Genomic DNA, 41135 nt, shown 5'->3' with positions numbered 1-41135 from the left:
GGTTATCCCTCCTTTTTCTTTTTATCTGTCTATTATTGAAATGCACTTTGCAGGTATGTTTTTTGTCTAAACTCCATATATAAAGATATTTTTTCACAAACAGTTGTGAAGTATCCTTGCATCATTTTTATATCAAAATGGACAAGAGTTCCGCGGAAAAACAATGTTATACAAGTTGTACAACCTACTAATTTATAAATATACGAAACAATGATTGTGGAAAAACATAATATAGGAAATAAAGTGGAGTTTCGACAATATCCACTGCTTGTGGACAAGTTTCTTCAGTGTGCTTGAACAACTTGTCCACATGTTATCCACAGTTTGTGGATAACGTATTTAGGGGGCAAAGTTATTCAGAGTGAAAACACAAATATAATATCAAATAAAATGCAGATACGCAATGCCTTTTAATGGTTTATCCACAACCACAACAATATGTGATTAAAACTTGTCCACAAGTAGTGTTTCTTGTGTAAAAACTGTCAATATCTTGTGAAATGGTGAAAAAAATGTCGAAAAAAGTATCCACAGGATAAATTTAAGAGGAAATTGGAGTTATTAAGATTTTTTGGGATGAAAAAAATCTGTGTGAAAAAAATAGTGATACAAGTACAATATTTTACGGGTAGTTGACAAGATAAAAGTCCGTCTTTATAATTAGTTAGACTGTCTTTAACAGCTATTCCTCAGGGAGGTGTCATATAATGAAAAGAACATATCAACCAAAAAAACGTAAACATAGTAAAGTTCACGGTTTCCGCAGTCGTATGAGCAGCGCTACTGGACGTAAAGTTCTAGCACGCCGTCGTCAAAAAGGAAGAAAAGTATTATCAGCTTAGGCCACTGAAACATCAGTGGTCTTTTTTCTAATATAGCTGTTGCCTAATGCTTATTGTTAAAATCTTAAAGCTGATTTTAACGCGGCAATAGCCTTTTGTGCTTAAGAATTAAATTTGTAGGCACTTTTCTTAATGAGTTATTCTTTCTCCGGAAAACTTAGCGCAATCATTAATTTTGTTCCAAAAACAAAAATGTAACAGAAAAGTGCCTATAATAAAGTGTCTTTCTCAATGGAAAAGTTTTGGTATAGATGGAAGGTGTTTTCTATGAAGAAAGAATTACGTGTGAAGAAGAATAAGGAATTTCAAGAGGCATTTCAAAAGGGGCAATCCTTTGCGAATCGACAATTTGTTGTATATAGTCTAAAAAAGGAAGATCAGGACTATTTTCGGATTGGACTTTCTGTAAGCAAGAAGATAGGAAATGCCGTAACAAGAAATCAAGTTAAACGATACATAAGACAAGCCGTTTTCGAATTATCCGATTTGCTGATGCCAGGGAATGATTACGTAATCATTGCTAGGAAGCCTGCAGCAGAAATGGATTTTTTTGAGGTAAAAAAGAGTTTAACTCATGTCTTTAAAGTGGGAAAGGTCTTAAAAAAACGATAGTTTGTCAAAATATAGAGGTATCGTCATAAATTTAGGAGACAAATTATTCTAAAAGATGGTAAAATACCTATGAAATATTCCAAATGGATATAGTAGTTTAATCTATATATATATATATACATTGTTCAAGGAGGAAAATTCAGGTTGAAAAAACGAATATTACTTTTGCTTGGTTTTGTTTCTGTCATTCTATTCCTTTCAGGATGTACTGAAATCAATAAACCAATCGATGCCGAAAGTACAGGTTTTTGGAATGAGTACATCGTATACCCGCTATCCTGGGTCATTGTGAAATTTGCAGATATACTAGGCGGAAGCTTTGGTTTTTCATTGATAGTCGTAACAATTTTAATTCGATTAGCGATTTTACCGCTAATGATCAAGCAGACAAGAAGCTCGAAAGCAATGCAAGCATTACAGCCAGAAATGAAGGCGCTTCGAGAGAAATACAGTTCAAAGGATCAAAAGACTCAGCAAAAGCTGCAGCAAGAAACAATGGCACTTTTCCAAAAGCATGGAGTAAACCCAATGGCAGGCTGTTTCCCATTAATCGTTCAGATGCCGATTTTAATTGGTTTTTATCATGCTATCTCTAGAACAAGGGAAATTGCAGATCATAGTTTCCTTTGGTTTGATCTAGGGGATAAGGATCCATATTTTATTCTTCCGATTGTTGCAGGGATCACAACATTTATTCAGCAAAAGTTGATGATGGCTGGACAGGAGCATAATCCTCAAATGGCGATGATGCTTTGGATGATGCCGATTATGATCGTCATTTTTGCTTTCAATTTCCCAGCAGCACTTTCTTTGTACTGGGTAGTTGGTAACATTTTCATGATTGTACAAACTTATTTCATTAAAGGACCGGACTTGAGGAAGACTGCAGAGGCCGGTAAAGCGGGAGGAGCAAAAAAGTGAAACAAGTAACTGCTACCGGACAAACTGTCGAAGAAGCAGTGGAATCAGCTTTAGCTCAACTAAACACAACAAAAGACCGCACGGATGTAGCCATTATTGATGAAGGAAAAAGGGGTATTTTTGGAATATTTGGTTCTCGCCCTGCTGTCGTTAAGGTTACGGTTATTATCGATCCAATTGATGAGGCAAAGAAGTTTCTGCTTCAGGTTAGTGAACAAATGGGTGCGCCTGTCAGTATTGAAGTTAAACGGGATGGTAAACAAGTGCATTTCGTTTTGACAGGCGAAAAGATCGCTCTTTTGATTGGAAAAAGGGGACAAACATTAAATTCATTACAATATTTAACGCAGTTAATCATCAATCGCTTTTCGAATCATTATTTAACCGTTATTTTAGATGCAGAGGATTACCGAAACCGGAGAAATGATACGCTAATCCAATTAGCACATCGTCTAGCCCTGAAGGCAATTAAAACAGGCAAGGATGTTGCATTGGAACCAATGCCTTCATATGAGCGTAAAGTTATTCATACAGCTTTATCCGATAATAAACGAGTAAAGACGTATTCAGATGGTTCAGATCCACATCGCCATATTGTTATTTCACCTGTCAGATAAATAAGAAAAGGCATCCTTTTTTGAAGGATGTCTTTTTTTTAGTCTAAATGACCTGTGAATAACAATTATTTGAAATTCTATGTTTTATTGTTATTCACATGTGGATAAGTTAAAATAATACGTGGACATTTATTTGGTTGTGGATAATTTTTTATAAGGTTTTTTGGTTTTTACACAAAACCAGATGTGGTATTCTAATATTTTGAGAAAAATAATTTGTATTTATATATATAAAGAGTGGTGAATGTAATGGAATTTGATACGATAGCTGCCATATCGACACCAATGGGTGAGGGAGCAATTGCAATAGTACGATTGAGTGGCGATGATTCCATTAAAATTGCGGATCAAGTTTTTCGAAGCATTAGTGGAAAAAGGTTGATAGAGGTACCAACTCATACGATCCATTATGGACATTTAATCGATCCAAAGAAGGATCAGGTTATTGAAGAGGTAATGGTATCGGTCATGAAGGGACCTAAGACTTTTACAAAAGAGGATGTAGTTGAAATAAATTGTCACGGCGGGATTGTATCTGTTAATCGTGTTTTGCAGCATGTATTAGCTCATGGAGCTAGACTTGCAGAACCAGGTGAATTTACCAAGAGGGCGTTTTTAAACGGACGGATTGATTTATCACAAGCAGAAGCCGTAATGGACTTAATTAGGGCAAAAACAGATCGGGCAATGAATGTGGCTCTAGGACAAATGGAAGGACGATTATCGAAGTTAATTAGGGGATTGCGTCAGGAAATCTTAGAGATCCTCGCACACGTTGAAGTAAATATCGATTATCCTGAATATGACGATGTTGAAGAAATGACTCATAAAATGTTATTGGAAAAGTCCATTTATGTTAGGGATGAATTAAGAAAGCTGCTGCAAACCTCACAGCAGGGGAAAATTTTACGAGAGGGACTATCGACCGTTATTGTCGGCCGCCCGAATGTTGGAAAGTCTTCTTTATTAAATAGTCTTGTTCAAGAAAATAAAGCAATTGTTACCGATATTCCTGGGACAACCCGTGATGTAATTGAAGAATATGTAAATGTCCGCGGAGTGCCGCTAAGACTATTAGACACAGCGGGTATTAGAGAAACGGAAGATATTGTTGAACGCATAGGAGTAGAAAAGTCACGGCAGGTATTAAAAGAAGCTGATTTAATCTTGTTAGTGCTAAACTACGCAGATGAATTTACAAAAGAGGATGAAAACCTTTTTGAAGCGGTTAAAGGGATGGATGTCATCGTCATTGTGAATAAGACTGACCTTGAACAGCAAATTGATATGGACCGTGTTAAGGAGTTGGCAGCGGAGCATAAAATCGTCACCACTTCCTTATTAGAGGACCGTGGTGTGGATGAACTTGAAGAAGCCATATCCTCTCTGTTCTTCGCCGGCTCCATTGACGCTGGTGATATGACCTATCTCTCAAACAGCCGCCATATTGCGTTGATTGGGCAAAGTTTGCATACGATAGAAGAAGCCATCGCTGGAGTAGAAATGGGCACTCCAATTGATATTGTCCAAATAGACGTTACAAGAACCTGGGAGATACTTGGGGAAATTATCGGTGATAGTGTTCATGAAAGCCTCATCGACCAGTTATTCTCACAGTTCTGTTTAGGAAAATAGGAAAATAATAAAAGCAGCAGCACCTTCGGAACAAGCACAGCTTGTTCCTGCGAAGATTATTCTAAGGAGCATTCCTTAGCGTTCAGCCCCGAGGTTACCTCGGGGGGCTAGGTGCTGCAGCTAGAAAATAAGAAAGTTGGTGAAGTAAAATGTCATACGAAGCAGGTAATTTTGACGTTGTGGTCATTGGTGCTGGCCATGCTGGCTGTGAGGCTGGCCTTGCGGCGGCACGAATGGGCGCAAAAACATTAATGCTTACCATTAATCTCGACATGGTTGCTTTCATGCCATGTAATCCATCAATTGGCGGACCCGCAAAAGGGATTGTTGTTCGGGAAATTGATGCACTTGGCGGGGAAATGGGAAAAAATATAGATAAAACACATATCCAAATGAGAATGTTGAATACGGGTAAGGGTCCTGCAGTCCGTGCACTGCGGGCTCAAGCCGATAAAGTTGACTATCAGTCCGAAATGAAAAATACAATTGAAAATACTCCAAATCTCACACTCCTTCAAGGAATGGTTGAAAGATTAATCGTCGAAAATGGCGTCTGTGTTGGGGTTATTACAAAAACAGGTGCCATTTACCGTGCAAAAACAGTCGTCATTACGACCGGTACGTATCTTCGCGGTGAAATTATCCTCGGAGAATTGAAGTACTCCAGCGGTCCGAATAATCAACAGCCATCCATAAAATTATCTGAGCATTTAGAAGAACTTGGGTTTGAGCTTGTTCGTTTTAAGACTGGAACTCCGCCGCGTGTGAATAGCCAAACAATTGATTACAGCAAAACGGAAATTCAGCCTGGTGATGAGGAACCGAGGGCGTTTTCTTATGAAACCACTAAATATATCACCGATCAGCTCCCATGCTGGTTAACCTATACAAATGAACAAACACATACGTTAATTGACCAAAACCTTCATCGGTCACCCATGTATTCTGGAATGATAAAAGGAACAGGTCCACGCTATTGTCCATCCATTGAGGATAAAGTAGTCCGCTTTAATGATAAGCCTCGTCACCAGATCTTTCTAGAGCCTGAAGGAAGAAAAACACAAGAGGTTTATGTTCAAGGCTTATCGACCAGTCTTCCAGAAGATGTTCAACATCAACTCATTAGAAGCGTTCCTGGATTGGAAAATGCACAAATGATGAGGGCCGGATACGCGATTGAGTACGATGCGATTAATCCAACACAGCTTTGGCCGACTTTGGAAACAAAAGTGATAAAAAACCTTTATACGGCTGGTCAAATTAATGGAACATCCGGATATGAAGAGGCAGCTGGCCAAGGGATTATGGCTGGCATTAATGCTGCACTGAGTATACAAGGAAAAGATCCATTAATTCTTAGCCGTTCAGATGCCTATATCGGTGTATTAATAGATGATTTAATTACAAAGGGTACCGCTGAACCTTACCGCTTGTTGACTTCACGTGCAGAATACCGTCTTTTGTTACGACATGACAATGCAGATCTAAGATTAACGGAACTAGGGCATTCGATTGGCCTTATTCAAGAGGAGCGTTATCAAAGATTTCTTGTAAAGAAAGCAGCAGTTGAATCAGAAAAAGAAAGACTTTTATCCGTTAGACTAAAGCCCTCAGCCGAAGTCCAAGAACTCATTAGAAGCATGGGCGGCAGTGAGCTTAAAGACGGAATTCTAGCTGCAGATTTATTGAAACGTCCTGAGATGACATATGAACATATTGAGAAACTAACTCCTAGTCATGTGGAATTAGATCAAGATATTAAAGAGCAAGTTGAAATCCAAATTAAATATGAAGGTTATATTGAAAAATCACTCCAGCAGGTTGAACGCCTAAAGAAAATGGAGAATAAGAAAATTCCTGACAATATTGATTATGATTCGATATCTGGGCTTGCAAATGAAGCGAAGCAAAATTTAAAACAAATCAAACCATTATCTCTTGCTCAGGCTTCAAGGATATCTGGTGTAAATCCAGCGGATATTTCAATCCTCCTTATTTATTTAGAACAAGGAAAAATAGCAAGGACGAGTAATCTATAATTTTGAAAAAAAGAGGAAGTTTTGCTGATGAACGTCGAACAATTCAAAGCTATGCTTCTTGAAAAGGGCATTACCCTTAGCGATGAGCAGCTGCACCAATTCGAAAATTACTTTCATACCTTGGTTGAGTGGAATGAAAAAATGAACCTAACGGCCATTACAGATCAAAGTGATGTTTATTTAAAACATTTCTATGATTCCATATCTGCTGCCTTCTATTTTGATTTTACGCAGCCTCTTCACCTTTGCGATGTAGGTGCGGGCGCAGGGTTTCCAAGTATTCCATTAAAAATTGCCTTTCCTCATCTAGAGGTAACCATTGTTGATTCATTAAATAAGCGGATATCCTTTTTAAACCATTTAGCAAATGTTTTAAAATTGGATAAGGTCCACTTCATTCACGATCGTGCTGAGACCTTTGGGGTGAATCCATCCCATAGGGAATCATACGATCTTGTGACTGCCCGGGCAGTTGCGAGAATGTCTGTACTTAGTGAGCTCTGCCTGCCGCTTGTAAAAGTTGGCGGACATTTTATCGCTATGAAAGCGGCACATGCAAATGATGAATTGGCAGTAGGGCAGAAGGCAATTACAACCCTTGGTGGAAAGTTAGAGCAGATGTTTACTTTTACTTTGCCGATGGAAGACAGTGAAAGAAATATTCTTGTGATTAAAAAAGAAAAACAAACGCCAAAAAAGTATCCAAGAAAACCAGGAACACCTGGCAAAATGCCAATTGAATAGGATGATTTATTTGTTTAAATAAAGCCTGCTTACGTAAAGATTGTTGTTAAAATCTTAAAGCCGATTTTAACGTGGAAATAGCTATTTTGCACTTTAGAATATAGTTTGCAGGCTCTTTTCTTATTGAATTTTGCTAATTTCTGCAGAGATTTAGCATTATCATTAAGTTTTGTTCCTACAGGCAACAAAGTTTAAGAAAAGAGCTTAAATAAAACAGCGGAATTGGCAGGAAGTAAAAGGATAGACAGCGAATAAGTAATAGGGAGTTTCGTAAAGGTGGTGTTGGGGATGAAGAATTCGTTTTCACGCTTTTTTGGCCTCGGCGAAAAGGGAGATCAAAAGGTTGAGTTAGAAAAAGAGCAAGACCAAGAGCTTGATGGCGTAAAAAATGAAGAAATAAAAAAGATTCCGATTGAAAGAATTGTTCCAAACCGTTTTCAGCCTCGAACCGTATTCGATGACGAAAAAATAGAAGAATTATCACGAACAATTCATACACACGGAATCATACAGCCAATTGTAGTCCGCCAGTTTGATGGAAATTATGAGATTATTGCCGGGGAGCGCCGCTTTCGTGCAATGAAGAAGCTAGGCTGGGATGAAGCGCCCGCAATTATTAAGAATTATTCAGACACAGAAACCGCTTCGGTTGCTTTAATTGAAAATTTACAGCGGGAAGAATTATCTCCAATTGAAGAGGCGATTGCTTATGGAAAGCTGCTCGAGCTCCATAATTTAACGCAAGAGGCTCTTGCTCAGCGGCTTGGAAAAGGGCAGTCAACCGTAGCAAATAAGCTAAGGCTTCTTAAACTGCCGCAGCAAATCCAAGAATCCTTGTTGAATAAGGAAATAACGGAGCGGCATGCACGAGCCCTGATCCCGCTTAAGGATCCAGAGAAGCAAGTTTTACTCATGCAGGATATTATTGCAAGAAATCTTAATGTGAAGCAGACGGAAGATCGAGTGGCACGGCTGCTGGAAGAAAAAAACCAAAAGCCAAAGCCAAAACGGAAGGCCTTCAGCAAGGATATGAGAATTGCAGTAAACACCATTCGTCAATCATTAACGATGGTGACAGATAACGGAATTTCTCTCGACGCCGAAGAGGAAGAATTCGAAGAGTACTATCAATTTACAATCAAAATACCAAAGAAAAAATAAAATATTCTACAAAATGGAACCAGACTTTTCAGTAGTTTGGTTTTTATTTTGTGTAAAATAGTGGAAGTAATCACAGCCTAATCATTATTAATATTTTATGAAAAAAAATAACAATAAATCAGTTTCATGATAAAATAACAGAGCATGGATTTTTATATTACTAGTTTTACTTACTAGACTTTAAGTTTTATTATTTGAAACAAGGGTAGGTGACATCGTGGGCAAAACCATTGCAATCGCGAATCAAAAAGGCGGGGTTGGAAAGACAACTACCTCTGTCAATCTAGGCGCCTGCTTAGCATACATTGGGAAAAAGGTTTTATTAGTAGACATTGACCCTCAAGGAAATGCAACAAGCGGAATCGGTATTGATAAAGCAGATGTAGAGCAGTGCATCTATGATGTTTTAGTAGATGATGTGGAAGCAAAGGATGTTATAAAATCAACATCAGTGGAAAATTTATATGCTATACCTGCTACCATCCAGTTGGCGGGGGCAGAGATCGAGCTTGTTCCTACAATTTCAAGAGAAGTCCGGTTAAAGCGTGCCCTTGAAGAAGTCAAAGACCAATTTGATTATATCATTATCGATTGCCCTCCTTCATTAGGGTTACTAACACTCAACTCCTTAACAGCTTCTGATTCTGTATTAATTCCAGTTCAATGTGAGTATTATGCTCTAGAAGGTTTAAGTCAGTTATTAAACACTGTACGTCTAGTACAAAAACACCTAAATCAAGACCTAAAAATAGAAGGTGTTTTGCTGACAATGCTTGATGCACGGACCAACTTAGGCATTCAAGTCATTGAAGAGGTTAAGAAGTACTTTCAAGACAAAGTATATAAAACCATTATTCCAAGAAATGTACGTCTAAGTGAAGCACCGAGCCATGGCGAACCAATTATTACGTATGATTCAAAATCTCGAGGAGCAGAAGTTTATTTAGATCTAGCAAAGGAAGTGGTCTCAAATGGCTAAGGGCCTAGGGAAAAAAGGCATAAATGCATTTTTTACGAATATCGAGGCCGGTAAGGAAGAGACTGTCCAAGAAATTAGTGTAAAAGAGCTGCGTCCGAATCCTTACCAGCCAAGGAAAACCTTCCAGCAGGAAGCAATTGATGAGTTGAAAGCATCAATTCTAGAACATGGAATTCTCCAGCCGCTTGTAGTAAGAAAAAGCATAAAGGGCTATGAAATTGTTGTTGGAGAAAGACGCTTCCGAGCAGCAAAAGAGGCAAAACTAGAAAGTGTGCCAGCAGTTGTTAGAGAGTTAACAGAGCAGCAAATGATGGAGTTAGCGGTATTAGAAAACCTCCAGCGAGAGGACTTGAATCCAATTGAAGAGGGTCAGGCTTACCAGACATTAATGGAAAAGCTAAAATTTACCCAAGAAGAGGTAGCGAAGCGTTTAGGAAAAAGCCGCCCGCATATCGCGAATCATATTCGATTGCTCTCCCTTCCTGTTAAGATTCAAGAGTTAATTTCCGATGGGAAAATCTCGATGGGTCATGGACGCGCGCTATTAGGCCTTCGTCAAAAGGCCAAGGTCCCAGCTTTAGTGGATAAAATTATTCAAGAGTCCTTGAATGTACGCCAGTTAGAGAAACTCATTCAACAATTAAATGATAATGTTCCACGTGAAACAAAAAAGCCTGAAAAGAAAAAGGATGTATTTATCCAGGAGCGTGAACACTCCCTTAGGGAACGCTTCGGGACAACTGTAAATATTAAACAATCAAAAAATAAAGGGAAAATTGAAATTGAATTTTTTTCCAAAGAAGATCTAGAACGAATTCTAGAAATGCTTGGTCAAGAAGAATCACTTTAAGCCATCAAATCGGATGGTTTATTTTTTTTTGCCGGAGCTTTGATAAAACGGACTTTTCCAAAAATAAATATCTTTTCATTGACCATAAAACATGATAGGTTAATACTATTATAAATTTCGAGATTCGAAGAATAGGTGAACAAACGATGTTTTTATTAGGGACGCTGGTCAATGGAGCATTAATCATTATTGGTACTTTAATAGGAAGGCTTTTGAACCGAATACCTGAAAGCATGAAAACAACGGTCATGTATGCAATCGGATTGTCGGTGATTGTCCTGGGATTACAAATGGGCTTGAAAAGTGAGAATTTCCTGATTGTCATTATTAGCTTGGTGATAGGAGCCGTCCTAGGTGAACTCATGCAATTAGATGAAAAGCTAAATCAGTTAGGTTTTTGGCTGGAAAAGAAAATTGGTTCTTTGGGAATAGGCTCTACTGGAAAAGGCAGCATCTCAGAAGGATTTGTTACAGCCACTTTAATCTTTGTGATTGGGGCTATGGCAATTATTGGAGCCCTCGACAGTGGTATCCGCGGTGACCATGATGTTTTGTATACGAAGGGGCTTATAGATGGATTTACATCGATTATATTAACCTCTACCCTTGGAGTCGGCGTTATTTTTTCTGCCATTCCTGTCATGCTCTATCAAGGGCTGATTGCATTATTCGCCACCCAAATTGATCGTTTTATTCCGCAGCTCTTGATGGATCAATTTATCGTTGAACTAACTGCGACCGGCGGAGTCATGATTTTTGCAATCGGATTGAATCTAACTGGATTAGTAAAAATAAAGGTTGCGAACCTCCTCCCTGCTATTCTCGTAACGGCGATTATAGTAGCCATTCTCTATCAATATCATCAGTATTTTTAATTTACTTACAAGAAACTCCAAAAAGAGCAATTGGGCTATTCCCGATTGCTCTTTTAATTCGTCTTTTTCTGCTCTTGCATTAACTCCTGCAGACGTCCCTTTGAATGGAGAATACTCGCTTGATAAATACCATTAGCAATTGTTTTTGCCATTTTCATGACGAGGTTTAGACGGGTGTTTTGGAGGACAAAAAACTCCATAAAGCCGCTGACATTAACAATTCCGGTAATATGGATATCTCCGACAGCAGGAAGATCCTTGTTTACCCCAGCACCTGGTTTCACAGGGCCATCAGCTACCTGAATTACCCCAACATTTTTCATTCTTCCTAAGCAGGCATCAATGCCAATGATATAGGGATCTTGATGTTTGAGTGTAATTTCCGACAATCGTTCAGTAAGATTTACGGCATGAATAGGCTCATCTAATGTACCGTACACATGAAAAAAAGGAATATCCTTTTCTTCTAAAAATGATCCCACAAGTGGCCCTAATGAATCTCCTGTTGAGCGGTCAGTTCCAATACAAACAAAAACGATTGGCCGTTGGGACGTCCTGGGTAAAAACTTGACTAATTCCATGGCGAGATTTTCAACTGCTTGAAAATCCTCATGATTAATTTTTTGTGTATTGGTCCTCCTATCAAGAAAACTAGGCTTCAGGTTCATAAGTCCACTCCTTAACTTGTGACCACTTATTGTTTTAAAAATTGCTTTCTAACAGTATACGGAAAATTTTGAAAATCTATACGTAGTCAATGAAAGATATTCCTATTGAAAAAATGAATAAATCACAATACTATAAACTACAAAGGAAAATTGATAAAATGAGTGTGATTCAATAGGAAACGAGGGATTGGTTTTTAAATGAATTCAGTTATTAACAGATTTATTGATAAATTTCAAAACGAAGATACCTGGCTTCACATCGGGGAAGGTGTACTTAAAATCATTGCCATTTTGATTGTTGCCAAAATTTTAATTAAGTTAGGCAGCGTAGCAATTGATAATGTATTTAAGATTCGTACACGCTCTCCTCTAAAGACTTCAGAACGACGAGAAGAAACTTTGTCTAAACTTCTCGATAATGTACTTACATATGTTGTCTATTTTATTGCCTTTATGATGATTCTTTCTGTTCTAACGATTGACGTAAAAGCCTTGATTGCCGGGGCAGGAGTTGTAGGACTCGCCGTTGGTTTCGGAGCACAAAGTTTGGTCAAAGATGTAATAAGCGGCTTCTTTATTATTTTTGAAGATCAGTTTTCAGTTGGCGATCAAGTTCGCATTGACCAGTTTGAGGGAACGGTTCAGGCAATTGGTCTCAGGACAACAAAACTAAAAAGCTGGACGGGAGAAGTACACATTCTTCCCAATGGAAGTATCATTCAAGTAACCAACTTCTCTTTAAATAACAGTCTGGCTATAATTGACATTGCAATTGCCTATGAAGAGGATATTGATAAGACGCAGAATATTATCCGAAACTTACTTGAACAAATGCCCGATAAATACGAACAATTAACAAAAGTACCCGAACTGTTAGGTATTCAAACCTTGGGATCAACAGAAGTAGTATTACGAATTGTAGCTGAAACCTTGCCAATGAAACATGCAGGTGTTTCTCGTGATATTAAAAGGGATATAAAACAATCTCTAGATGAACATGGAATTAAAATCCCATATCCACGTATGGTCATGTACTCAAAGGATTCTGGAAACGTTAATGAACCTAGTGTTTAAAAGGAGAGGAATTTAATGGAGGAAAAGGAATTTGGGTTAAATGATGTCGTAGAAATGAAAAAGCAGCACCCATGCGGGACGAATCGTTGGAAGATAATTCGGATGGGGATGGACATCCGCATTAAATGTGAAGGCTGTGAACATAGCGTAATGATCCCAAGACGTGAATTTTCACGGAAAATGAAGAAAATATTGGTTAAGCATGAGCAGTAGTTCATGCTTCTTTTTTTTGAGTAAATAGATTATCCTTTTTAAATATGGATGTTTTCGTAAAGATTGTTGTTAAAATTATATAGATTGATTTAGGGGGTGGGGAAAATGACTGAAATACGTAAATCGGCTTGTCCGCTAAATTGTTGGGACAGCTGCGGTTTCCATGTAACGGTAGAGAACGATAAAATAACTAAAGTAGAAGGAGACCCTTCCCACCCAATTACAAAAGGGAAAATTTGTGGAAGAGGTAGAATGCTAGAAACGAGGACCAATTCAACAGAGCGTCTTCTTCATCCCTTAAAAAAGGTGAATGGCGAATTCAAGCAAATATCATGGGATCAGGCTCTTGATGAAATAGCTCTCAAGTTGAAGGAAATTAAAGAACAGTATGGATCGACTGCCGTTCTTCATAGTCATGACTATGCGAACAATGGAATATTAAAAAATTTAGATCAACGGTTTTTTAATTCGTATGGCGGTGTTACGGAAGTTTATGGATCACTCTGTTGGGGTGCGGGAATTGAGGCACAGAAATGGGATTTTGGTAATGCCTGGAGTCATGAACCTGAGGACGTTTTAAACAGTAAAAACATCCTCATTTGGGGCAGAAATGTCGCAAGAACTAACATGCACTTCTACGAAAAGCTCTTAGAAGCAAAGAAAAAAGGAGCAAGAATTCTTGTTATTGATCCTCTATTTAATGCCACTGCTAAAATAGCAGATAAATATATATCAGTAAAACCTGGAATGGATGGTCTTTTAGCTGCGGGTATTATTAAGGAAATTCTCCGATTAGGGCTAGAAGATCGGGAGTTTATCGATCATCATACCCTTGGCTTTCGCGATGTAGAGAAGATGGTTGAAAGTATTTCACTAGAGAAAATTAGCAAAATGACAGAGGTTCCTGTAGAAAGTATTCAGTTTTTAGCACAGATTTTTGGTGATCGTCCAACCTCTACCTTCATGGGACTTGGGATGCAGCGCTATAAAAATGGCGGAAATACCATCCGCTTGATTGATGCCCTTGTCGCGATAAGTGGAAATATTGGAATTCCTGGCGGAGGTGCCAATTATGCAAACCTCCAAGTAGGGCAGAGCTTTGATATCGGTAATTTAACATTGAATCATCGTAAGAGCAGCCACAGACAGTTTTCGATCATGAAACAAGCAGAGGAAGTATTGGCTACAGTAGACCCAGAAATCAAAATGATTTTTGTTACTTGTGGCAATCCACTGACACAGGTTCCGGATTCATCTATTATAGAAAAAGCATTTTCTTCCGTTTCCACGCTCGTCGTGGTGGAACAATATATGACAGACACAGCTCGTTTAGCGGGTTATATTCTGCCAACGACAACTTCTTTTGAGGAAGAAGATTTCTATTACTCTTCTATGTACCATCATTACGTCAATTATGGGCCAAAACTTGTTTCTGCCCCTGGAGAAGCGAAATCTGATTTATGGATTTGGACACAGCTTGCAAACAGGCTGGGATTTGGAGAGGATTTTGCTTTTTCAAGAGAACAATGGATGGAAATGGCTCTGGAATCATTAGCAAAAAAGGGAATCACTTTTGAGCAGCTTAAAGAAAAACACACACTGGAGCTTCCGGTGGAACCCATCCCGTGGAGCAATTATAATTTCAAAACTCCTTCCGGAAAATATGAGTTCACATCGATTGGGAAGGGGGATGACGGCCAGTTAAAATTGGCCCTTCCTGAAGAATCAAAGTGGAGTAACCCAGAACTAGCTGAGAAATATCCGTATCATTTATTAACCATTCATCCTTTAAGATCGAATCATTCGCAAAACTATCATCTATTTTCTAAGGATCCTGAGCTAAAGGTGGAAGTTGCAGAAAATATTGCGGCAGATAAACAACTTACGAATGGAGATTTAGTGAGAGTATGGAATCAGCGTGGTGAGGTAAAAGGGTTTATTTCTATTTTACCCAAGGCACATCCCAATACGATTAATATCGATGAGGGTATTTGGAAAAGGTTTGGCGGTCCTGTCAATAGCCTAACCTCAAGCGGGGAATCAGATAATGGATTAGGCAGCACTTTGTATGATTGCCTTGTTAATCTTGAAAGAACAACTTAGCTGGTGCCTTAGGTACAAGTTTTTGTTGTAATCCAGTTCCGACGCCAAGCCCCTCTAGGTCAAATACCTCTCCTCAATGAAGTCAAAGTGCGGTATTCATCGGGGAGAGGTTATTTGCTTGTCGGGGCTAATCAAGGCGTCTCCACTTTTTGTTGTTCTTGTCTTTTTAGCTTCTAATGCCTATAATTGTGAGAGGCTTTTTAAAATTTGTACGTAAATTTATTATAAAATAGATGGATTTTTTATGAGGAGTGAATTTTATGGCTTTAACAGCAGGTATTGTGGGACTTCCAAACGTGGGTAAGTCTACATTATTTAATGCAATTACACAAGCTGGGGCAGAATCAGCGAACTACCCTTTCTGTACCATTGATCCAAACGTAGGAATTGTAGAAGTACCGGATGACCGCTTAAATAAATTAACGGAACTCGTTCAGCCGAAGAAGACAGTTCCCACTGCCTTTGAATTTACCGATATTGCAGGAATTGTAAAAGGTGCAAGTAAAGGTGAAGGACTTGGAAACAAATTTCTGTCCCACATTCGTCAAGTGGACGCTATTTGCCAAGTGGTTCGCTGCTTTGCAGATGAAAATATCACGCACGTAGCAGGGAAAGTAGATCCTATTTCCGACATTGAAGTTATTAACTTAGAGTTAATCCTTGCTGACATGGAATCTGTTGAAAAACGGATTAGCCGTGTTGAAAAATTGGCCAAGCAAAAGGATAAAGATGCGGCTGCTGAGTTTGAAGTTCTTTCAATGCTTCGTGAAGCATTTGAAGCTGAAAAACCAGCACGGACCGTAGAATTTACCGAAGAGCAAATGAAAATCGCAAAAATGCTTCATCTTTTAACGATTAAGCCTGTTTTATATGTAGCAAATGTTGGTGAAGATGATGTAGCAGATCCTTCAGGAAACGAATATGTACAAAAAGTACGTGAATTTGCTGCGGCAGATAATGCTGAAGTTATTGTAGTTTGTGCAAAGATTGAAGAGGAAATTGCTGAACTGGATGGCGAAGAAAAGCAAATGTTCCTAGAGGAGCTTGGAATCGAAGAATCTGGACTTGATCAATTAATTCGGGCTGCCTACAACCTGCTTGGATTAGCTACTTATTTTACAGCTGGTGTACAGGAAGTTCGTGCATGGACGTTCCGACATGGCATGAAGGCTCCACAATGTGCGGGAATCATTCACTCCGATTTTGAAAGAGGATTTATCCGTGCTGAAACCGTTTCTTATGAGGACTTATTAGCAGCTGGAAGCTATAATGGCGCTAAGGAAGCTGGAAAAGTCCGTTTAGAAGGTAAAGAGTATTTAGTAAAAGATGGAGATGTCATTCACTTCCGATTTAATGTGTAAAACAGTAAGCCTTGCATCTGCAAGGCTTTTTACCATTCTACAAGGAATATCTAGAATTGGTGAACAACGTTGCATTCCAGCGAATCCTATGCTATAATCTTACATTGTGAGTAATGAATAATTGCTCCTTGCCCAAATGGGCCGTTTAGACCAAAAGGAGGTGACTGTGATGAATAAGTACGAAATCATGTACATCATCCGCCCAAACATTGAAGACGAAGCGAAAAAGGCTCTTGTAGAGCGTTTCAACGGAATTCTTCTTGAAAATGGTGCGGAAACTGCTGAAACAAAAGATTGGGGTAAGCGTCGTCTAGCTTACGAAATCAACGATTTCCGTGATGGATATTACGAAATCGTGAAAACTACATCTTCAGCTGACGCGGTACAAGAATTTTCTCGTCTTGCGAAAATCAGCGAAGATATCATTCGCCATTTAGTAATTAAAGAAGAAGCTTAATATAAATATACTTTGGTTTAAATGTTCCGCATGGAACATTTTACCAGAAGAAAAGGAGTTGATTCTGATGATGAATCGTGTCGTGCTTGTAGGCCGTTTAACAAAAGATCCTGATTTGCGTTATACACCAAATGGGGTTCCTGTAGCTACCTTTACTTTAGCAGTTAACCGTCCGTTTTCTAGTCAGTCAGGTGAGCGTGAAGCAGACTTTATTAACTGTGTTGTTTGGCGAAAACCTGCTGAAAATGTGGCAAACTTCTTGAAAAAAGGCAGTCTTGCAGGTGTCGATGGCCGCATTCAAACCCGCAACTATGAAGGACAAGATGGTAAACGTGTATACGTTACTGAAGTTCAGGCAGAAAGTGTTCAATTTCTTGAGCCTAAAAATTCATCAGGCGGCGGTGGCGGAAGAAACGACAATGATTACTTCGGTGCACCACCAAGGGAACCGCAGGGAAATCCTTATGGCGGCGGCAATCAGAATCAACAACGCCAATATCAAGCCAATAACAATAATAACAATAACAAAGGTTTTCCTAAAGATGATGATCCGTTCGCAGGTAACGGTCAAATAGACATCTCCGATGATGATCTACCATTTTAACGTCAACCTTTTCTGAACGTAATCATAACTAAAAGGAGGGAATTTTCATGGCAGGTGGAGGACGTAAAGGCGGACGCGCGAAGCGCCGTAAAGTGTGCTATTTTACAGCAAATGGTATCACTCGCATCGATTATAAAGAAGTAGATTTACTTAAAAAGTTCATTTCTGAGCGTGGAAAAATTTTACCACGTCGTGTAACTGGTACTAGCGCTAAATATCAACGTAAACTAACAGTTGCAATCAAACGTGCACGTCAAATGGCATTATTACCATTCGTTTCAGGTGAATAATAAAGCGTAAGCGCCTTGACAGGGGCGACAGGCATAAGACGAGCCGGCAAGAAGGTTGCTTTTTACCTTCTTGCCGGCTTGGCCTATGACCCGAGCCCCTAGGCGCTAAGGCTAGAGTAAATTGTTCTAAGGCAGCCAGGGTCATCCCTTGCTGCCTTTTTTCTTTTTAAAGTTGAATAGCAATGCTTTTCTAGCTAAAATTAAGGAATAGGCTTTTTGAAATATTGCTGTTTTTGAAACGACTGTTGTTAAAATCCTAAAGCCGATTTTAACGTGGAAATAGCTATTTTGCGCCATTGAAATTAGTGTGCTAGCTCTTTTCTTATTGTATTTTTCCTGTTTACGGTGAAGACACAGCAGAATCATTACATTTCATTATAAAAAGCAACAAAGTTTAAGAAAAGAGCCTAAATAATTGAGGTGAAGCAGTGAAAAATGTTCGTAAACTAACAGAAGGTGCTATCCTTTTAGCAGCCTTTGCAGTCTTATTATTACTTACCATTTATGTTCCGGTTCTTGGAATGATTGTGAATTTATTTTTAGCTGTACCCTTTATATTATTTGCCGCTAAAAATAATGGCAAAAGTATTTTTGTTTTTATTATTGCATCCCTTTTCCTTTCGTTTATTGTAGGGACGATTATGTCGCTGCCATTAACGTTAGCATACGGAACAACAGGTGTTGTGATTGGGTACTTAATTCAAAAACAAAAGAATATGGGGATATTATTTATTAGCGGGTCCCTTGTCTTTTTAATAAACTTAATAATTATTTATGTGACAAGCATTGTTTTATTTAATGTGAATATGATTACTGAAATGATTGATATATTGCGTGAATCATTCGATACATCCGCAGGTTTGCTGGGGAGTTTTGGTAATCCAGAGGACAATAAAAAAGTTATAGAACAATTTAATAATGGATTAAACCTTATTAAAACCTTAATTCCAACTTTATTTGTTGTCACTTCATTTTTCATCGTTTTCATTATGCAGCTTGTATCGTTTCCGATTATTAAGAGATTTGGCGTTAAGGTAGAAAAGTGGAAAAGCTTTAAAGAGATTTCCTTGCCAAAAAGTTTATTATATTATTTTCTTCTTACCTTGTTACTGAGCATGTTTATGAACCCTGAAGAAGGCACCTTCTGGTATATGGCTATAATTAATTTGACTTATATCCTCCAGTTTTTAATGGTGTTGCAAGGATATACATTTATATTTTATTACTTCGATCAAAAGGGTATTTCGAAGGCTATCACTATTACAATAGCGATTGTCGCTTTTCTAGTTCCAATTTTCCTTTATATTGTAGGGATATTAGGTATAATTGATTTAAGCTTTGATTTACGAAAAGGCTTTACTAAAAAAGAGAGATGACTACTGTTTAGGAGCTGAAAAAATTGCCTGCATTTATTGAAAAACGCTCGATTCGCTATCCTTTTTACGGGCTGATAGGCATTACAGTGGTGCTGCTCATTGTCCTGACCTACTATAATTGGATATTAAGCTTGGTGGGATTATTTCTGATCATTCCGCCGTTATACTATATGATCGTCATCGAATCCCGCCAAAGAAAAGAGATGGAAGATTACATCTCAACCCTTTCTTACCGAGTAAAAAGGGTAGGCGAAGAAGCGCTGATGGAAATGCCGATAGGGATTATGCTTATTAATGACGAATATTTTATTGAGTGGACCAATCCTTTTCTTTCCTCCTATTTCGATGAAGATACGCTGGTTGGTAAGTCTCTTTACGAGGTGGCAGACACATTAATACCGTTAATCAAGCAAGAAGTTGAAACAGAAATCATTACCCTTCATGAACGTAAATTTCGAGTGATTCTCAAAAGCGAGGAAAAGCTTCTATACTTTTTTGATGTCACTGAACAAAAAGAAATTGAAAAAATGTATCATGATGAACGGACCGTTATTGCCATTATCTTCTTAGATAATTACGATGAACTAACACAAGGTATGGATGACCAAATGCGCGGAAGCATTAATAATATGGTTACATCTACCCTCAATAAGTGGGCGCATGACAATGGTATTTTTCTAAAAAGAATTTCATCCGAACGATTTATCGCAGTGTTTAATGAAGCGATTCTGCAACTCCTTGAAAGAGGTAAATTTCCTGTCCTTGATGATGTTAGGGAAATGACTTCTAAGCAAAATATATCCTTTACCTTAAGTATTGGAGTAGGTGCTGGAACTCCTTCGCTGCCTGAATTAGGCGTGTTAGCACAATCCAGTCTCGATCTAGCATTAGGAAGAGGCGGAGACCAGGTAGCGATAAAACATCCAAATGGAAAAGTAAAATTCTTTGGCGGGAAAACAAATCCTGTTGAAAAACGGACAAGAGTACGTGCCCGCGTTATTTCTCATGCGTTAAAGGATTTAATTACGGCAAGTGATAAAGTCATTATTATGGGGCATAAAAATCCTGACATGGATTCGATTGGGTCTTCCATAGGTATATACAAAGTAGCACAGATGAATCAAAAAGACGCCTACATAGTTTTGAACATACAAGAAATGGATAGCGCTGTTCAAAGACTTATGGGGGAAATCCGTCAGCAAGAGCAATTATTTTCTCGATTTATTGGACCAGAAGAGGCATTGGAAATCGCCACTGAAAAAACACTACTGGTGGTCGTGGATACCCACAAGCCGGCACTCGTGATTGAAGAGCGTCTCCTTAATAAAATTGATAATGTCGTTGTAATTGACCATCATCGCCGCGGAGAAGAATTCATTGAAAATCCGGTACTTGTTTATATGGAACCCTATGCGTCATCGACTGCGGAACTTGTAACCGAATTTCTTGAATACCAGCCAAAACGCGGTAAAATAGAAATGATAGAAGCAACTGCTCTTTTAGCTGGAATTGTGGTGGATACCAAGAGTTTTACATTAAGAACAGGTGCCAGGACCTTCGATGCAGCCTCTTATTTAAGAGGTCAGGGTGCAGATACCATCCTTGTACAGAAGTTTTTAAAAGAAAGCGTTGATACGTATATAAAAAGAGCAAAATTAATTGAATCGGTTCTTTTTTACCGCGATGGTATTGCTATTGCAAAAGGCAGTGAAAATGAGCATTACGACCAAGTCCTTCTTGCCCAGGCAGCAGATACGCTCTTGACGATGGACGGTGTAGCAGCCTCATTTGTAATTGCAAAACGCAGCGAAGGGCTTATTGGAATAAGTGCCAGATCGCTTGGAAATGTAAATGTTCAGGTGATTATGGAGAAGCTTCAGGGCGGCGGGCATTTAACCAATGCAGCCACACAATTAGCTGGTATCTCGGTGTTAGAAGCAGATAGACAATTAAAGCTAGCAGTTGAAGATTATTTTGAAGGTGGGAGTAAAGAATGAAAGTAATTTTTCTGAAGGATGTTAAAGGAAAAGGAAAAAAAGGTGAAGTGAAAAATGTAGCCGATGGCTATGCACATAACTTTTTGATTAAACAAGGTCTTGCGATTGAGGCAAATAGTGCCAATATCAGCACGTTAGAAGGACAAAAGAAAAAGGAAGACAAACGCGCTGCTGAAGAGCTTGAGGAAGCGAAAAAACTTGGTGAGCAGTTAGATAAAATAACGGTTGAATTATCAGCAAAAGCCGGTGAAGGCGGCCGTCTATTTGGTTCAATTACAACGAAGCAAATTGCGGAAGAGCTTCAAAAGAAACACGGAATTAAAATTGATAAACGCAAAATGGAACTTGCAGATGCGATTCGTACCCTTGGTCACACAAAGGTTCCGGTGAAGCTTCATCATGAAGTTACAGCGACATTAACAGTTCAAGTAAAAGAGGTAAAGTAATTTCCAGTTCAAATTTTAGATAAACATGTTAGAATAATAAAAGTGATGTGATCGGTTCTGGCTGGTCACTTTTCTTTATTCTGGCTTTTTTTCTTAAACTTAATTTGGACTTAAACTATGAAAATATATAAATGATCCTCTTAATAAATGGAGGTTTTGATAGATGAGCGATTTATATGCAGATCGTCTGCCGCCGCAAAATATTGAAGCTGAACAGGCTGTATTAGGTGCAATTTTCCTAGAGCCGTCTTCATTAACTGTGGCATCAGAAATATTAATACCAGAGGATTTCTACCGTGCTTCCCACCAAAAGATCTTTAATGCCATGCTGAAGCTGAACGACGAAGGCAAGGTAGTTGACCTTGTAACCGTAACGGAAGATCTAGCAGCACAGAAACTCATTGAAGATACTGGTGGAGTAAGTTATTTAAATGAATTGGCTAGTTCTGTCCCAACAGCTGCCAATATTGAATATTATGCGAGAATTGTAGAAGAAAAGTCTTTGCTGAGACGATTAATTCGAACAGCAACGGAGATTGCCTCAGACGGCTATTCCCGTGAGGATGAAGTCGAAGCACTTTTAAGCGAAGCAGAGAAAAATATTCTCGCCGTCGCGCAGCGTAAAAATGCAGGTTCTTTTCATAATATTAAAGATGTTTTAGTTCGTACGTATGACAATATTGAAGAAATGCACAACCGTGTTGGAGATATAACCGGTATTTCTACAGGATTTGCTGAATTGGACCGAATGACAGCAGGGTTCCAGCGCAATGATTTAATTATCGTAGGGGCCCGTCCTTCCGTGGGTAAAACAGCCTTTGCCTTGAATATTGCAGCCAATGTTGCGACAAAAACAAGTGAGAATGTCGCTATTTTCAGTCTCGAGATGGGTGCTGAACAGCTTGTTATGCGTATGCTTTGTTCGGAAGGAAATATCGATGCGCAAAGGTTACGTACGGGTTCCCTTACGGATGATGACTGGGGCAAGCTGACAATGGCCATGGGAAGTCTATCGAATTCGGGGATTTTTATCGACGATACACCTGGGGTTAAAGTCAATGATATCCGCTCAAAATGCCGCCGTCTGCAGCAAGAGCATGGTTTAGGCATGATCCTAATCGATTACTTGCAGTTGATCTTAGGAAGCGGTCGTGCTGGAGAGAACCGTCAGCAGGAAGTATCAGAGATTTCCCGTTCCCTAAAACAATTAGCACGTGAACTTAAGGTTCCAGTTATCGCCCTTTCTCAGCTTTCCCGTGGTGTGGAACAGCGTCAGGACAAGCGTCCGATGATGTCTGATATCCGTGAATCCGGATCAATCGAGCAGGATGCCGACATCGTTGCCTTCTTATATCGTGATGACTACTATGATAAAGAGTCAGAGAACAAAAACATCATCGAAATCATCATCGCTAAGCAGCGTAACGGCCCAACTGGGACTGTATCACTCGCGTTTGTGAAAGAATACAATAAGTTCGTAAATCTTGAGACCCGGTATGATCCGAGTGCATAGACTTTTTGAGCCAGCCAGCTATTTGGCTGGTTTTTTTTTTATCTGGGGTTAGGGGTAGGCGGTTTTTCTAAAAAAGGTAGTTTAGAGGGGGTGGTTCCTCCTGTGGGGAGGGGAAATTCAGAGGATCGAAGGAAATAAAGACCTTTGATTCCCCTCATGAGGTAAAACAGGGCTTAGAGGGAACCAAAAGAAGTCTTTGATTCCCTCTAGTATTAAAAAAACTGTTTAGAGGGAATCAAAAAGGAACTTTGGTTCCCTCAAGATGGAATACAACGGTTTGGAGGGAACCAAAAAGGGTTTTTGGATCCCCAATAGCTGTAATAACCAGTACGATGGGAAACAAAAAAGCTCTAGGCATTATTTATAAACATAATGAGCTGAAGTCCTATGTCCAACCAGTTTAAAATCCCTACCCAGTACCCTCCGGATTACCTTCTTTGACCTAATCCCTCCGCACCACTCATAGATCTCATTGGTGGTAATCTTCCTCTCTGGAAACAGCAGGATAAATTCTCTTACACTCCTCAATATCGCCGTCTCTGCCTCATCTACGTATCCACAATTCTTACAGAGCAGTGCGCCCTCATAAATTGCCCTGCATTCGGGGCAGGTAATTCCTTTCTTTAATTGATCATAGGTATAGGAGAATATCCGTTCATAGGGGGAGTCCTCAATGTTACGATCAACAAGCTGCTGTGCTAACTCGTAGTACCTTTTATGGAGCTTGACTTGTCTGGTATTTAACTTTTTTAAAAAGCGGTTAAGCTGTGTTGGAAAAATGATAGCAGGATTATTGGAGGTGGTATATAAATGAAACTCGGGGTGGTTGAAGATTAAATAGGATTCAATTGAATAGTGAAAGCCCCACTCATGCAGCATTCTTTGAAATAAGGTCTCACACCTCTCCAACTGGTGTAATGGGTTCTTTTCAGGTTTTCCTGTTGGAGTAGACCACTTATCTTCTTTAAACGTGTGATCACCTTCCCAGTATTTAATATCCAATATGTATAACTTTTCATACGCAATAAGCAGGGTGTCAATTTGAAAGCGGGAACCATGATAGTCAAATAATAAATCATTTAGAATCAACCACTCGTCTGCTAACCCTTTAAGCCAATCGTCACTTTTAAGCTCTCCCTCATAGCCTTTTTCAATGGTGAAGAAGGTTAGTGCTTGACCTTCGTTAAACACCATTCGGGGATGTAAATACTGTAAAAGAATCAATTTCATATTTTCTGGCCGTGCTCTAAAAATCATATAACGCCTCCCTATCATTATTTTAATAAAGCTATATTATCTATTTTATGGAAAAACAAAACGAATGACAACCTAGATTGCTAAAGTAATATTTTTACGAACGTATTTTAATATCTTAATATAAATCGTTCGGGTTTTATTGACTTTTAGCTCCATTAATTGTTAAACTTGTGTATGGAAAAAGAAAAGCGTATTTAATTTGGAGGTGCCTATATGACGTCAGTAGTGGTAGTTGGTACACAATGGGGAGACGAAGGAAAGGGCAAAATCACTGATTTCCTTTCTGAAAATGCAGAGGCAATTGCTCGCTATCAAGGTGGAAATAACGCAGGACATACCATTAAGTTTAATGGAGAAACATACAAATTACACTTAATTCCATCTGGAATTTTTTATAAGGAAAAAATCTGTGTGATTGGCAACGGGATGGTCGTTGATCCAAAGGCTCTTGTAGCAGAACTTGCCTACTTACACGAAAAGGGAATTACAACGGAAAACCTTCGCATCAGTAATCGTGCACATGTCATCCTTCCTTATCATTTGAAGCTTGACGTTGTAGAAGAAGAAAGTAAAGGTGCGAATAAAATTGGAACCACTAAAAAAGGAATTGGCCCTGCTTACATGGATAAGGCAGCACGCGTTGGAATTAGAATTTCCGACCTATTAGAGCGTGATGTTTTTGAAGAAAAGCTGGAACGCAACCTTGCAGAAAAAAATCGTTTATTTGAACGTATTTATGAGACAACTGGTTTTACAAAAGAAGAAATCTTGGATGAGTATTATGAATATGGCCAGCAAATCAAGCAATATGTTTGCGATACATCTGTCGTTTTAAATGACGCATTGGATGAAGGAAAACGTGTTTTATTTGAAGGTGCACAGGGCGTTATGCTGGATATTGACCAAGGTACGTATCCATTTGTCACTTCTTCAAACCCTGTTGCCGGCGGTGTAACAATTGGTTCTGGCGTAGGCCCATCCAAAATTACTCATGTTGTGGGAGTTTGTAAAGCTTACACCTCTCGTGTAGGTGATGGACCGTTCCCAACAGAATTATTTGATGAAATTGGAAAACAAATTCGAGAGGTTGGCCGTGAATACGGCACGACAACTGGCCGTCCGCGCCGTATTGGCTGGTTTGACAGTGTAGTTGTTCGCCATGCCCGTCGTGTCAGTGGTTTAACAGATCTTTCTCTAAACTCAATCGATGTATTATCCGGAATTGAAACATTGAAGATTTGTACGGCGTACAGCTATAAGGGTGAATTGATTACCGAATATCCTGCCAGCTTAAAGATTCTATCTGAGTGTGAGCCTGTATACGAAGAACTTCCAGGCTGGACTGAGGATATTACAGGAGTTAAATCGTTAGATGAACTGCCAGTGAATGCTCGTCATTATGTGGAACGTGTTACGCAGCTAACAGGAATTCCATTAACTACTTTCTCAGTTGGACCAGACCGTAATCAAACAAATGTGGTTCGCAGTCCTTGGAGACAAATTTAGACTAATATAAGCCCTCAATTTTGGGGGCTTTAAAATTTATTAAAACTTTTTTCAAAAAAGTATTGCACGATAGCTACATGCCATGCTATTATAAAAAGCGTCGTCACGAACGAGTAACAATCTTAAGTACGAGCCATTAGCTCAGTTGGTAGAGCATCTGACTTTTAATCAGAGGGTCGAAGGTTCGAGTCCTTCATGGCTCACCAAAGTTTTTTCGCGATAGCGAAAATAACTTTCCATTTGCGACAGCAAAATAAACTTCCATAGTAAATAACATTTTAAAATATGGCCCCTTGGTCAAGTGGTTAAGACACCTCCCTTTCACGGAGGTAACACGGGTTCGAATCCCGTAGGGGTCATTGGCATTTGATTGTTGGTAAGCGATTGGCAAGTCCGGTCTGCTTGCTAACGATCATACTATAATATTGGTCTGGTAGTTCAGTTGGTTAGAATGCCTGCCTGTCACGCAGGAGGTCGCGGGTTCGAGTCCCGTCCAGACCGCCATAACTTGATTTTAGGAAACAATCCTAAGAGTTGGCTCAGTAGCTCAGTCGGTAGAGCAAAGGACTGAAAATCCTTGTGTCGGCGGTTCGATTCCGTCCTGAGCCATTATAAAAGGGAAGCTTACTATGTGTAAGCTTCTTTTTTATTTGTTACAAACGTAACATTTTTGTAAAAAAACATCCAAGTATTTACATATTTTTTTACGAGGCTTGTCTTGTTTTGTAAAAGATAGTCATTTTCTATTAACAGCTATAACCATTGATATAATAACTTTTACCTATGAATATAGGGAAAATATCATAGGGGAATTTATAATTTTCCCCTGTTTCCAACTCCTACCAATGTAGTAAAATGTCAGCTTTTATACAATTTTGTTACATTATCAAGACTAATCGTTATTTAAATTGAAATTGTGATAAAGTTATAGAGTAGAAAATGAGGCAAATTTCTTTTTGATGGTTAAAAAGCACTAGATTAAGAGAGTTGTTTCCGTAATTTAGGAGGATTCCAATGTTATTTTTTAATAAAGGAAGAAAATCAAGTAAATTAGAGAAAAAACAATCTTTAAAGACAGCTGTTATGACAGCGTTTGCGGCTTCCGCATTACTATTTAGCACTATTTCAGGAAGTGCTGCTGCTTCAATTAAATTGACAACTGTTTACCATGTATACCATAACCAACAATATGTAGGTACTGTTTCCGATAAAGAGGTTGTTGAAAAAATTGTCGAAGAAAAAGCAGAAATGCTAAAAGAATCCTTGAAGGATAAGGACATAGAATTTGGCTCAAATATTGAGTACATAAAAGAGCAGGTTTTTCGTTCCACAGCAAATAACGCTGAGACGGTAAAAAATCTCGAGAACACAATCCAGCTTCAGGCAGAGGCTTCCGCGATTGCGATTGACGGTCAGCCAATTGTTTTCTTAGAAAACCAAGAAACTGCTGAAGAGGTCATGAACAGACTTAAACTTGCCTATGTAACGCAGGCTCAACTAGATGAGGTAGAAGCAAGAAAAGCAGCACCAGCAACAGAACTTCCACCACTTGCTGAAAATGAAACTCGTATATTAGACGTAAGGGTATCTAAAAATGTTTCATTTAATCCAGAAAAAGTTACTCCGGATAAAATTCTGTCAGTTGATGAAGCTGTAATCTTTTTACAAAAGGGCACATTAGAAGAGAAGAAATATGTTGCTCAAGAAGGCGATGTACTTGGAACGATTGCCAATAACCATGGGCTGCCACTAGCAGACTTTCTTGCACTAAATCCTGACCTGACAGATAGTTCTATTGTAAAGATCGGTCAAGAGGTCAATGTTACGGCATTAAAACCGTATCTTGAAATTATTGTCGATAAAGAGGTAAATCAAAAAGAGGCTATTCCATATGGTAATGAAATCGTTAATGATGATTCTATGCCAAAAGGTGAAACTAAAGTCCAGCAAGAAGGTAAAAACGGAGAACGCTCTGTAAATTACCGTATTTCCACACAAAACGGAGCAACTGTTAGCAATGAAGTTACAAGCGAGGTTGTCCTTTCACAGCCCGTTAATCATATTGTTGTAAAAGGAACAAAAGTAATTCCATCACGTGGTACTGGTAACCTTGCATGGCCGACATCTGGAGGCTATATATCAAGCCAGCAGGGCATGAGATGGGGTAAAAGTCATAAAGGTATTGATATTGCAAGACCAAGCAACAGAACAATTAAAGCAGCAGATAATGGTAAAGTTGTATCAGCTGGATATGATGGCGGTTATGGAAACAAAATTGTAATTGACCATCAAAATGGATTACGTACCGTATATGCTCACCTTGAATCCATCAGCGTAAGTGCTGGGCAAACTGTTTCACAAGGTTCAGGTATTGGGGTAATGGGTACAACAGGAAACTCAACTGGCGTGCATTTGCATTTTGAAGTATATAAAGATGGTGCGTTGCAAAATCCTCTTAGTTATTTAAAATAAGGGTAGATTAAATAATAAGGGTCTCTAGTCCGTACTAGAGACTCTTTCTGTGTTAAATACTGCTAATACGTGAATTACTGAAGAAACCATGGTAAAGTAAACTAGAGTAGAAATGACATTTTGTATTTATTTTTTAAAACAAAGGAGCAATGGGTATGGAAAAGAAAATTCTCGTAGTAGATGATGAAAAACCGATTGCGGATATTTTGCAGTTCAATCTAAAAAAAGAGGGCTACGATGTTTACAGTGCTTATGATGGAAATGAAGCCCTTGTGATGGTGGAAGAAGTACAACCAGATTTAATTCTTTTAGATATTATGCTTCCATTAAAAGATGGTATGGAGGTTTGCCGCGAAGTCCGCAAGAAATATGATATGCCGATTATCATGCTGACCGCCAAAGATTCTGAAATAGATAAAGTACTAGGACTTGAGCTTGGTGCAGATGATTATGTAACAAAGCCGTTTAGTACAAGGGAATTAATTGCCCGAGTGAAAGCAAACTTACGTCGTCATCAGGTGGTAGTTTCTCAATCAGATGAGGAAGTTGAAACCAATGAGATTGAAGTTGGCTCACTGACCATTCATCCAAATGCATATGTAGTTTCAAAACGCGGAGAGACAATTGAATTAACACACCGTGAATTTGAGCTGCTCTATTATTTGGCGAAACATATTGGACAGGTCATGACAAGGGAACATCTTCTTCAAACCGTTTGGGGCTATGATTATTACGGAGATGTTCGTACAGTAGACGTAACAGTTCGCCGATTACGTGAAAAAATTGAAGATAATCCAAGCCACCCTACATGGATCGTTACGCGTAGAGGAGTGGGCTACTATTTACGTAATCCAGATCAGGAGTAATGCCTTTTATGAAAAAGGTTAGTTTTTTTCGATCGATACATGTGAAATTTGTCATCATTTATGTCCTGCTTATTTTAGTTGCTATGCAGGTTATTGGCGTTTATTTTGTCAGGCAGCTCGAAGAAACATTAAGGACCAATTTCCAAACTTCTATAAAAGAACGAGTTAATTTATTGGCCTATAATGTTGTCGAGGAGATGGAGAGGAAAAGAACACCTGAGGATCCTATCCTTGAAGGCGAAATCAGAAAAATTCTTCGAGATTTTGAGTCTGCAGATATTTTTGAAGTCAGTGTGATTGAAGGAAAGTCACGCAAAATCCTAGGAACTTCAGGCGCCAATCAGGGAGTCGTCGGTCAAAGGACAACTGAACTGCGGATTACACAGTCCATTAATTTAGCAGAGGACCAAAGCAGTATCAAGATTGATAAAAAAAGCGGCCATCGAATATGGGTGCTGTCTACGCCAATAAAATCAGGCAGTCAAGTAATTGGTGCGATTTATCTGGAAGCAAAAATAGAAAATGTATTTACCCAAATGAAAACAATCAATAGTATTTTTGCGACTGGGACCGGTATTGCTTTAGCCATTACTGCTTTTTTAGGAATCCTCCTTGCCCAAACCATTACTAGACCGATTACAGATATGAAAAAGCAAGCAATGGCAATGGCGAAGGGAAATTTTTCGCGAAAGGTTCGAGTGTATGGTCAGGACGAAATAGGGACCTTAGCGATGACCTTTAATAATTTAACGAAAAAACTTCAAGAGGCTCAGGCTATGACGGAGGGAGAGAGAAGAAAGCTTTCTTCTGTCTTATCCTATATGACCGATGGTGTTATTGCGACAGACCGAAAAGGCAGAGTAATCTTAATCAATGAACCAGCAGCAGAGATGCTGAATGTTTCACGTGAAACGGTCCTCTCTCAGCCGATTGTTTCTTTGTTAGGTTTAACGGACACGAATACCTTTGAAGATTTATTAGAAGAAAAGGATTCGTTGATTCTAGATTATAGTACAAAAAAGGAACGGTATATTTTACGAGCAAACTTTTCTGTTATTCAAAAGGAGACTGGGTTTGTGAATGGATTGATTGCAGTCCTTCATGATATAACCGACCAGGAAAAAATTGAAGCAGAACGAAGAGAATTTGTTGCCAATGTATCACATGAATTAAGAACACCGCTTACTACGATGAGAAGCTACTTAGAGGCACTGGCTGATGGTGCATGGAAGGATGAAGAAATTGCCCCTAATTTCTTAGAGGTTACACGTACAGAAACAGAAAGAATGATACGTCTGGTAAATGACCTCCTTCAACTTTCAAAATTAGATAGCACCGATTATCGCCTGTCAAAAGAATGGGTGAACTTTGTTGATTTCTACGACCGAATTATTGACCGGTTTGAAATGGCGAAGGATCAAAATGTCAGCTTCAGAAGAAATCTGCCAGGCCATGCTATCTTTGTTGAAATCGATGAAGATAAGATGACACAAGTTCTCTACAATATCATTTCAAATGCATTAAAGTATTCTCCTGAAGGCGGGCATGTCACTTTTTCAATCAAAGAGGAAGAGGAAAAGATTGTAGTCAGTGTCTCGGATGAAGGTGTGGGAATTCCAAAGGAGAATATCGGAAAGATATTTGACCGTTTTTACAGGGTTGATAAAGCAAGAACAAGAAAATTGGGCGGTACGGGGTTAGGTTTGGCCATTGCAAAGGAAATGGTAAATGTTCATAGTGGCATAATTTGGGCTGAAAGTGTAGAAGGCAAAGGCACTACGATTTCCTTTTCACTTCCATACGAGCAATCTGAAGAGGATGAATGGTCATGAGGTATGAAAGTAGTAAATCAGCGATTCTAATATTTCTAATCCTGGTCAGCATTGTTTTAACCTGGAATCTTTGGACGTACCAGCCTAATTTTGACTGGATGGAAAACAGTGATTATGTTGCTGAGGTGACGTTGAAAGAGAAGCAGGAGCTCCAGGAGATCATCCGTCCTGATTTAGCGCTATTTCATGTTAATGGTCAGCACTATGGAACAACCAATGCAGCAGACCTTGATAAGATGATAAGTGAAATAAGAGGATGGTCATTCTATGATGTAACTGATTATTCAGATCATGTTAGTGATATCAAGGAATTGGTGCATGGAAATGGGAATACAGAAATTGTTTTTCCTGCTGATGTCCCGATTGATCTTTATAGAAGTGTATTAAAATTTGAAGAAAAAAAGATTCCTGCTTTTAATTTTAATCGTATGATTATTAATGTTGAAAATTCGGATAAGGGAAATGGGAAAGTTTATTTTATTTCTTCTGATTATCGGCGGGTATATATGAGCCATATCTCACCAGAGTTATTAAATGGATTTAACCGTACTTTTTTTAAAAATGCCGAGCAATATCAGCGTTATTTTGCCTTTGAAACAACAGCAGAGCGGACAATTTTTATCCCTGATGGTAAATTGGAAATGATGGAATATACGTATTTACCGGTCATTTTAAACTCGGAGGCATTCAAAGAGGCGTTGTTTAGTGACCCCAGATTTGTCCAAAGGGGAACGATCGTTAACGGAGAAGAATACAGTGATGTTTCAAGTAAGATGACCGTAAACAACCAAACCAATATGCTGCATTATGTCAATCCAAACGTCGATCCTAATTTTATTGCCAACTCTTATGATTTACTTACTAGAAGTATTGATTTTATTAATGGACATGGGGGTTGGACAGATCCTTATCGGTATGTTGCTATGGATTTGAAAAGAAAATCTGTGAAGTTCCGTTTATATAGTATGGATGGCTACCCTGTCTTTAATGAAATTGGCATGTCAGAAATTCATGAGGTTTGGGGCAGAGAAGAGATTACAAAATATACAAGATCAAATATAGCATTAGAGCTTCCGTTAACCACAGAAATGGTAGAGGTAACACTTCCATCAGGCTCTGAGGCGCTGGAATTTCTTAAAAGCCGAAAGAGTTTTAAACCAGAATTACTGGAACAACTTGTTTTAGGATACCGGATGGCAAGGAACACCGATGAAAACAAACTGATCCTCCTAGAGCCTGCTTGGTTCTATCGATATAACCAGTCATGGGGACAAATCACGAAGGAAGACCTGGGGGGATTGTTACATGGATTGGAGTAAAATAAAAACGATTTTTATCTTAACGTTTTTGATATTAGATGTGTACCTTTTGTTTCAATTTATGAAAATTAGAGACGCAAATAAGTACGAAATTATTGCAGAGGCATCAATTGAGGAAAAGCTGGATGCAGACGAAATTAGCTATAAAGAATTGCCGAAGGCACCTATAAAGGACCAGTACCTTAGTGCAGAACCTAAAATGTTTACCAAGGATGATATAACGAAACTTAAGGGACAAACAGTGAATCTGAAGGAACCAAGCGCTACATTGCAGGTGAAGTTGGATAAGCCATTACAATTAAATGCAAAGTTCGAAGCTGCAGAGCTTACTCCTTTTATCAAGGATCATGTTTTGTTTGGGGACGAATATCACTTTTGGAGGAAAAATGATAAAAAGAATACAATCATCTACTTTCAACATTATGAGAATATGACCTTATATGAAAACCTCAGCGGGATGATTATCTTTCAACTTGATGATAAAAATCAAATCATATCCTATGAACAAACGTATTTAGAGGATATTGAAAAAATGATAGAGAGGAAGGAACTTCTCCCTCCTTTGAAGGCACTTGAAACCTTGCATCAAAAGGGTGCCCTGAAGCCAAAAAGCAAGATTACAAAGGTTGAGCTTGGTTATTCTACCTTAATACAGCTGGCAGCTTCACAAGCATTAGCTCCTACGTGGCGTTTCGTGGTGGATGATAAAGAAAGTCTCTATGTCAATGCATTAGAAGGACAGATTATTCAATTTAACAGCGATGGAAATTAGAGATGGAGTGAAAAAGTATGGATTTGAGGTTTAGCATTTTAGCGAGCGGAAGTACGGGGAATTCGCTATATGTAGAGTCAGATGAACACTCCTTTCTAGTCGATGCCGGATTTAGCGGCAAGCAAATGGAGGCATTTTTCAAACATATAGATCGTGATATAAGTAAATTAACAGGAATTTTTGTAACCCATGAACACAGCGACCATATTAAAGGAATTGGTGTTTTGGCCCGTAAATATAAATTGCCAGTTTATGCGAATGAAAAAACCTGGCAGGCAATGGATCGTCTGGTTGGGGATATTCCATTAGAGCAAAAGATGATTTTCGGTACAGAATGTGTAAAGAGCTTCGGCTCAACAGATATTGAATCCTTTGGTGTATCCCATGACGCAGCAGAACCAATGTTTTATGTATTTCATCATTCTGGTAAAAAGCTGGTATTGATTACGGATACTGGCTATGTAAGTGATCGGATGAAAGGAATCATCTCAAATGCAGATGCCTATATTTTTGAGTCCAATCATGATGTGCAAATGCTCAGAATGGGAAGATATCCTTGGAGTATTAAACGAAGAATTCTCAGCGACCTTGGCCATGTCTCGAATGAAGATGCAGCGATTGCGATGAGTGAAGTCATTGGCGACAATACAAAAAGGGTATATCTAGCCCATTTAAGTCTCGACAATAATATGAAGGACTTAGCAAGAATGTCAGTAGCACAAACATTGCAAAGCCAAGGATTAATCGTCGGTGAGGGATTTGATCTCTATGACACGGATCCCAAGGTACCAACGATTCTTACTGCAGTCTAAGGGGGAACAAAGATACTTATCTTTGTTCTTTTTTATGCTCTTTTCTTATTAAATTTATGAAAAAATTTAATAAGAAAAGAGCTGCAAACTAAATTAAAAGCGCAATATAAATCTTGCCACGTTAAAATCGGCATTAGGATTTTAACAACAAACATTAAGAAAACAGCCTTTTTTTTATAAAATTCTCCCTGAAAGAGTATAATTGTAAGTATAAGCCAAAATATAAATAAGCTCACTTATGAAAGGGAGACGTGGTGGAAATGGGTTATTATGATGATCATTCACAAGAGCGCTACCAAAAGAAAAATGGAAGCAGTAGAGGATATCTTTTTTCCAGTATCGTTGGTGCAATAATTGGAGGTATGCTTGTTGTTCTTTTGATTCCGACATTATCAAATCAGGGATTCCTTCCCTATAATGTTCAGCCAAATCAAAATCAGCCTGCGGGATCAAATAATGATAATCAGAACAATTTTATCCAGCAGCAGGTATCGTATGATGTACAAACGGATACAACGAAAGCGATTGATAAGGCTGCAGATGCGGTAGTTGGAATCAATAATATCCAGACCTCTAACTTCTGGTACGATGAGTCTGGGGACAATCAGGGGCCTGCTGGAACCGGGTCAGGAGTTGTCTATAAAAAGGCAGGAAATAAGGCGTACGTCGTAACCAATCAACATGTGGTTGAAGGTGCAACGCATTTGGAAGTTACCCTTAATGATGGCACGAAGATACCCGCTAAGTTGCTGGGCGGGGATATTTGGACAGATTTAGCGGTCCTTGAAATTGATGCTGATAAGGTGGAGAAAGTAGCGGAGTTTGGCGACTCAGACGCCTTAAAAATGGGCGAGCCTGTTATGGCGATTGGAAATCCGCTAGGTGCTACATTCTCAGGTTCTGTTACCCAAGGAATTATTTCGGGAATTAACCGTACGATTCCAGTTGATATCAATCAAGATGGGATTATGGATTGGAATGCAGAAGTATTACAAACAGATGCAGCGATCAATCCAGGGAACAGCGGCGGTGCATTAATCAATATTGCTGGACAACTTATCGGAATCAACTCGATGAAAATTGCCCAAAGTGCAGTTGAAGGGATTGGTTTATCGATTCCAATTAATTATGCGAGACCAATTATTAATGACCTAGAGCAATTTGGCGTGGTCAAACGCCCATATATGGGAGTCGATTTAAAATCCGTTGCAGAGATCCCAGGATATTATCAAGAGGAAGCGTTAAAATTACCTCGCGATATCACGTATGGAGTTGCACTTCGTCAGGTTATGCCAAACTCACCTGCAGCACAGGCTGGATTAAGAGAGCTCGATGTTATCGTTGAAATGGATGGCGAAAAAATCCACGATGTCATTGATTTAAGAAAGCATTTGTATCAAGAAACAAAAATCGGCGATAAGATGGAAATAAAGTTTTATCGTGAAGGAAAGCTGCAAACGACCACTATCACATTAGCCGAAGATCAGTCATAACAGGAAGCAGGAAGGTGATATAGCCTTTCTGCTTTTTAATGAAATTTTTGTGGATAACTTATCAACAGGGTGTGAATTCTGACAAATTACAGCTGTATATATTGTGGCGAACAAATGATTCCATACAAGATGTGGATAAAAATTGTGGACATGTGGATAACTATTGTGGATAACTTGTTTGTAAACTGTTTGTAAAATAAAAAAGGGGGTTGTGGATTGTGAATATCTCAATTGTCACGGTTGGCAAATTAAAAGAAAAATATTTAAAAATGGGGATCGATGAATATTTAAAGCGAATGAATTCCTATGCGAAAGTGGAAGTCATAGAAGTCCCAGATGAAAAGGCACCTGAGGAGCTAAGTGATGCGGAAATGCTCCAAGTAAAGCAAAAAGAGGGAGAACGAATCTTGGCCAAGATTAGCCAAGATACATATGTGATTGCATTAGCGATCAATGGGAAAATGCAGTCTTCTGAGGAGCTTGCGGATACGTTAGATAAGCTGGCTACCTACGGGAAAAGTAAGATCGCTTTTATTATTGGCGGGTCTTTGGGATTGAGTGAGGAAGTGCTAAAACGTTCAAATGAAAAGCTTTCTTTTTCAAAAATGACATTTCCCCACCAGTTGATGAAGTTGATTTTAATAGAGCAAATTTATCGGGCTTTTCGGATTAATCGGGGTGAGCCTTACCATAAGTAAATGAGGTTTTTTTTCTTATATTTTTAGGTAATGTGTTAGGAGTGATTGGATTGAACGATCCATTGTCAGAGTTTCAAATATCATTTCAACATATTGAATTACTAGTACCAAGAATAAATAAAGGAATTCAATTTATTCTCGTCATTAGTGGTCAATTAAAAATAGAAACATCGAGCCGCTTTTATCAAATGGAAGAAAATGATTTGCTTGTCATTAATCATAATCAGCTTTACCAGGTTCAAGGAAGTGAAAATAATCGGGTAATGATTTTATCGATTTCGGATGGTTTTATGGACCATCATTATGCCGACTACCGAAATCGGCGATTTGAATGCTATTCAAGAGAAATTGATCTCGGAAGAGAAGATATGATTTCTTCCATTCGCAAGCTGCTGGCAAATGTGATGATTAGTTATTATAAACAAGACGAAAGCTACCGAATTGAGATTAAAAGCTTTATCTGTCAAATGTTGATTATATTGATTCGTAGCTTTAAAGAAGAAGGCAGTGTTCTTCAGAAAATGGATACAGGTGACCTGCGTTTATCCCAGATTATTGACTATCTGGAAAAAAACTATGATCAGATGCTTACATTAGAAGAGATTGCAAAGAAATTTTTTCTTTCAAAAGGCTATCTTTCCCGCTATTTTAAACAGAAAATCGGAATGGGATTTAGTCGTTATGTAATGAATATCAGGCTTAAGCATAGTATGAAGGATTTACTTTACACAACAGACTCGATTTCCCAAATCGCCATGAACAATGGCTTTCCAAATACAAAGTCTTTTTCAACTTTATTTAAAGAAGTGTACGGAATGACCCCAAATGCATATCGAGATAGCCATTCTGTCCAAAAAGAAGATTCCGTTCAAAGCTATAGCAAAGTCGATGTTTCAAATCTTATCCAGTCACCAGAAATTATTGCAAAATTAAGCAGCATTATGTTAGATGATCAAAAATCTTATACACATACAGAGACAAGCTATGAAAAGCTGCCGATAACCTTGTCTCAACCGGTGCCAATGATATTACATTATCCTCATCACATTCTTATTATTGGAGGAATAATTGAATTATTAAGAGAAGATGTTCGTTCGCAAGTACTAGATGTGAAAAGGGATTTGCAGCTAAAGTATATCGGCGTTCGTCATCTTTTTAACAATACAGCCATTCCTCCTGAGGTAGAGACAGATGAAGTGATTCCGACAACATCACCGTATTTTAATATTGATAGTGCTTTGGAATTCATGAAAAAACATGACTTATCATTGTATGTCCGGAGCGATTATCAAGATATTTCGAGAAATGAAGAGCAATATTTTACAAAACTCAGCCAATTTATCAAACATTGTTTGCAGCTATACGGGGAATCATTTATTCAACAATGGCATGTGATGTTTTATGAGCCGTATTATACTGGAGTCAAAGCAAAAGAACTGCAGCGGGTTTATTTAAAACTTCATAAACTATTAAAAACAATGATACCTTCCATTCAGGTTGGAGTGTATATGCCTTTTTCTTTCCGCAAAGAAAAGACAAGCGATCATCATGAATGGCAGCTTAAATATAGCGATTCGATTGATTTTATCGGTTATAATGCTAACCAAAATGAAGTCATTGATTTTAAAGAAATGGCGGATACTAAATTTGAATTAGCCAAAGATTATATTAAAGAAAAAACCAACAGGATGAAGCGCTATTTAAAAAAGAATAATCTAGAAAAACCACTTCATCTTGTATCATGGAACACGTTGTCAGGCAATACCAGGTATACGAACGGCACCTTTTTTCGAGGTGCATTAGTCTTGAAAAATGTATTGGAAATAGCAAATGATGTGAAAACAGTTGCTCTCTGGATTAATACCATCGTCCATGAAGACGCAGGAAAAGATATGCGATATCGAATGGATGGGGTAGAATTATTCCATTATCTAAACGGAAAACGACCAGCTTATTTTGCGTTGATGTTTTTGAAACGCCTCCATGGCGAGATAGTGGCACAGGGTAAGGATTACGTGATGACTCAGAATGAGCGGGGATATCAGTTGATTCTTATGAATTGTAATATCATCAATCCTTATTTCTCTGTTGAAGAAACATTTCTTCAAAAACTGAATAAAGAAATTCATGTAACGATTTCTGGAATACCAAAAGGAGAATATCAAATACGCAAGCATGTGTTTGATAAAAATCATGGAGCCTTATACACAAAATGGTGGAATTTAAACAGTAAACATGGCATGGATGCTGAAATCATTGATTATATTATCAATTCCAGCAGGCCTTCTTTAGAAATCTTTGATGAATCGATTGAAGAGGATTGGTCATTTTATTCTTATTTAACAAGTAATGCGATTCACTTTTTTGATATTCGAAAAACATATAAATGATAACGAAGGTCAAACCCTGCAGCTTTTTACAAAGTGCGGGTTTTGACCTTTTTTTGCTTGGATGTAAAAAATCAACCCTATAATTTTCACCTTGTTAAAAAACAAGTTAATAATTTTATATATTGTCATGTGGTTTTACATGAAAATTGACTCTCTTAATTAAGCGGAAATTTTTATAATCATGGTGTAGAAATTCAAAATCGGAGGTTCAACCATGGAGAAAAATTACAAAGGTACAGATAAGATGATCACTGGGATTGTGTTTGGGGTTATCACATTTTGGCTTTTTGCACAGGCAATGGTCAATGTAGTCCCGGCCGTACAATCAGATTTAGGGGTTTCATATGGAACGCTAAATATCGCCATCAGTTTAACAGCTTTATTCTCAGGAATGTTTATTGTAGCAGCTGGCGGAATCGCAGATAAAATAGGCCGTAAAAAAGTCACCTATATCGGGTTAATTTTAAGTATTATTGGGTCCTTATGCCTTGTTTTAGCAAACGGAGCTGTATTATTAATTATCGGAAGGATTATCCAAGGACTTTCGGCCGCTTGTATTATGCCGTCAACGATAGCGCTAATGAAGGCTTACTTTGATGGAAAAGACAGACAACGTGCACTTAGTTACTGGTCTATTGGATCTTGGGGAGGTTCAGGAGTTTGTTCGTTTGCAGGTGGTGCCATTGCAACGTATATGGGATGGAAATGGATTTTTATTTTCTCAATTATTTTTGCCCTTCTTGCTATGTTGCTGATTAAAGATACACCTGAAAGCAAAGCGGAAGGAGCCGGTGCATTTAAATTCGATTTTAGCGGTTTAGCCATCTTTATCGTTACGATGATTGCCATGAACGTTTTTATTACATTCGGTGCAGACTTAGGCTGGACAAGCCCAACTTCTATTATCACAGCCATCATTACCATTGTCGGAGCGATTGTCTTCTTCAAGGTTGAAAAAAGAAAAAAAATTGCCCTTATTGATTTTTCTTTATTTAAAAATAAACCATATGCAGGTGCGACGTATTCAAACTTTTTGTTAAACGCGATTGCCGGAACATTAGTTGTTGCCAATACGTATGTTCAGGTTGGCCGTGGATTTACTGCATTTCAGTCAGGGATGCTATCCATTGGATATTTAGTAGCCGTTCTTGCGATGATTCGCGTCGGTGAAAAAATCTTGCAAAGAGCCGGTGCAAAATTGCCGATGATTTGGGGCGCTGTCATCACGACAGTGGGTGTAGCGTTTATGGGATTAACTTTCTTGCCTGATTTTACTTACACAGTTGTTGTATTCATTGGGTTTGCTTTATTTGGTCTTGGATTAGGCGTATATGCAACACCATCTACGGATACATCCGTATCCAATGCACCATCAGACAAAGTAGGTGAAGCTGCAGGGGTTTATAAGATGGCTAGCTCATTAGGCGGTGCAATCGGCGTTGCTATATCTGCAACGGTATATAGTTCAGTTGCAGCGACTGGAAATATTGAGGCTGCTGCATCCGTAGGGATTATCGTAAACGTTGTATTCGGAATCCTTTCAATTCTTTCGATTGTCATCATGGTTCCAACGAATGCAGGGAAAACATCGCAAGCTTCAGCAGCAAAAATACACACACAAGCACCACAGAAGGTCGCGAATTAAAAATAGAAGTCGGATTCAGCTCGTTTTTATAGAATAGGGGATCTTTCGATCTACACCATAAAAAAGGAGACGAAAATGATGAAAAGTGAATTAATGACGATGTTAGCGTCACGAAAAGAGGAAATCATCTCCATTCGCCGCTATTTACATGAAAATCCTGAGATTTCATTTAAAGAGGAGAAGACGGCTCAGTTCATTGCAGATTTTTATAAAGGCAAAGATGTCGATATTCAAACAAATGTTGGCAATGGTTTCGGAATTGTTGTAACGATTAAAGGTGGAAAACCTGGAAAAACCATTGGCCTGCGGGCTGATTTTGATGCCCTTCCTATTACAGAAGAAACGGATGTACCGTTTAAATCAAAAAATGAAGGCGTTATGCATGCGTGCGGTCATGATGGACATACGGCTTACATGTTAGTTTTGGCCGATTGCCTAATCCAGTTAAAAGGCTCCATTCCAGGTACGATCAAAATCATTCACCAGCATGCAGAAGAAGTGCCGCCAGGCGGAGCGAAGAGTATTGTCGAGTCAGGGTTGCTTGACGACTTAGATGCGGTTTATGGCATTCATTTGCTGCCGATGGGAGCAGCAGGAACCGTTGGATATCATGCAGGCTACTCCTTTAATGGACGGGCATACATGAAATTGAAAGTTCAAGGAAGAGGCGGACATGGATCCTCTCCTCATCTAGCT

The 41135-nt window shown here is 38.7% G+C and carries 36 protein-coding genes and 4 tRNA genes (1 of these 40 cut by a window edge); 38 read left to right on the top strand and 2 right to left on the bottom strand.

The genetic code is table 11. From position 1 onward, the window contains the following. The first annotated feature begins 707 nt into the window (after nucleotides 1-707). The 11 genes from rpmH to AC2TFD_RS30355 all read left to right on the top strand — a co-directional run bounded on the left by rpmH (nucleotide 708) and on the right by AC2TFD_RS30355 (nucleotide 11275). Nucleotides 708-842, top strand: coding sequence for a 50S ribosomal protein L34 (rpmH, locus tag AC2TFD_RS30405; protein ID WP_335510781.1), 135 nt, complete (start codon nucleotides 708-710; stop codon nucleotides 840-842). Between the two features lie 267 nt (nucleotides 843-1109). After that, nucleotides 1110-1454 carry a ribonuclease P protein component gene (gene rnpA / locus AC2TFD_RS30400; protein ID WP_335510779.1) on the top strand — a complete coding sequence of 115 codons (345 nt, stop codon included), beginning with the start codon at nucleotides 1110-1112 and terminating at the stop codon, nucleotides 1452-1454. Between the two features lie 144 nt (nucleotides 1455-1598). After that, nucleotides 1599-2375: a YidC family membrane integrase SpoIIIJ gene (gene spoIIIJ / locus AC2TFD_RS30395; RefSeq protein WP_335510777.1), complete on the top strand. Its 777-nt coding sequence runs from the start codon at nucleotides 1599-1601 to the stop codon at nucleotides 2373-2375. Beyond that, nucleotides 2372-2992 carry an RNA-binding cell elongation regulator Jag/EloR gene (gene jag, locus AC2TFD_RS30390; RefSeq protein ID WP_335510775.1) on the top strand — a complete coding sequence of 207 codons (621 nt, stop codon included), beginning with the start codon at nucleotides 2372-2374 and terminating at the stop codon, nucleotides 2990-2992. The genes spoIIIJ and jag overlap by 4 nt, the downstream gene beginning before the upstream one ends. Before the next feature lie 249 nt (nucleotides 2993-3241). Then, nucleotides 3242-4627: a tRNA uridine-5-carboxymethylaminomethyl(34) synthesis GTPase MnmE gene (mnmE, locus tag AC2TFD_RS30385; protein ID WP_484674750.1), complete on the top strand. Its 1386-nt coding sequence runs from the start codon at nucleotides 3242-3244 to the stop codon at nucleotides 4625-4627. Nucleotides 4628-4776: 149 nt separating this feature from the next. After that, nucleotides 4777-6666 (top strand): tRNA uridine-5-carboxymethylaminomethyl(34) synthesis enzyme MnmG, encoded by a 1890-nt coding sequence (gene mnmG, locus AC2TFD_RS30380; protein WP_484674749.1) that lies wholly within the window; start codon nucleotides 4777-4779, stop codon nucleotides 6664-6666. Between the two features lie 27 nt (nucleotides 6667-6693). After that, the gene (gene rsmG, locus AC2TFD_RS30375; RefSeq protein ID WP_484674748.1) at nucleotides 6694-7410 is read left to right on the top strand and encodes a 16S rRNA (guanine(527)-N(7))-methyltransferase RsmG; all 717 of its coding nucleotides are present in this window, start codon (nucleotides 6694-6696) and stop codon (nucleotides 7408-7410) included. Nucleotides 7411-7698: 288 nt separating this feature from the next. Beyond that, entirely contained in the window at nucleotides 7699-8571 is an 873-nt protein-coding gene (gene noc / locus AC2TFD_RS30370) for a nucleoid occlusion protein (RefSeq protein ID WP_335510766.1), read from the top strand. A gap of 217 nt (nucleotides 8572-8788) precedes the next feature. After that, nucleotides 8789-9550: a ParA family protein gene (locus AC2TFD_RS30365; protein ID WP_132087294.1), complete on the top strand. Its 762-nt coding sequence runs from the start codon at nucleotides 8789-8791 to the stop codon at nucleotides 9548-9550. Then, on the top strand, nucleotides 9543-10400 hold the full coding sequence (locus tag AC2TFD_RS30360; RefSeq protein ID WP_484674747.1) for a ParB/RepB/Spo0J family partition protein: 858 nt from the start codon (nucleotides 9543-9545) through the stop codon (nucleotides 10398-10400). The genes AC2TFD_RS30365 and AC2TFD_RS30360 overlap by 8 nt, the downstream gene beginning before the upstream one ends. 146 nt (nucleotides 10401-10546) lie before the next feature. Next, on the top strand, nucleotides 10547-11275 hold the full coding sequence (locus AC2TFD_RS30355) for a DUF554 domain-containing protein (RefSeq protein ID WP_335510762.1): 729 nt from the start codon (nucleotides 10547-10549) through the stop codon (nucleotides 11273-11275). Between the two features lie 53 nt (nucleotides 11276-11328). Here the strand turns inward: AC2TFD_RS30355 and yyaC are convergent, their stop codons facing one another. Further along, nucleotides 11329-11943, bottom strand: coding sequence for a spore protease YyaC (gene yyaC / locus AC2TFD_RS30350; RefSeq protein WP_335510760.1), 615 nt, complete (start codon nucleotides 11941-11943; stop codon nucleotides 11329-11331). A 198-nt stretch (nucleotides 11944-12141) separates the two neighbouring features. Between yyaC and AC2TFD_RS30345 the strand changes: the two genes are divergently transcribed. From AC2TFD_RS30345 to dnaB, 11 genes are all read left to right on the top strand, one after another. Further along, the gene (locus tag AC2TFD_RS30345; RefSeq protein WP_484674746.1) at nucleotides 12142-13017 is read left to right on the top strand and encodes a mechanosensitive ion channel family protein; all 876 of its coding nucleotides are present in this window, start codon (nucleotides 12142-12144) and stop codon (nucleotides 13015-13017) included. A 15-nt stretch (nucleotides 13018-13032) separates the two neighbouring features. Further along, nucleotides 13033-13230 carry a DUF951 domain-containing protein gene (locus AC2TFD_RS30340; protein WP_045519309.1) on the top strand — a complete coding sequence of 66 codons (198 nt, stop codon included), beginning with the start codon at nucleotides 13033-13035 and terminating at the stop codon, nucleotides 13228-13230. A 105-nt stretch (nucleotides 13231-13335) separates the two neighbouring features. Beyond that, nucleotides 13336-15333, top strand: a complete 1998-nt coding sequence (locus AC2TFD_RS30335) for a molybdopterin-dependent oxidoreductase (protein ID WP_484674745.1) — start codon at nucleotides 13336-13338, stop codon at nucleotides 15331-15333. Nucleotides 15334-15593: 260 nt separating this feature from the next. Beyond that, on the top strand, nucleotides 15594-16694 hold the full coding sequence (ychF, locus tag AC2TFD_RS30330) for a redox-regulated ATPase YchF (RefSeq protein ID WP_335510755.1): 1101 nt from the start codon (nucleotides 15594-15596) through the stop codon (nucleotides 16692-16694). A 169-nt stretch (nucleotides 16695-16863) separates the two neighbouring features. Continuing rightward, complete coding sequence (gene rpsF, locus AC2TFD_RS30325) at nucleotides 16864-17151, top strand: 30S ribosomal protein S6 (RefSeq protein ID WP_045519104.1); 288 nt, start codon at nucleotides 16864-16866, stop codon at nucleotides 17149-17151. A 67-nt stretch (nucleotides 17152-17218) separates the two neighbouring features. Beyond that, the gene (gene ssb / locus AC2TFD_RS30320; RefSeq protein WP_484674744.1) at nucleotides 17219-17755 is read left to right on the top strand and encodes a single-stranded DNA-binding protein; all 537 of its coding nucleotides are present in this window, start codon (nucleotides 17219-17221) and stop codon (nucleotides 17753-17755) included. 47 nt (nucleotides 17756-17802) lie between these two features. Beyond that, nucleotides 17803-18045: a 30S ribosomal protein S18 gene (rpsR, locus tag AC2TFD_RS30315; RefSeq protein ID WP_335510751.1), complete on the top strand. Its 243-nt coding sequence runs from the start codon at nucleotides 17803-17805 to the stop codon at nucleotides 18043-18045. Between the two features lie 428 nt (nucleotides 18046-18473). Next, a complete protein-coding gene (locus tag AC2TFD_RS30310; RefSeq protein ID WP_484674743.1) occupies nucleotides 18474-19421 on the top strand; it encodes a YybS family protein in 948 nt (315 codons plus the stop codon). A 23-nt stretch (nucleotides 19422-19444) separates the two neighbouring features. Beyond that, on the top strand, nucleotides 19445-21418 hold the full coding sequence (locus AC2TFD_RS30305) for a DHH family phosphoesterase (RefSeq protein ID WP_335510747.1): 1974 nt from the start codon (nucleotides 19445-19447) through the stop codon (nucleotides 21416-21418). After that, entirely contained in the window at nucleotides 21415-21864 is a 450-nt protein-coding gene (gene rplI / locus AC2TFD_RS30300; RefSeq protein WP_335510745.1) for a 50S ribosomal protein L9, read from the top strand. The genes AC2TFD_RS30305 and rplI overlap by 4 nt, the downstream gene beginning before the upstream one ends. A gap of 163 nt (nucleotides 21865-22027) precedes the next feature. Further along, nucleotides 22028-23377 (top strand): replicative DNA helicase, encoded by a 1350-nt coding sequence (gene dnaB / locus AC2TFD_RS30295; RefSeq protein WP_335510743.1) that lies wholly within the window; start codon nucleotides 22028-22030, stop codon nucleotides 23375-23377. A gap of 357 nt (nucleotides 23378-23734) precedes the next feature. On the opposite strand, the gene AC2TFD_RS30290 is transcribed toward dnaB, so the two are convergent. Continuing rightward, entirely contained in the window at nucleotides 23735-24634 is a 900-nt protein-coding gene (locus AC2TFD_RS30290; protein WP_335510741.1) for a nuclease-related domain-containing protein, read from the bottom strand. A gap of 213 nt (nucleotides 24635-24847) precedes the next feature. Between AC2TFD_RS30290 and AC2TFD_RS30285 the strand changes: the two genes are divergently transcribed. From AC2TFD_RS30285 to AC2TFD_RS30210, 16 genes are all read left to right on the top strand, one after another. After that, nucleotides 24848-26140, top strand: a complete 1293-nt coding sequence (locus tag AC2TFD_RS30285; protein WP_484674742.1) for an adenylosuccinate synthase — start codon at nucleotides 24848-24850, stop codon at nucleotides 26138-26140. A 130-nt stretch (nucleotides 26141-26270) separates the two neighbouring features. Beyond that, nucleotides 26271-26346, top strand: a tRNA-Lys gene (locus AC2TFD_RS30280). 81 nt (nucleotides 26347-26427) lie between these two features. Next, nucleotides 26428-26499, top strand: a tRNA-Glu gene (locus AC2TFD_RS30275). 68 nt (nucleotides 26500-26567) lie between these two features. After that, nucleotides 26568-26644 (top strand) — tRNA-Asp (locus AC2TFD_RS30270). A 32-nt stretch (nucleotides 26645-26676) separates the two neighbouring features. After that, nucleotides 26677-26749: transfer RNA gene (locus AC2TFD_RS30265), tRNA-Phe, on the top strand. 405 nt (nucleotides 26750-27154) lie between these two features. Further along, the gene (locus tag AC2TFD_RS30260; protein WP_335567038.1) at nucleotides 27155-28612 is read left to right on the top strand and encodes a peptidoglycan DD-metalloendopeptidase family protein; all 1458 of its coding nucleotides are present in this window, start codon (nucleotides 27155-27157) and stop codon (nucleotides 28610-28612) included. 155 nt (nucleotides 28613-28767) lie between these two features. After that, nucleotides 28768-29478 (top strand): response regulator YycF, encoded by a 711-nt coding sequence (gene yycF, locus AC2TFD_RS30255; RefSeq protein WP_335510735.1) that lies wholly within the window; start codon nucleotides 28768-28770, stop codon nucleotides 29476-29478. Between the two features lie 8 nt (nucleotides 29479-29486). Next, nucleotides 29487-31310 carry a cell wall metabolism sensor histidine kinase WalK gene (gene walK, locus AC2TFD_RS30250; RefSeq protein WP_335510733.1) on the top strand — a complete coding sequence of 608 codons (1824 nt, stop codon included), beginning with the start codon at nucleotides 29487-29489 and terminating at the stop codon, nucleotides 31308-31310. Next, nucleotides 31307-32629 carry a YycH family regulatory protein gene (locus AC2TFD_RS30245; RefSeq protein ID WP_335510730.1) on the top strand — a complete coding sequence of 441 codons (1323 nt, stop codon included), beginning with the start codon at nucleotides 31307-31309 and terminating at the stop codon, nucleotides 32627-32629. Before walK ends, AC2TFD_RS30245 begins: the two co-directional genes overlap by 4 nt. Continuing rightward, nucleotides 32616-33401 carry a two-component system regulatory protein YycI gene (locus tag AC2TFD_RS30240; RefSeq protein ID WP_335510728.1) on the top strand — a complete coding sequence of 262 codons (786 nt, stop codon included), beginning with the start codon at nucleotides 32616-32618 and terminating at the stop codon, nucleotides 33399-33401. Before AC2TFD_RS30245 ends, AC2TFD_RS30240 begins: the two co-directional genes overlap by 14 nt. A gap of 17 nt (nucleotides 33402-33418) precedes the next feature. Beyond that, complete coding sequence (locus tag AC2TFD_RS30235) at nucleotides 33419-34213, top strand: MBL fold metallo-hydrolase (RefSeq protein WP_335510727.1); 795 nt, start codon at nucleotides 33419-33421, stop codon at nucleotides 34211-34213. Between the two features lie 260 nt (nucleotides 34214-34473). Further along, a complete protein-coding gene (locus tag AC2TFD_RS30230; RefSeq protein WP_484674741.1) occupies nucleotides 34474-35706 on the top strand; it encodes a S1C family serine protease in 1233 nt (410 codons plus the stop codon). Between the two features lie 218 nt (nucleotides 35707-35924). Next, nucleotides 35925-36404 (top strand): 23S rRNA (pseudouridine(1915)-N(3))-methyltransferase RlmH, encoded by a 480-nt coding sequence (gene rlmH, locus AC2TFD_RS30225; RefSeq protein ID WP_484674740.1) that lies wholly within the window; start codon nucleotides 35925-35927, stop codon nucleotides 36402-36404. Nucleotides 36405-36454: 50 nt separating this feature from the next. Continuing rightward, a complete protein-coding gene (locus tag AC2TFD_RS30220) occupies nucleotides 36455-38794 on the top strand; it encodes a helix-turn-helix domain-containing protein (protein ID WP_484674739.1) in 2340 nt (779 codons plus the stop codon). A 214-nt stretch (nucleotides 38795-39008) separates the two neighbouring features. Beyond that, the gene (locus tag AC2TFD_RS30215) at nucleotides 39009-40439 is read left to right on the top strand and encodes an MFS transporter (RefSeq protein ID WP_484674738.1); all 1431 of its coding nucleotides are present in this window, start codon (nucleotides 39009-39011) and stop codon (nucleotides 40437-40439) included. Nucleotides 40440-40517: 78 nt separating this feature from the next. Beyond that, nucleotides 40518-41135, top strand: the 5' portion of a protein-coding gene (locus AC2TFD_RS30210; protein WP_484674737.1) for an amidohydrolase. It continues 570 nt past the right edge of the window; only the first 618 of its 1188 coding nucleotides appear in the window; it begins with the start codon at nucleotides 40518-40520; its stop codon lies beyond the right edge, outside the window.

The sequence above is a fragment of the Neobacillus sp. plas4 genome, from assembly GCF_057221695.1.
This window is presented reverse-complemented; position numbering and strand designations above follow the sequence as displayed.

Excerpts from the sequence above, each read along its gene's own strand:
- rpmH (WP_335510781.1), top strand. The coding sequence starts at position 708 with ATGAAAAGAACATATCAACCAAAAAAACGTAAACATAGTAAAGTTCAC.
- rnpA (WP_335510779.1), top strand. The coding sequence starts at position 1,110 with ATGAAGAAAGAATTACGTGTGAAGAAGAATAAGGAATTTCAAGAGGCA.
- mnmE (WP_484674750.1), top strand. The coding sequence starts at position 3,242 with ATGGAATTTGATACGATAGCTGCCATATCGACACCAATGGGTGAGGGA.
- mnmG (WP_484674749.1), top strand. The coding sequence starts at position 4,777 with ATGTCATACGAAGCAGGTAATTTTGACGTTGTGGTCATTGGTGCTGGC.
- rsmG (WP_484674748.1), top strand. The coding sequence starts at position 6,694 with ATGAACGTCGAACAATTCAAAGCTATGCTTCTTGAAAAGGGCATTACC.
- noc (WP_335510766.1), top strand. The coding sequence starts at position 7,699 with ATGAAGAATTCGTTTTCACGCTTTTTTGGCCTCGGCGAAAAGGGAGAT.
- AC2TFD_RS30360 (WP_484674747.1), top strand. The coding sequence starts at position 9,543 with ATGGCTAAGGGCCTAGGGAAAAAAGGCATAAATGCATTTTTTACGAAT.
- AC2TFD_RS30355 (WP_335510762.1), top strand. The coding sequence starts at position 10,547 with ATGTTTTTATTAGGGACGCTGGTCAATGGAGCATTAATCATTATTGGT.
- yyaC (WP_335510760.1), bottom strand. The coding sequence starts at position 11,943 with ATGAACCTGAAGCCTAGTTTTCTTGATAGGAGGACCAATACACAAAAA.
- AC2TFD_RS30345 (WP_484674746.1), top strand. The coding sequence starts at position 12,142 with ATGAATTCAGTTATTAACAGATTTATTGATAAATTTCAAAACGAAGAT.
- AC2TFD_RS30340 (WP_045519309.1), top strand. The coding sequence starts at position 13,033 with ATGGAGGAAAAGGAATTTGGGTTAAATGATGTCGTAGAAATGAAAAAG.
- AC2TFD_RS30335 (WP_484674745.1), top strand. The coding sequence starts at position 13,336 with ATGACTGAAATACGTAAATCGGCTTGTCCGCTAAATTGTTGGGACAGC.
- ychF (WP_335510755.1), top strand. The coding sequence starts at position 15,594 with ATGGCTTTAACAGCAGGTATTGTGGGACTTCCAAACGTGGGTAAGTCT.
- rpsF (WP_045519104.1), top strand. The coding sequence starts at position 16,864 with ATGAATAAGTACGAAATCATGTACATCATCCGCCCAAACATTGAAGAC.
- ssb (WP_484674744.1), top strand. The coding sequence starts at position 17,219 with ATGATGAATCGTGTCGTGCTTGTAGGCCGTTTAACAAAAGATCCTGAT.
- rpsR (WP_335510751.1), top strand. The coding sequence starts at position 17,803 with ATGGCAGGTGGAGGACGTAAAGGCGGACGCGCGAAGCGCCGTAAAGTG.
- rplI (WP_335510745.1), top strand. The coding sequence starts at position 21,415 with ATGAAAGTAATTTTTCTGAAGGATGTTAAAGGAAAAGGAAAAAAAGGT.
- dnaB (WP_335510743.1), top strand. The coding sequence starts at position 22,028 with ATGAGCGATTTATATGCAGATCGTCTGCCGCCGCAAAATATTGAAGCT.
- AC2TFD_RS30290 (WP_335510741.1), bottom strand. The coding sequence starts at position 24,634 with ATGATTTTTAGAGCACGGCCAGAAAATATGAAATTGATTCTTTTACAG.
- AC2TFD_RS30285 (WP_484674742.1), top strand. The coding sequence starts at position 24,848 with ATGACGTCAGTAGTGGTAGTTGGTACACAATGGGGAGACGAAGGAAAG.
- AC2TFD_RS30260 (WP_335567038.1), top strand. The coding sequence starts at position 27,155 with ATGTTATTTTTTAATAAAGGAAGAAAATCAAGTAAATTAGAGAAAAAA.
- yycF (WP_335510735.1), top strand. The coding sequence starts at position 28,768 with ATGGAAAAGAAAATTCTCGTAGTAGATGATGAAAAACCGATTGCGGAT.
- walK (WP_335510733.1), top strand. The coding sequence starts at position 29,487 with ATGAAAAAGGTTAGTTTTTTTCGATCGATACATGTGAAATTTGTCATC.
- AC2TFD_RS30245 (WP_335510730.1), top strand. The coding sequence starts at position 31,307 with ATGAGGTATGAAAGTAGTAAATCAGCGATTCTAATATTTCTAATCCTG.
- AC2TFD_RS30240 (WP_335510728.1), top strand. The coding sequence starts at position 32,616 with ATGGATTGGAGTAAAATAAAAACGATTTTTATCTTAACGTTTTTGATA.
- AC2TFD_RS30235 (WP_335510727.1), top strand. The coding sequence starts at position 33,419 with ATGGATTTGAGGTTTAGCATTTTAGCGAGCGGAAGTACGGGGAATTCG.
- AC2TFD_RS30230 (WP_484674741.1), top strand. The coding sequence starts at position 34,474 with ATGGGTTATTATGATGATCATTCACAAGAGCGCTACCAAAAGAAAAAT.
- AC2TFD_RS30215 (WP_484674738.1), top strand. The coding sequence starts at position 39,009 with ATGGAGAAAAATTACAAAGGTACAGATAAGATGATCACTGGGATTGTG.